The following is a 51953-nucleotide window of genomic DNA, read 5'->3' as shown; positions in this document are numbered from 1 at the left end:
AGGTTGGCAATGACTGTCCTCGCCCCGTGAACTAATAGTGTTCGCAAGTATTTGTCGCCGTGTTTGGTTATCCGACCTAAGCGAGGCTTTCCTCCCGTCGAATATTGCTTTGGTACTAGTCCTAGCCAAGCAGAGAAATCACGGCTTTTATCAAATTGAGAACCATTACCTATCGAAGCAAGTATCGCAGTAGCGGTTTGCGGTCCAATGCCACGAACCTTCATCACTCGTTGAACATTAGCGCTGACCTTAGCAAAAGACTCGAAGACTTGTTCAGTATCGGCGATACGTTGATTCAACTCTCCAAGGTGGTGATAAGCATCGGCAATCACCGTTCTTGCGAGATGTGGCAGTTCATTTTCTGCATCTTCAAGCATTAAGGGAACGTGTTTCATTAATGAAGAGCGGCCAACAGGAATGATTAACCCGAACTCAGAGAGTAGGGCGCGCATGCGATTCATAAGCGCGGTGCGTTCACGAACCCAATGCTCTCTCATTCTATGTACCGATAAGATGGCTTGTTGATCGGGGGATTTTACGGGTACAAAGCGAGTTGATGGACGCTGAACAGCTTCGCATATGGCAACAGCATCATTAAGGTCGTTCTTTCCTTTAGTTCGATAAGGAATTAAGTATTTAACGGCCATAATGCGGGCGTCGTGCCCAAGTTTATTGAGTGTTCTTGCCCAATAATGTGCACCACCACACGCTTCAACGCCTATACGCATGAGTGGCATATTTGCTATTGTAGTCAGTAGTTTAGAGCGAGTTACCGACTTATGAAGTATGACCTTACCATTTTGGTCTACGGCATGAAGACTAAAGTGGTTTTTAGCTAGGTCGATACCGCAGAAATAAGAAAAATCAGACATGGTGCCTCCGGTGCAATTAAGTACCACATAAGTGTGGCAGATCCTCGGTAGGGGGAATCCATGTCATTCGTTATGTTCCAATACAAAAAAAGCCAGTGGGTAAAGTACCTCCACTAGCTTTATTATATGGTGCGGGTTGGGGATTCGAACCCCGGGGACTATCTCGAGAACATCTGTGAATCATATCAAGCAATAACTGAATCTTTGGTTACCCGCAGTACCCCTGATCCGCACCATTCAATCATCGTATTCAAGTCCATAACTGGAACTCCCATAACTGTACATGCTAAACCTAAAACTGCGCCTGCGTATACAACCAGAGACAAGATACCGCTCGTCAAGTCTTCAACGAATGCTGATTCTCTCAATTAGTTTATATTAAGTTCAAAACTCAACATTAAAATTAGTTGCATAACCATAGCATGATTTAGATAATATTCAATGGTTTGTAAGGTATTGTTAGCGCCAGAACATAACAAACTGTTCAAGAAGGGCGTTAGGTTTATCAGGTTAGTTCTTTATGAAGTTGAAATTATGAATATTGAAAATGAAGTAAAAAAATTTAAAACGCATGTATCAACAATGTCTGAAGAAGAGTCCATGAAGCATTTTTCTGAGCAGCAGAAAGCTTATGATATTGAGTATAAATCTTTCAAAAGCGCATATGATGAAGATAAGTGTTATATGTGTGGTAATCCATTTTCTAGTATTAGCACTGAAAAACCATGCTTACATTGGCTGTTAAGGCGTTGCAAATTCAAGAAAAAAGACTTTAAGAAAATAAGTGAAGCATTCGATTTTTATCAGATTTCAGCCTATCTAAGGTGGGTGGCTTTTGCTGAATCTGGCGCAAAAAATATTAATAACCTAAAAGAAGAAAGCTCGGATCGTAAAAAATTTGAAGTAACAATTAAGTGGAAAAATATTGAGTGGACTTTAGATTGTTCTCATAATGATTTCGCAGGTCATGCTGGTAGTAAAACAGACTTCCCTCATTGGCATTTTCAAATGCGTATTGATGGCAGGCAGTTTATTAATTTTAATGATTATCACATACAATTCTCAAATAACGACCAACTTAAATTGACTTTGGAGAATGATCAGGATTCAGGCTTTGAGCATAACTTTGGATATGCTGGGGAAGGTATGCAAGAGGTAATGGATGATATCGCTAAAGACTTTGATGGTCACATGGAGAGTGCAATGTCCGCATCAAATCCTGACGATGGCAGTGTTCATATTCAGTCAATGGTAATGGCTCCTGATGGTGGTATTTCTGGTGAAAAAATAGATGAAGCTTTAGAAATGCACAGAAAAACAGGTAAAACTCTTCAATACTGTTTTTCTAAAGTACTTGAATCAGATGAAAACGTATCTATTAAATCTATAGTCAGCCCTTCGGAAAGTGTTCCTGAGATAGCGAAAAGAACGGAACGCACGCGTAGATAAACCTAACAAAAACATAAAGGTGACGCTCTACACTCGGCGGTTTTGGTTCGGAGTTAAGTGTGCTTTGTAAGTTGGTCGTGGCGCCCCTTGTATTAGGCGTAGTGTGTCAGTGTGGGAATGTAGGTGTTCTTATCTAATATCCAAAGGTGTGTAAATAATGAATAAAGTACATGAACTTCAAAAAATGACTGAAGAAGAACTACTTGAGTATGGTGTGTTGATCGAAACTACAATTAGTTCGCTATTAATCGAATCGAAATCAAGCTCACCAACTAGGTCCAATCAGGCTGGAATGAGACTTGATTCTTGGGATAAGAAACAAAGAGAGTTAAATGACTTCCTATATAAGAAAGGTTAGTTAAAAGTTTGACTTTGAAGAACTAGGTGCGTGTCTTTATCGTGGGCTAATGGATATCGAAGGTGGGCTTTCAATGTGCTAAGTTGAGAGCCCATTTGGAAACTTAATAGGACTACGTGGGAAAAATACATACCAGCATTTAAGGTTTCAAGATACTTTTTCTAATCTTGTATAAACGATTTAGAGCTATAGGTCTAAATTGTTTATGTCCAAAAACGTTTTGAAACTGGTCAATCTTAATGCGAGCACCAAACAATTCTGTCGTCCCTTAGCCTTGGCACTCGTAATACACCTCCTTTGTAACCTGTCACCTTATTCCTGATTTCATTCTACCGAACAAAAGCGCCTCACTCAGTGTGGGCGCTTTTTTGTTTTCCTTCACAAGGAGTTTTTCTATGTCTACGACTCGTGGTGGTCAAATCACTTTCCATAACATTCGAATGTGGTGGCAAGTGAACGTAACCACAATCAAGTACCTCAATATCTTCGCGGCCTTGCTCGGGCTTATCACTACTTACCTCCTCACCTCGGCCAGCACATTAACCGGTGCCTACTACTACAGTCTATTTTGGCTCTTCAACAAATTAGGTTTTAGCCTAAAGCGCAACGTAGTGGTCGAATGGGAAGATCAACGCTACAGCAGCACCCTTGGCCAACAACTGCAAAACCCCATCTTGTCACAGTGCTACCAAGAATTGCTGCAAGCCCTGTTCAGTGGCCTACTGGTCTCTGTGGCCACTTCCACCGTGCTGTTTGTGATTATCAACCACTGGTTTAAGAGAAAAGGGCAAGAGCAAAGCGAAGATAACCACATTCGCGGCTTTCAATTGGCTGAGCCTAAAGCCGTCACCGCAGAGCTGAAAAAGAAGAAAAAACTCTCTCCTTTTGCACTCGATGGTCACAAGCTTTTTGTTGATAGGTTTGAGGTCAAGCACTTAATGATTGACGGCACCACAGGCGCAGGTAAATCCGTTGCGATTCGCAAGTTATTGCGCTGGATACGGGCGCGAGGCGATAAAGCCATCATCTACGATAAAGGCTGCGATTTTGTCAGTAAATTCTATGACCCTCATAAAGACGTGATTTTAAATCCCTTCGATGAGCGTTGCGCTGCATGGGATATTTGGAGTGATGCCAAAGAAGCCCCTGACTTTGAATCGCTCGCGGCCGCGCTTATTCCGCAACACGGCGAAGGCGACCCGTTTTGGGTGGATTCCGCACGAACCATTTTCGCAGCAACCACCTATCAAATGATGATCGATGACAAACACAAATGTACCATTGAAAATTTGCTGCACATTATCTTAACGTCGGAGCTTTCCACGCTAGGTGAACACTTAAAAGACACCGAAGCTAGCTCCCTCGTCTCGAAAAGTATCGAGAAGACAGCTATCTCCATCAAATCGGTACTAGCGACTTACATTAAGTCATTACGTTACTTACATGGTTTGGATGAAAAAGACGCACAAGGCCACCATAAACGGGCGCCATTTTCGATCACAGATTGGGTGCAAGATGAATCCCAGCAAGGATTTTTATTCCTATCGAGTAACGCAAGACAACACACCGCACTCAGACCACTGATCTCGATGTGGCTTGCGATTGCCTCCAACGCCATTCTAGGAATGGAGCCCGATGACGACCGCCGAATTTGGGTGATCATCGATGAAATGCCTACGTTACATAAACTGCCTGAACTCACGCACATTATTTCTGAAGTGCGTAAATTTGGAGGATGTTATTTACTGGGTTTGCAATCTTACGCTCAATTAGAAACCACTTACGGGCGCAACGCGGCGAGAGTCATTTTTGATTTGCTCAACACGCGCTTTTTCTTCCGCGCCCCTTCAAAAGCGATGGCCACCATTTCCTCGGATGATCTTGGTGAGCAAGAAATCGATATCTCACGAGAAAATATTTCTTACGGGGCGAACGCACTGCGTGACGGTGTCTCACTTGGCCACCAAAACAAAACGCGTCCTGTGGTTTCTCCTGCCCAAATCCAAGGTTTGGATGATTTAGAGTGTTACTTACGCACCCCTAACTCCATGCTCATCACTAAGCTGCAACTGAAGTACGACCGCATGAGCAATCTCCAACCCTCCTTCATCAAACGCAACCTACCAGGCGGGAAAGCAATGGAGAGTATCGACCAAGCCTTGATTTTTCATGAGTTAATTGCTTTGCATGAACTCGATGAAACCCAAAGAAACCGATTACTCGCCATTCAGCAAAGTACCTATGAAAACGAAGAAGAGCAGCAGCAAACCAGAACCCATCAAAAACAAACCCTTGCCAAAGCACCGAAAAAGGAAAACCCGACCAATAACGCTGCCCAAAACCAACAGCTCGCTGAAAACACACAAAATGCACTACAGCGAGAAACCGAAGAGGCGTCCATGACACAAGCAGAAACGGGCGAGATGTACGATTAACCACACGAAATGAAACATCAAGGAACATTTAGAGACCGAACACAATCTTACCCTCCCCTGTAAAAACCCTTTACCACCCTTTCATTCACATCAACGCCGTCCGCTAACCCATTCGTACCACACCCAACTCACCGGCATTCCGCTGACGTGGCGGCTTTGCTGCGCCCCAAAAAAAGGAGAACACCTTATGATGTCCATTAGCCCTCTTAAATCCGCCTCTGGCGCCGCCAAGTATTACTTAAACGAAGAAAACACCCAAGAGACCCCTGACATTTCTCTCGAAAAAGACAGCAACGACAACTACTACCTCAAAGAAAACAGTACCAATGAAAACACCTTTTGGCATGGTCAGTTAGCCGAAGAAGCAGGCCTACTCGGTAAACCGGTTGACCAAAAAACGTTAGAGTCCGTTTTATCTGGACACCTAGGCCATGAAACCATCAAAGGCAAACGCGACGATCATAAATCGGGGTTTGACCTAACCTTTTCTGCGCCAAAATCGGTCAGTGTACTTGCTCTCGTCGGGGGTGACACACGTTTAATCGATGCGCATAACACGGCGGTCAAATTCGCGCTCTCGCAATTAGAAAAAGACGTAGCACAAGCCACGCACATCAATGACGAAGGCGCTCGTGAGTTCATCAATACCGAATCCATGGCCTTTGCGGTCGTGCGCCATAAAACCAGTCGTGAAAACGACCCACAACTCCATTCCCACGCTTTGACGGCAAACATGACGCGCGACAAAGAAGGGCAACTGCGTACACTCGCCTCTTCTCTCAAACAAAAAGGCGGCGTCATCAATGGAACAGGCGAGCGCATTTACCACTTCCAAAAGTACTACACCGCTCTTTACCAGAGTCAGCTTGCCAAAGAGAGCGAACAAATGGGTTATCAAATGCAAGGATTGGGTAACGGCCAATTTGAAGCCAAAGGCCTCCCTCAAATCCTCCTTGATACGTTTTCTACTCGCAAACAACAGCTCGACCAACAAGCCTTAGATTTTGGGGGGACGCAAGCGGCAAAAGATGTAGCCGCACTCGATACTCGCAAAGCCAAAACCTACGAAAGTGAGGCCGAGCTCAATACTCGCTGGCAACAAACGGTGTGCAACAAAGGCTATCAGCCCAAAGACTTGGTTAAAAACGCCCTCGGCATCGCTCAACAAGAGCATCACCCTGAACAAATCGCTAAAGACGCGTTTAGTCGCGCCGTTGAACACTTGGGGCAATACAACACGGCACTAAAACTGCAAAAGATCATAGAATTAGCCGCGGCCGAGTTTACCAAGGGCGGCGTACAAGCCAATGCAATCGACCTTAAAGTGGTCGCAGACCAATGGGTGAAAGACGGGGCGCTTCTCCCCCTTTCCATGAAAGGTCAATACACCACTCAAACCATGCTGAAAACCGAACAAGCGTTAATGGCGGCCAGCAAAGGGCGTACGCACCATATGCGTACTCCCGTCAATGACGCTACGTTAGATAAACTGACCCTCACTCAAGGCAACTGCCAAAAGGTGGCGGACATTTACCAGTCCACCAAACAGTTTCATGTGGTCAATGTGTTTGGCAACAGTGAGCAAATCGCGCAAAACCTATTGAACGTCGGCAACCATGTCGGTAAACGTGTCCACTTAGTGTCACAAAACGCCAAAGACAAACACCGTCATAGCCAAACCATCCAACGTGAAAGTCATACGGTCGCAGCCTGGGTAAAACACCGGTTTCAAGAAGAGCATCGTCACTCTGTCCATAGTTTGTTGCACTCCGACCTACCAATGACCAACAAAGATGTCCTTCTCGTCGACAGCGCCCACAAAATGAGCGCGAATGAGTTGATCGCTTTAAACGCAAAAGCTAAGGGATCGGGGAGCAAAGTCATCTTGCTGAACAACACGTCCAGTCGCCAAGGTTTTAAAGCCTATAACGCCATCGAGCTTTACCGCAAAGGCAACGTCGTCTCGCACTCTTGGGTAGACAGCAAACAGATAGACAGTAAGGTTGCCTTGCACGACAGTGATACGCGCACCCTCGCCAGAGCTTATACCTACTTATCAAACAAAGAAGACACACAAGTGCTGGCGACTTCTCACGTTGAACAACGACGATTGACGGACGCGATCCGGACCTCTCTACAGAACCAGGGTCAACTTGCCCGCAGCGGCATCACCTTGTTGACTCAGCAACCTCATTATTTGTCTAAACCCCAACAGGAGTTAGCGCAACACTACAAGCCGGGCATGACCCTTCGCCATTGGGAAGACGGAAAACCTCAAGAGTTAGTGGTTTCCACATCGGATAAGACAAACAATCGAGTCCATGTACTCAGCAAAACCGATGGACAAGAATACACCCTCGATCCCGCTTCCACCGGATTCAAAGCCCTCAACATGCAGGTCTTTAAACCTGAATCGTTGCAAGTTAACCAAGGTGAACGCCTCATAACCACCAGTAAGCACTTTCCATCTGGGTTGAACGCCAATGAACGTTACGTGGTCACAGGGTTATCTAAAGAAACCCTGACGTTAACGGACACGCAAGGCGAATCGAAAACCATCCCCGCTGAAGCCCTGAAAGACGCACCACTAAAATACGACTATGTGCATTCCGCCAGTCATATCGAACCAAGGCCGCACACTCTTATTTCAGGCAAAACCTTTACGCTCTCCAAAGCGCTCTTCCATGATCTGACCGAGAAAAGCGCGCGCATCGATGTGTTTACCGACAACCCCGATAAAGCCCAGGCCGCGCTTGAGAAAAGCGAAGTGAAGCTTTCTGCCATCGAGCGAGTGATGCACACTCAAAGCGTCAACGACCGCTACCTGACTGACACCACCGCCATCACCGTCAAAAGCGACATCCAGCAAGCCCTCACTCTCTTAAACAAAGAGCAAAATTCACCACTGCAAGAGAAAGCGTTGAACTTTGCCCTGAGTCATCTTTCTGAAAAAGAAGCGGCGTTTACACAAAAAGAGTTAGTCGTCGAAGCGATCCGTTACGCTTTTGAAGAGGCCAATCAACCGATAATCAAAGATCAAATTGAAACAGAGCTCGCCAAGCGCAGTGACACCCTCTCTGCCGAATACAGCGACGGCACACGCTGGACCACCCAAGCGGCGCTCGATACCGAAAAGCACATCTTGCGGAACATTGAGCAAGGGAAAAATCAACACAAGCCGTTTGCCACCCACAGACAAGTCAGAGATTATCTCGATGCACAGCCTCGCCTTACCCAAGGGCAAAAGGACGGCATCACCCTTATCTCAACGACCAAAGACAGTTTTGTGGCCGTGCAAGGTTTAGCGGGCACCGGTAAATCCACCCTACTCGAATCCAACATTGAATTGATTCAACACGCTAGCCAAGCCAGTAAACACTCACCTTCACAAATCATAGGTATTGCACCAACGCACGCCGCCGTCAGCGAACTGGAAAGCAAAGGGATACAAGCGCAAACGCTGGAAAGCTTACTGACCGACCTAAGACGTGGCATCACCTTACCAGAGGACTACAAAAACACGCTGTTCTTCCTCGATGAAAGCTCCATGGTCAGCAACCAACAAGCCAAAGAGCTCACCGACCTTGTATTACAAAGCGGCTCCAAAGCCACCTTACTTGGGGATAAAGAGCAGCTGCTTTCTCTTAATGCCGGTAAACCGTTTGAATTGAGCATGAGACAAGGACTCATCGATACGGCTTTTATGACCGACATCATTCGTCAGAAGAATGAAATACTGCTTGGTGCCGTACACAACATTGTGGATAAGCAGCCACACAGCGCCCTCGATAAACTCTCTCAGCAAAGCCCTGATACACTCGGTAGCACGCAACATATTATCTCCACCCTCGATGAGAGTGCGAAAGACCAAAGCAAAGCACAGCTTATTGCCACCGAAAAGCTGCCTTACGCTGTAGCACAGGACTACCTTGCCCGTACGCCCGAAACGCGAGAAAACACGCTTATCATTGCTTACACGAATAATGAGCGTGACCACATCACTGAGCACATTCGTGTCGGACTGATGAAAACACAAGAGATAGGCCAAGAGAACATCATCACCACCCGATTGCGCTCTACAGGTGAGAGCAAAGAAGAGTTAGCCACCATGATGCCTTATCAGAAAGGGCTCATTTTAAGCACCAAGCAAGGAGAGTACGACATCATTACCCACATTGATTCGGAGCACGGAGTGGTGACACTTCAAGACGTGAATACAGGTAAGACAAAACCGTTTTTGCCACGTAACAAAGACCACAAATACACGTCACTCTTCGCTCAATCAGAAAAGCCGCTTTCAACCGGTGATAAAATCATGACCCGCTTTACCGACAAAGCGCGAGGCATTAAAGCCAATGTGGAATACACCATCAGCCGTGCCACCAAGGAAGAAATCACCGCGCTTTCGAAAGAAGGGCAAACGTTAAACCTCAATCCAAACCAACTCAAAGATGGGCATTGGGATTACGCTTACACCAGAACTGCGGACATGGCGCAAGGAGCGACGTATCAGTACGTCATTACCACTCTCAAAGGCAAAGGCGCACTGACGAACTTAAGACGCGCTTACATCGATTTGAGCCGAGCGAGCACTCATGTCAAACTTTTTACCGATAACCCAAAACAGATGATGAAGAGCTGGTTATCAAAAGAGGTCAATAAACACAGTGCCATTGAAACCATCGAAAACATTGCACCACACAGTACCCCTTACTTTAATGACAAAGCTCTGCCTCATGAAGACGTACGTTATCAAAATAGAAACGGAGATTTTGACTACAACCAATTTAAAGAACACATCAACCAAGCGCTCCCTAAATACACCGAAAGCTTAGCCATCAACCTATTGGGACAACCGAACCCATCTAAATCAGACCGTGACTATTTAACCTTTGGTATCGGTAAATCGGCTCTAAAAGTGTCATTAACGGGGGAATATCGAGGGTATTTTAAAGACTATACCACCGGTGAAAAAGGCTCATTAATCAATTTGATGATGAGTCATAAGGAAATAAATTATAAGGAGGCAATGAAAGAAGCCCACAACATCCTTAATGATCCTAATAAATACCAACTCACCGCCAACCCTAAACATGAACAATTACTGACTACTACGCCAAAACACATGGCACAATTTGAAGAGAGAGCGAAAGAATATATACAAACCAGTCAGCCACTCACAGGCACATTAGCCGAAACTTACCTCAATAAATTAGGTATTGAACACCCTAAGAGTGACCATGTTCATTTTCATCAAGCAGTGTACTCCTCGGAGGACCAGACATTTCACTCGGCAATGATAACTAACATTCACGATAAAAAAGGAGAAACAAAAGCGATTGAAGTGACTTATTTAGACGGGCAAGGAAATAAAGATCCGGCACTCGACATCAACCCACGGATATTAGGCACGAAATCCAAACAAATAACGCGATTCCATCAAGGCAGTGATTTGCACACCACCATCATCAGTACCTCAATCGAGAATGCTTTTATTATTAATCAAGCGCATCAAGGCCAATACGACATTATCAATGTCAATCATAAGAATGACATTCAGAATATCTCCACCGATGAAATCAGACAGAACATTGTGATTGTACTGAGTCAAGGAAATACTGATTTAAATCCCAACAACGTTGAAAAAATCATGGCCAACTTTTCAGGGAGAAATATTCAGTTTGTTTCACCTGACGATATGCTTGAGGAAATTAAACAGGGTATTGAACAATACCATCAACAAACGCATCAACAAAAAGAGGAATTCGACACACCCACTCAAGACCATGATTCATTAACCAACGAGCCGGACACTGATATTAATCAACACACAAAAGAAATCAAAGATAAAGAGCTTGAACACTTCGACAGCAAAGAACCCTCCCCTCAAAAAACGTTTGATTTTAATCAGGAGCGTGACAACAACAATGACCAAGATAATAAACTAGATAGAGAGTTAGAGCGGTAGAAAAAGGGGTGTCCAATGGACTACCCTTTTTTTTTGCCTGCCAGAAACTCATCGACTTTATTATCGATATCAGATTTCACCTGTTGCCTAAAGGGTTTGGATTCTTTTTGTTGTCGGAATAATTTTTCACCATCAAAGGTTTGTCCATGAACCACATCAGTGATCGCAGATGAGCCACGAACGACACGATAAATCTCTTCCATCAACGCACGGTTCGATGGACTATCATCCTCACTGTCATTGAGTTTGATGCGCAGTGCCAACATCAAAAGTTGGCGTGTGGCCTCTGCATCACTTAATGCTTCCTTATCCCTAAACGTCTTAAAATCTTGCGCTAACTTTCCACGTAAAGAACTTTGTAGCGGATAAGAACGTGTCATATTGCCCTCCTCAATCCCAATTAAAAGCATTGTTATTCAAATGAAATTTCAATCAATTAATTTTATAAAAGACCCTTCAAGCATTGTCAATAAAGGGCTCAATCAACATTCAATGATTTCCAATTAAAGGACCTTGAAAACGCTCTCATCGCTTTACCTATAAGGGATCAATTAATAATCATTGAAAAAATATATTTATCCATTGAAATTTAATCGGCTAATTAGTGTAATTTCTGAAAATTTTTCCACGTTACTTTAAGCGACTATTATATCTTTAACTTTTTGTTTTTATTATCTTTATGTTTTTCACAGACAACCATTTGCATTGATTTCAATGCGCCGTAGGGTGTGGTCACCAACTCAACTAACCAACAACTCAGAACGAATGATCTGAGTTCCTTAATCAAAGCGACGGGAAAAACTGACAGCGAAAGACAAAAGCCGACCAGGTGGCGAATGAATCTGACGAACGAGGGATGCGGGGGATCTGGAAATTGAAGGAAGAAAGCGAGAGGAAAAGCTAAAGGCATTGCACCATTATGGTGCAAGTCCTTTTATTGAACGTTCATCTTAAAATAAACCGATTGGACTTTTTGGATGTATATTTTTCTGGCGTTCTCGGTACGTTTGGAAAAACCCGCATTATACGCGCCGACACTGTTCCAGTTATAACCATGACTAGAAAAATTAGAACTTAATACCCAAGCGCCAAGATGAACATTAAAGCAAGGATTATAGATGTTTGTTTCATTCACATTAAATTCAGATAGTCGATCAAACCAATGGGAATTGATTTGCATCAATCCAAAGTCACGACTAACCACCTCACCGACTCTATTTTTATTTTCATTGTACGCGTTCGGCTTTAAGCTGCTCTCTACCGTTGCAATGGATTTTAAAAGCTGTGGATCGACATTATAAAATCGCCCTGCCTCATCAAAGCAAAAAGCCCAACTGAAACACGGCGATAACAGCGAAAGATAAAGTAATGGTTTCATCATAAAAAAGAGCCCTAATAATAGGACTCTCATTTTATGCCATCCCATTGAGATATCAATATTCACAAGGTAATAAAATTGTGGTCACACTGCGGTCACGTTTAGTTATTATCCAAACGGACTGTTTACAAATCGTATAATTCGATATCACTCTCTCGCCTGTTTTGGTTGCTTCGTCATTGGTGATTTTATCTTCAATGCAAGTCTCTCCCCAATCTCCACTTTGGTGACGCTGCAAATAAATCGACAAGTTAGCACCGACATTATTATCTAATAACTGCTCAATACCTTGCGTATAGACCACTTTACCCAACGAAAACGGCACAGCCGTACACATATAAAATTTTGCTTTTGTTTCTTCTCTATCTTGTGTAGCATTCAGAATGTTCATTAAATCTAACTCCGATGTAATTGAACATGCCTTGATATTTGAGACAGCAAATATCAAGGCGCTTTATTTTCACGCTTAATAAACGTCTTCCGTTTTACGAATATGATTAAACACTTCATGAATTTCATCGTAAGTGATGCCATACCCTTCGAGCTTTTCCACACAGTCACAAATATCATTGGTGTAGAAACACTCATGATTAAATAACTCACGACGAATGATCGCTTTTTTCCCGTTCTCTTTGATATCTTCGGCGATCCCTTCTTGAGCGATAGAATCTAAACGAGTCATTAATTGCTTGGCATTATCAACTGGGCAAATTAAACCCATACCTATCACCGCATATTTCACGCCCTCTTTTTTTTCATCATCGAACTGTTGATTAGAAAAAGCAAAGAACGCCCCTGCCTCATTAAAAGCCTGAGTTTGTTTGTCTTGAATATAGTGTGAGAGATATTTCATCTTTTAAGTCTCCATTTTATAATTAAGGGGATGATCCACTCTTTTATGTTTCGATGTATTGATGGTTGTTTGTCACCCATCCTATGACTACAGCACGACTATTCAGCCCTACCTTATTTGTTTCAGTAATCACATGACCTCTCGCGATGCCTTGCCCCCAGTACGGCTTATTGAGTTCTGTTTCTGGGAACAAAACCGTCAGTTCTAGCCAAACACTGGAATGCCTGGCTCTTGCTTTTACGTGAGCGGCAATCACGACAATATTTTCCACAGATGTTGATCCTGATAGGGCAACATCACGACTTGGCTCTACTGGTTGCAGACGCTTAGAGATATCATTTTTGGGTGAGCTTTCGTGCTCCAGCGGCGAAACGCTGGTCACTGAATTTGAATTAGAGAGAGTTAGGTTTGAATTTTGTTGCGCCATGAGGATTTTCCTTTTGTTTGAGTATCACTTTTCGGAGCCGCTTGGCTGTCCGCTCTCTCAACATCGTTCTGCTTTGCAAGGGCGCGCAGCGTTCATTTACCCTTGCAAAGCAGGTTGTGGGGAGAGACGGTTAACAGCCTGCGAGCCCGTAAATGATGCGAGTGAAAGGAAATCGGCGCATAAGAAAACAAGCCTTACTCGAACTTATTCAAAGGCAGGGAGAGCAACGAGGAGGCACGACGAGCGGCAACGAGGAGGCACGACGAGCGGCAACGAGGAAGAATGACGAGGCGCAGGCGTTCAGGATTGCAGCGATATCCTTTTAGATAGGGGCTGTAGAGAGGCACATTTTGGGGCGGCACGCAGTGACTCACCAGGGTGATGCCACTCTTAGGCCATAGATGAAAGATACAAGCGAAAAGCCTTGCCCGAAGGGTAACGCCCAACTCAAGCCGTTACCACAACGCAGCACTTAAAATCAGCCTTAAACCGTCATAATAAAAAAGCCGCCTATCAAGCCCTATAAGGAAAGAATCAACAAAACGACACTATGACAAAGCAATATAATTAAACATAGAGCAAATGGGCGTACTGTGGTACTGAGAGCGGTATTGGCGACCGCTTGCGGTCGAGCCTTTGGCTCAACCTCTTTTAGCGCAGAAACCCAAGCGTACACAGCAATCACGAGGTAAAAAAAATGCCTCTAGGATAAGAGGCATTTCAGAAAACATATTTGTACATTAAGCGGTGATATGACTGCCAACCCAAAACGCGGCACCGGCTACCGTCGCAATCATCGCAAAGGCAGTAGCAATAATGAGGTTTTTAAGGGAACTCACTTCATTACGAACCCCCAGGACCTCATTCCGTACCCCTTGAATATCAGATTTCAGCTCATTACGAACCGCTTCGATCTTCTGATCGAGTTCTTTCCGCGTATCATTTAACTGCTCTTGAGTGGCAGCATGAGCGGTTAGGTTGATCAGCTCTTCAACGCTTAATGTAACTTTGCTTGATTCAGACATAATAGAAACCTTATTTAGTTGTCTTTAGTTTACTGCATTACGTTACCGAAGTCATTCACGCCAGAATAGGCGTGAATGAGAGACATTTTCCACTAACTAATGGTTATATCCAACCACGCTCCGCAAATGACACCACATCTTCAAAAGACACCACGAAGTGATCGAGTACTCGAATATCAACCAAGGCTAACGCGTCGGTCAGTCGTCGAGTAATACGTCGATCGGCTTGACTGGGTGTGGCATCACCGCTGGGATGATTATGATAAAAAATGACCGCGCTTGCATTTGTGGCCAGTGACTCTTTGACCACTTCACGCGGGTAAACGGAGGCGGCGTCAATGGTGCCGTTAAACATCTCTTTTGTGCGTAAAACTCGATGCTGACTATTAAGAAATATCACCCCAAACACTTCGCTTTCATTGGAGGCGAGTGAAGTCTGACAAAATGACTTCACCAATTCAGGGGAATTGAGGGGCGTCTGCTCTGACACAAACAACTTAGATTTTAAAATGCTCGCGGCATGGTGCAAGATATCTTTTTCTTCTACAGAGAAAAGGCTGTGATTAGAGTAGTTAGCAAGTACAGACATAATAGATCCCTTTTAATATTTAAAGTCGTGAGGGGCGGCGCTCAGTCCGTGTTATTGGCCATACAAGCTAGTCAGAAGGTCTTTCGCTATTTCTTGATGCTTAGCGGTCGTTTCAACGTTTCTCTCTTCTTTTTTCGCGTAGGCGTAATCTTCTCGCATCTGTTTTACCGTCGTCACTCTGTCACATACGCTAATGCTCACCCCTTTTCCTTTCTGGCTTTCCTCCAAGATCAAAGAGTCGGTATAACCAAACTCCTTAAGTAAAATCTCATGCACTTTGACCGCTCGAACGCTCGAATTAAAGTCCATTGAATTCACCCAGATAAGTCCTTTTGAAACCGTCGCTGAAACAGTCGAACGAACTGCACGTTCAACGACCCGACAGGAGATATCATTTTTTGGTGAGCTTTCGTGCCCAGCGGCGAAACGCTGGTCGCTGAACATCGGTTTAGAGAGAGTTGGGGTTGAGTTTTGTTGTGCCATGAGGAGTTTCCTTTTTGTTTGAGTATCACTTTTATGGAGCCGCTTGGCTGTCCAGACCTCAAACAGGGTTCTTCTCTGCAGGGGCGCGAAGCGTTTATTTACCCTTGCAGAGAAGGTTCTGATTGAGGATGGTGAACAGTCTGCGAGCGCCATCCAGTGATGCGAGTCGAAAGGAAAATCGGCACATAAGAAAACAAGCCCTTACTCGAACTTAATTGAAGCCAGTGAAAGGCAATAAGGAGGCACGACGAAGCGCAGCTACGCAGTAGCGGAGGCGTTGGGTGATTGTTCGCAGTAACTTAATGTCACATCGAGCTTGCTCGATAACAGTGCCATAAGTTATCGCGAGAGGAGTGAAGCGACGGAATGAGCCGACCGAAGGGAGAACGCCCAATATTTAAGTTTAATACGTACTTTATAGATTGATTGGCGTTAGAAAAAGAACCGTCCGTACTCAATCTTCAAGGGTAAGTGTTCGAACGCGGTTCAAGTCAAATATCACAATAAATCTAAAGGGCTATTCGCCGTCTAGCCATTAACTCAATTAGCCTCCATCTTTTTGGTCAGGGAGAGTGGAAAGTGAAAAAGCTTGATGCAAAGAAACGCAGAGCATGGCAAAAGCTGCACTTGGCTGTTCATGTCGATACACCCGAAACCATGAGTGCGGAAGTCAGTTTTGTTGTGCCATGAGCCTCTAAAAAAGAAAGGTTGTCCCTCACTGAAACTCACCTCGAAAGAAGGTAATGCTTTGGGAAGAGAGTGGAGCAATAAATGAAGCGGAAAAGGCGCTAACGAGCGGTAAAACGAGTTTGAAATACTACAACGCTCAGATAGGTGAAATGATAGTAAATGTCAAAACTACAAACAAAAATTATAGCTCTGGCTATGCCAGTTAGAAGCCAACGGTTAGCCATAGACGATGTAGCTTTATCTCCAGGCAGATTTTATCAACACCACCACTTTGCCACACAACCCTTTATGCTTGAGCAGCTAATGAGAAAGTTGTGCGAGTTCGTCTGTATTCAATCCCGTGACATCCATAATGGTTTGTTGATCTAGACCATTAAGCAGCATCTTACGCGCCATATCCTTGAGCGCTTCTTGGCGGCCACGTTGCTCGCCTTGTTGGCGCAATTGTTCTGCAATAGTCATAAGTGTTTCCTCGTGTTTCGGTACTGATGAGACCAGTGACGTAATTAACGCTTCTAGGTTACTTGTTTCACCCACTTGGAGTAGGTAGCTCATCAATGACTGTACTTGCTTATCTGTAGTGTAATCGGTGAAGAGCAATGTGACCAGAGGCTCAAGGAAATCCATGATATCGCGATGCCTAGCGTGCTTTTGTACAAGTTCAAGTAACGCGATACGGCGATGTTGCATTATCTCATCATCGGAGATAACAGTGACATCGACCAATGGAAAATCTTGAGTATAGAGAGCCTTAGCCATCTTAGGGTTAGCAAAACCTTTTAACCAATTCATCTCATATGGGTAGGGCGAGACTTGGCCATGGTAAAACTGCAAAGGGATCACCAAGGGTAAATGCTCATGACCCGCTTCAATATGTTGTTGCATGGCAGCGATAGCGTAACGCATCAGTCTGAACGCCATGTGTTTATCTGGCCGACTCTGGTGCTCGATTAACGCATAGACGTACCCTTCCCCCTGAGACGTTTTAAGAGAATAAAGGACATCCGAATAGTAAGGCCGTAAGTTTTCTTCTATAAAGCTGCCTGATTCGAGCTTTAGGGTAGTCAAAACAGTACCATGATAAAAATTCTGCACCATGTTGGTTTCTTTCTACACATCAATTTAGTTCATTTACTCTAAGTAATCTTTGCCCCCTTTCCTTCTTAGAGTAAATAATCATTCATACACTGTTAATGTTAGTTTGCCATACCATAACTAATAACACGGTGCAGGGATAAGAGACTGACTATTTCCGTGATTCTTCCTTGGTACATGTACAAAAGTCACATTGCTTACATATATGATTTGAGTTGCTTATTTAGAGCGAGCAAGATAGACGGAATGTAGAAGCGGAAGTATTCCGTCTAGAAAGCGTTATGTGCTTAGAGGAATAAATATGCATCGATATTACTTGGATGAAAGTGGTAATACTGGCGATTTGATTAAGCCAGAGTTCTCATTGCAGTTTGGTGGTCAACCTTTGTTCGCATTATCGTGTGTTGGAGTTGATGATGAAAAGGCCGTTGCAGATAAATTGTCTGATCTCAAACTGAAATATGGAGTTGAGAATGAACTGAAATCAACCGAAATTTATGCTTATAAGCCTGAGTTTTTCCTTGAACTTGCAAAATATCTTGTTGGAAACAGAGTTCCTATATTTGTAGAGTTAGTTGATAAGAAGTTTTGCATAATTACTAATTTAATCAGCAGCCTGATTATACCTTTCTATGGTGAAATAGATGAAACGAATGGACACAACCAATATGCCCGAAATCATTTAGCAGACTACATGTGGCATGAGCTTCCACTAAAATACTTAGAACTATTTAATAAAGTTTGTCTTCAAAGACAAAGCGTTAAGGTCATTGACTTCCTGAGTGAGTTAAAAGCTTACTTTGACAGCACGAGTTGTAGCATGCTTGAAAAACGAGATGTCAGTCGGTTATTGGCTGCTTCAATAGACGAGTTTCAGTCTTTTTGTCTTGAGTATGGTGATGAAAAGGCTGTTGAAAGTTATCTACCAATCCCTGATATATTAAACAAAAGTAAAAGAAAATCGAAAGCTAAAAAAATAAATATACTGCCGCATGTGCATTCATTTTTTAACATTATTGGTCGCTTGAACAAGTATCATTTGGGAAATGTTGAGAACATAGTTTTGATGCACGATGAACAGCGGGACTTCGATGTTATTTTAGAAAAATCGAAAGAATATATAGTTCAGAATAGTATCTCAAAGAACTCTCCACCGATTCCTAATTCTGATCTAGATGTTCATAGTGACTTTAGGCTTGAATTTGTTAACTCAAACTTGAGTTCAGGAGTTCAAGTGGCAGACTTGATCGCGGGCTTCTATGCGCGATTTATCAATGATACTTTCTATGAAAGAAAGCGAATTGGCAGTGTTTACGTTAATACCTTCAACATACTTGTCGAATATCAAAAACCACTATCACCGTTGGGCGTCAACTTTGTTTTACCGCATCATAAGCAGCAAAGTGTATTTACAGCATTTGGCTTGTAAAGCATATACATATAACAAGACATTAGGGCTATGAGGTATGAGAAAGATGACAACACTTTATATAATTGGTAATGGATTTGATCTTTGGCACGATTTGCCAACAAGTTACAGTCAGTTTTATGAGTTCGCACAAAGTACTCTAGATGAGCTAGAAAATTATTACTCTTTCGACTTACATGATCATGAACCTTGGCATGACTTTGAGAACGCGCTGGGTGCTTTCTGTTGGGAAGACTTCTTTGATTTTCATAATGAAGTCGATATTCAAGCAGAAGACTTTAGGCCTAGTTTTGTTTATGGGTTAGAAGATGAACTTACTGAGCAAACCGATATACATGTTTCTACGGTGAAAGAAACTTTCATTGGGTGGGTTAACCAAATAGATGTAACTCGGGCGAGCGAGAAAATCACGTTTCCTGAAAATGCACATTTTATCACTTTTAACTACACATCAACCCTTCAACTCATCTATGGCATTGAAGATGAAAGCGTGTTCCATATTCATGGGCGTGCTGAGACCAACGATGATTTAATTTTTGGTCATGGAGAAAATATTGTAGAGATACCAGAAGTTGATGAAGACGGAGAGAGCACTCGTTCGATGTTTTCGGATGCTGAAAGTGCTGCTAGGTATCCCCTTCATGCACTTAAAAAGCCAGTTGATGACGTTTTAGAACAGAATAGCAGTTATTTTGAAGAGCTTGGGGACGTTACAGAGGTTGTGATTATTGGCCATTCATTGAACGCAATCGACTTGCCATACTTCCGCCGCATTGCTAATGGTACTGAAGGTGCGCGATGGAAAGTTTGCTGTTATACCGATGAAGAGAGAACAGAGCATGCTCAAGCCCTTATTGGTTGCGGTATTAGCCAAGATCAAATTGAAATCTGTAAGTACGATGAGCTATAGCATTGTTTGAGAACGCACCTAACAAATAAGCTCTGACGAAATTCAATTATATTGGGGGGAGTTTATGTTTCTACTGGACAATGGTTCTCAAGGCTTTTTTCCATACCTCAATTAATCCGTTTATCGCTAATTTAGCGAGTGATATAACACGTTTATGTCCAAAAATGTGTTAAAGGGTAGTCTCCTACCCTGTTTCAATCAGCGGCCATAAGCCGCTTTTTTAAATCCAGCCTCGCTCAGAAAAAGACACCACACACTCAAATGAAACCACAAAGTGGTCCAGTACTCGGATATCAACCAATGCCAACGCATCCGTCAGTTGACGGGTAATGCGTCGGTCAGCTTGACTTGGGGTGGCGTCGCCACTTGGGTGGTTATGATAGAGAATAACCGCACTCGCGTTCGCGGCCAGCGACGCTTTCACGACTTCACGCGGATAGACCGAAGCGGCATTAACGGTACCGTAGAACATCTCTTTGGTGCGCAACACTCGATGTTGATTATCGAGGAAGATAATCCCAAACACTTCAGACTCACAAGCGGCCAAGGACGTTTGACAGAACGATTTCACCAATTCAGGCGAGGTTAATGGCGTTTGTTCTGAGATAAACAGTTTGGATTTGAGAATGCTTGCGGCCTGGTCAAGGATGCCCTTTTCTTCTGATGTGAATAACGAAACATTTGAGTATTGAACAAGTGCTGACATGGTATTTCCTTTCGGTCTTGGTGAGCGTCTGACTGTCCGTACCCAGTTGCAGGTTCTGCAGCGCAAGGGCGCGCAGCGGCGAAGCCTCCCTTGCGTGAGGGTTCTCAAATGGGACGGTTTAAAGGAAGTCGCGACAACAAGCCAAAAGGACAGCCTAAGCCAATATCTCAACCCAAAGTACGTCGCCCAGGTAGAAATGTCCCTTCCCCACCAAGAGAGCGCCCTGCTGGTTAGTCGACTTGCGCCACTCGATAACCTTGGCTACTTAGGACAAGAGCGAACAGGGCGTTGCTCGTCTAAAAACACGAACCGCTTGAATACCGCAAACTGTTGGAATATCGAAACAAAATTCAGACAGATTGATGATCTGATGAGTATTTGAGCCGTCACGCATCTGCCGACTTTAGTCGTCATACAGACAAGAGAGTAAAGCCTTAGCCGACGTGCGATGCTCAGAGGTTGTTCCTATCGTCCTTTCTGCTTTCTTTGCGTAGCCGTAGTCTTCTCGCATCTGTTTAATGGTGGTAGTCAGGTCACACACTGATACTCACCCCCTTGCCTCGGTTGCCTTGCTCTAGTATTAAGGCGTTGGTATACCCAAACTCATTCACCAAAATTTCATGAACCTTGACGGCCTTACGGTGGAATCAAAGTCGGTCGAATTCACCCAAATCACGTGCATGGATATGTCAGCGGATACTGTAGAACGCACTTTCATGTGACCCCCTAAGCGCCAAAACGCACATCAAAACAAAACCCTGAGCACTTAAACGTCCCCTCTCCCGTTGTCACAAATCGCAACGCGGGAAACACAGAACCGTAAGTGGTGTAAAGAATGATGTGATCCACTCGCTCGTGAAGAAACCATTCACCAAAGCCAGCACCATTTAATTCGATGAAAAAGTCACGGATTTCATGGAAAGCAAAACGACGCGATCCCAATAGCGGAAACTGCTGCTTGATAGCTTCAACGAACCCTTGGTCTTTTAACGCTGCGATATCAGCCTGCTGCTCTGGCGACTGGCGACGACTGAACATTTTCAAACGCTGGATTTTGGAAACCCAATCAGACTTTCTTTTCGCCTCATCACGACACTTTTTGACTTGAGAGCGCAACTTCAATACCGCCAAAGGACTAGAGACATCATTTTTTGGTGAGCTTTCGTGCCCCAGCGGCGAAACGCTGGTCGATGAATTTGAATTAGAGAGAGTTGGGGTTGAGTTTTGTTGCACCATGAGAGTTTCCTTTCTGTTTGAGTATCACTTTTCGGAGCCGCTTGGCTGTCCGCTCTCTCAACATCGTTCTGCTTTGCAAGGGCGCGCAGCGGCGAAGCCTCCCTTGTAAAGCAGGTTGTGGGGAGAAACGGTTAACAGCCTGCATGCTCGAAAATGATGCGAGTGAAAGAAAATCGGCGCATAAGAAAACAAGCCCTTACACGAACTTATTCGAAGACAGAGAGAACAACGAGGAGGAAACGACAAGGCGCTATGACTCTTAGGACAATAACGGGGTTCAAACAAGGCCTAGCTGCAGGGGAACCAAGGCAACGATAAGAGTCATGATTAAAGACACGTTTAAAGTGTTAGTCTTTACAAGGAGAGAAGGCCCAGAACAGGTAATAAGACGCTTCAAGTGTCATGTTCATCCGTGCTAGAAGTTAAGTCCAAACTAAGGCTCTATGAAATGTCTTAAAATAGATACAGAGCCTTAAAAGCAAATATGTATTACATAGGTAATACATATTCAATTCATTTTATTAATCAACTCAACGAGCTCTTCATCATCTATCTTGTCTCGATATAAAGCCAAAGCTCGGTACAGTTTCGCTGCAGACACATTTCTCTCTGTCTGCTCTTGCAGATTTGCTACCCAATCGGTTATCCGTTCTTTATCAGTAAGTGACATTCTAAGAGTCAGAGGAGGCACCATATAAGATGTCGTCACTTTCTTTTTGACAGTCGTAATTCCAGTCGACTTACTTGAACCTTCGTTCTTGTCAGTAGAGATAGCTGTTATAGCTCCTCGTTTTTTCAACTTGCTCATATGTATTACCTATGTATTACATCAAATTCAAAAGAAACGCAGCCAGTTTTCGGTAATCGTTATTAACAAGAGAGCCCGATTTATAAAAGCGCACAGGAGAGGAAACGGCATTAGCTTGTCCAACATGCTCAGAACGACGGACAGATACTGGTAGCAATTTATCTTGTACTACCTCCAATTCCTCATCAATGAACTCATTAATAATAGTGTTTCTTGAGTCGACCTCGTTCCTCAAGATCAGATAATTGCCTTCATCCTCCTTAATTTCATAGACAGCTTCGAGTAAAGAGCTAATGCCGTCTAATGAAAATGCACCTGAATCTACAGGGATCAAGATAAGGTCTGAAGCCTGGATTGCGTTAAGAGTCGTTAGGGATAAGTTTGGTGGAGTATCAAGAAGAATGAAATCATAGGTGTCACCTAACTTCGCTAATTGCTTTTCTAAAATTCGTTCACGATTAATCTTTGTCAGTGATGTTTCGATGACACGTGACAACTGAACATCAGCGGGAACGACATAGAGGTTTTCAATAGAGTTCCCATTAATCTGTGCAGGTTGAATTAAATCGACAATGGACACAACTTTAGGCTTATCAAACAAAGCAGCCACCGTCTCTTCAAACTTAAAATCACGTTGTCCGGTTAACGTTTTAGAGCAGTTCCCTTGAGGATCGAGGTCAATAACTAACACTTTTCGTTTTCGTGCAAGCTCAGCCCCTAAATTGACAAGAGTCGTGGTTTTTCCAACGCCACCTTTTTGGTTCGCCGCGCTGATGATCTTAGTTTTCATAATAAACACCTCATGTATTACATGTGTAATACACAATAAAAAACAAAAAGCACACTGTCAATGTATTACATATGTAATACACTTTTTCTATCAACACTTAAAGTTATTCCCCCGTTACCAGTCGATGATGTCAAGACACTAAAAATCCTAAAGAAAGTGACACCAGCCGCGAGATCACTATCCGTATGAATCAAGTTATTAGGCTCCTCACCAACCAAAACTTCTTGGTTAAGTTAATCCCAACACTAGAATCAAAGTCAGTTCTGAAATTGAAAATATTGTGACTACGACGGGGGACACTGTTTAAGCATGAATCGGATTCATCAAGTCCCGACGCGCCATCGATATTTGGAGCTATCTGACTCACACCAGAAAGACGCGAATTTAAACCCAAAGAATGGCTAAGTTTTACCTACTGGCGTGATGAGCAGCGCCAACTGGTTGAACGCCACGACAAGATTGAGTCACCCACTGGGCAGAGTCATGGAAGTGAAATCCCACTGTTCATTGCGGCTGTTTGTAGAAAGGTGTTCCCAAAAGAAAATACCCATAATGAATGAGAAGCCCATTGAGTCTTCTACTCTTAACACGACATCGCCCTGATCTAATAACTCGCCCATCGCTTGTTGGTAAGCTTCTTCGACGATGGTTTGTTCCCAAATACGCTCGTATTCGGGTAAGACTTGTTGTCTAGAGATGGTCGACACCCTGAAGCTTAATGCGCCCTCGATACGATGTCGTCGGCTGGTGATCAGTTTAACCTCCGTCCATGAAAGTACTGGTTTGGCGAGGCGCCTAGATTGGCGTTCCTTTTTTTTTTCGCCATACTCGAGTCTTAACGGATGTAGACCATCAGCTTATCAGAGGTGGCACAGACGCTTGACTGTTTGCTCATACAAAAATCAACATAAACCTTGCTCCGCGCGCATCACAAACAAGATGTACACCTTGTCCCCGTCTTGCTTGCAAAAAACACGACAAGGGTTGACCACAACTTCTCGGTAATTGAGGTGTTCAACTTTGTCAAAAATATTTTGAATCATCTGCTTGGCCGCAACCAGATATTCAAGGGCAATGTATTTCGCGATATCCTTGAGGTCCGATCACGCGGCTCACTCCAAATCACTTCAGCCATTTTGACATATTGTCCTTAGCTTCATCCTGACTCAAGGACTTGCCTTGTGAAATGGCGCGCTCACCACATGCGATCCCTTCAAGGATAACCAAACGGTTTTGCATAAAATGATAGTCGTCCACATCAACCAAATACGCAGAAGGTTTACCGTGTTCGGTGATTAGCACAGGTTCTTTGGTGTCATGTAAGTCCGCTAGGATTTGGGACGCTTGACGCTTGAGGGAAGTAACGAGCTCGACTTTCATAAGAGTAACTCCAAAATAAGAGTAATAAAGTGATACTGTCGTATCACTTTCAAGGTGCCAGGTTTAGCGCAGAGATATTGAGCGTTAAGAATCACTCTTAAGTCATGCTTCTTATGAGTAGGAAACTCACTCAACAACACACAAACAGCAAATGGCGTCACTTTGGTTTCGGCCTTAGAGCCTTGCTATTCTTGTGATAAGATACCCTCACCAGAAAATAATCGATGTGAACAATGTCAGAACATTCATACCACCAACTTCTTAAGTCGACCTTCGAAAACACTCTTCTTCACCTTTACTTCAAAGTAAAAATTTCCAGTCACTTTGTTAAAGAAGAGCAACGAAACAAGATCATCATTGACTTCTTAAAGCCAAAAATCAAACAAGCTCGATATAGCCTTATCAAGAAAAAGCTTAAAACTGTTTGTTTGATGAAGAGTAAGTTTGGCTCAATTGAAAAACACTTAGAAAGCGTTTTATCTCAATATTCAGCGATAGAGAGCAAAAACGACGTTGATAAGCTTTATGCCTTGCTAGAACGCTTTGAGAAGAGCGGATTAGAAACAAAACTTATTGAAGAGACCCCTAAGCAGGAAATGGACGTTGTTTATATCGACAGAGCACATATTGATCATTGCTTCGATAATGAAAACCGTCAGATTGCACCCATTTCGCTGTTTATACATACGAATGAATTAGACAGATTCACTAAGAGCTTAGCAACCCAACCTTATTTCACATATGAGTTGTGCCAAGCAAGTGAAGAGTTGAATAACTATCATTACAAAGTCCACCCAATTAGCTAACCATACTGCTTATCACACACTGTTTAGCCTTAACTGGTCCAAGACCCTTGTGAGTGCTTACCTGTACTTTTCCATCAATTGTCTATCCTGTACCTTAGTAATTGTCCCACAGCTATATGAAGCGCCAACTAACACAACCAAATCTAAAACGTTGGGCACTTCCAGCCCAAATCAAGATGTGTTGTACGCGATTTACCAAGCGGTACTACCGTCCTTTTTTCATCACAATCAAGGCCAATCTTTTGATCTTCTAGCAGTAAGCTGATCAGATATAAGCCTAACGCTGAATGATCTTGGCCATTCGTCTTCACCGCTACGGCTTCAACAATGAATTCAATTCCTGTTGACAGTGTCTCTTTATCTTTAAAAGACATAACTCCTCCCTTAAGTTACTGTGTAAATATACAGCAATATGGAGCGAGTGAATCCATATTTAAACAAATTGAGACATCAATCACATTGAACAGGGTCATGTCGACTCACCCTTAGAACACATTTCATGTCTTTAAAAAGGAGCTCGCGGACAAAAAGTCAGAGAGGAGATGATCGGGTGTCCAATAAATGCAACCTAGTCTTTACTCCAGAATTGAATTTACTAAGAGACCTCGTTTTGACTCGATAGTTACTTGTTATTATTCAACTCAAGGAAAAGCCGACTCAAGCACCGCCTTCTTTATCCCTACTTCATACTCAGCCCTCTCTAACGTTATAGGGGCAGATATCTGATGAACAGCATAATTACCACGAGGCTCTGGCCCATTTCGCCTACTTTCGGATAAAGCAGACTTGACCCATTCAAACAGATAGACGTAACGACTGACGGTCTGGCGACACAAGTTCGCCTTACGCGCCACCAAACCAATCGTGAGCTCCTGATTTTTGCGTAACAGAAACAGACAGGCGCGGATAATTCGGCGAGTGGTCTTCGTCCGGCGAAGGTTATGAGTTCTTCTGGCCGCTCTACGCTGCCTTTCCTGTAAACTTAATCCACTATCCAACCTCATCACACCTCGCTGGCAATCTGACCGAGCACAATATTTATCCCAGGTCCAACGAGAGACGCTTTTTACCACCGCTAATACCTCACTGCATGGCAAAGACGGCTTACCCACCAAATTGGCATTATTGACATGTGCAAAGCTCTCTACACGGCATTTAAAATTCGTATAGCTGCCCTTTTCCCTTTCTTCGTCGACGATGTCATAAGCGAACCGGCGGGTACGTTCAAACAAAGTACAATTCCGGGAATAAGAAACGTCACGCTCTTGACGAAGCCACGGCCGCGTACTCTCCAGTTCCAGCGAATCCGCTAACTCGTTAAGTTCATAGACACTGCGGTGAAGTTCGGTTGTTTGCCACCAAGGATGAAAGGGCGTTTTGGCAACAGGCCCTGAATAACTCAAGTCCGCCTCCAGTCGCAAGGCTAACGCGCGATAAATGGCTTTGAGGTACTGAATGGGTTTGGAGCGAGCCTGATCGCTGGTACAGACAGGTACAATGGCATAAAAAAGGTGGGCTTTATTACTGGTACGGTTTCGGACAATCATATTGGGGGGCGGCAACCCTTCATCTTGCCAAATGTAGGGATTGGGGAAAGCTCGGTGTTCATGATCAATATCGAAAACCATCCACGCCTGCATCTCTTTTCGATTGACCTGCATATACGGCCATCTGACGGCGTAGTTTCGAGGTCGAATTAGCATCGCGGTTTTGTTGTCACTGCACCTCGACAAATAAGGCGCTTCCTCAAGCAGCCGGCTCAAACACGACATAGACGAAGACGCAGCGTATTCAGAATGAGCCGTCATCGGCTCGCCCTCACCGTCCCTAGTCCACGTTGACTTCCAGACTCGCTCTGGATAAACACCCTTTCCAAGGCCTCGTACGTTACGACCGAGTTGACGCTCTTAGTGGCGCCCAATAAGCCTGTCGAACCTGATGAATCCTTTCCATTCAGGCGTTCAATTGCTAAGTGTTCGTCATTTCCCCTCACCCCACTTTTCACATGACAGCGGAATGCATCACGCCATTGGTCTTCGCTCACTACCGCTAGATAGAAGACCGCTTCTTGGCTTGTTTGAAGCACCTTACCGCCTATGACCGCCCACTCATGATTATTCATCACGTTTTCCTTGGCTAACAGGCTCTCCTTTGGGAGCAGCCAATGACGTTACTCAGGCTAAGGACAACGCGTTAAAGCCAACGCTGTCTGATTCTTTGCATTCGCTTTTCAAGACCGAATAAACGAATTCGCAGCCGTACTTGTTCAAACACCCGATTCGAATGCCTTAATTGATACGTTAACCTCATCCACTCAACCAATAATGGCGAAAGTTGACGGTCACATAACTCGCGTCGGATGCGCCTGATATAGCGAAGGCCTCTTCGCTTATCTTCCTCTGTTAATCCATGACCAGACCTTTCAGAAGATGGCTTATGATCCGGAGCAATGAGCATCACCCCTCCGAATGAATACTTGAAACTGATATACCACTAGCGCCCACCTTTCCGCCCTATCGCTTTGAGCAGACCAACACCTTGATTCAGTTTTTCCAAACTATTGAGGAGCAAAACCTGACCGCTGATATTCGCGTGTACGGTCTGAACAATCTCATATTTCTGTGCCCGAGTAAGCCTAGGCTTTCCTGCATACTCCAAAGCCATTCGAGACAACTCCCCCGAATGGGTCGAGCTCTCTAGTGCGCACAAAACAAAGGCATCATCGGTAGTGTTGGGCGGTATATAAGCGGTGACCACCCCAAGTCCAAGAAGTAAGCTGTTTACAATAATGTGATTACCGCTCACTTTGGCGAGAGTGATGGCTTCAACACAACTCAGGACATGAGGCTGATCAGGATTAAGTTTATTCCGCAGCATGGTCGGACTCATCCCTATGACCTCTGCCAGCCTAGCCATATTCTCTGACCTAGCGAACACGCAACACGCCTCATTAAAGGCCCCTTGTTTTGTGCGAGAAAATTCGCCTATTGAGTCAATTCCGTTCATAACCAATACTCAATTGAAGAAAGACGAGATGACAACGAAACTCCAACCAAGAATGTTAGCCCCAACGGACAAAGCTCTTTGGTCGAAGTTATGAAAGATAAACGCATGGCTATTTACCCCATTCTCTCCAACGTTTCACGCGTTGCCATTTCTAGCAACATGACCATATTGATGAGAGGGGTTTCTTTACCTTTTGCTTTAGTTTTAATAGGTAAGCGACCATCAGCTACCCAATCCATGATGGTGCGTTTCGGCATTCCGGAGAACTGAGAGTATTGGTCGTACGTCATGAAAGGCGTATTTAGGACTACTTGATATGAGAGCATAGTGATATCCTATTCTGTTATTGAATGTTTAATTTCGGAATGACGAGTTGCACCCCACCATTTCGGACTCAATTGCGATTATTGATCACATATGAATAACAAGCAACTTAAAATAGACCAAATATCGTATTTGGGAGGTAGAGATATTATCAAGAAGTTGATAGATATCACGAATTCAGACCGCCAACAGGACGTAGCAGACGTATTTGGCATCCCAAAATCAACAATCGCGACTTGGCGACAGAGAAACCTTACTCCCTTTGAAATTGCAGTAAGGACTCATTTGAGCACTGGAGTCTCACTTGAATGGTTACTTCTAGATAAAGGCGAACCGTACCCTAAAACACCAACCCAAAAGCATATTAATAAGAAGAACGAATCGAAAACTCTTTTCGATATCGACTGTTTCTCTATTGACGACGGTAAATTGGTTGGGAAAGGGATACTTGCATTCGATAAAGCTCTTCTAGACGAGTTAGGTGTAAGTAATGTAATAGCAATCAAAGATGGAACTACTACGTTCCTTATAAATAAAGAATCTCACCATGCAGTAAGCGGTACATACCTAGTTGATATGGACGGCCTACTCTCGCTAAACGACATCCAGCGCTTACCAGGCAAAAAACTAGCAATCAGCTTTAACGGTTCGACTCTAACCGTCGAAGAAGATGAAGTAAGGGTTGTAGGTAGAGTTGCGTTAGTGATGGAAAAGCGTTAACTGTTGCACTCATCTGTTTGAGAGCACTGCAGTTAATTTGATTAATAGCGTCACCGATACTTAACGAGCCTATTATCACCCTACCCTCGTGAGAAGTTGCACTTGCAAACTAAAAAAGGCTGCCTTATGGCAGCCTTCTTCTTTGGCTCAATGTTGATCGTTGTGCAATCTCTAAGTAGTCCTGAAACATTTTTAGACAAAAACGATTTAGACCTATAGCCCTAAATCGTTTATACAAGATTAGAAAAAGTATCTTGAAACCTTAAATGCTTGTTATGTTTCTTTTAGCTCAGGAGCTACCACATTTAGTAGTTTACTGGTGTAATCAATTGCTTCACGAGCTATTTGTTGAGGAATGAATTCAGCCTTATGCACAGCGTCATTCCTTGGATTGACGAGTAAATCTCGGTAACTATAATTTTGTTGCATTAAGTCTAAGTGCAACTGAGAATCAGCTAAATTAAAGCGCCCACCTAGAGTTCTATTGCTTCTATTACTCAGGCGTGCGCCAATCTCTTCATCTGATAAACCACAATTAGAGAGTTCTAATGAGATCAATTCAGTTAGTGCGTTTTCAATAGATGCACCGCACTCTATTACAGTTTTCCGATAGTCTTTCTGCAAAAATGCGCGATTAGCCTCTAGGTAAAGTTTATAAGTCAAATTTAACGGAGCTCCAGATGATGCCAAAGTGCAAGCTTCAAGGAACTGTTCATGTTTAATATTTTTCTGCCAGTTATCCAGACAGACAGTAATTACTTTATTTTCAGTAATACCCTGATTTTTCCCATTTTCATCCCAATGAAAAAGGTGAAAATTATCACCATAAGAATTCAACGTCTGCTCAATACGAACATTTTGGTTAGACATCACTTCTAAGTAGTCAAGTAATAAGTTTATCCATGACACAAATGATTCATAAAGTAATTGACCGTTTACTTCAGCATCGTGTACTTCAAACTGAAATACCACTCTGTGCAAACTAGAATGACCACTAGGATATTGATTGGGCTTCCCCCAAAATATCGGCTCAGAGCCTTGCTTCCAGCCCTTAGCGACCTCTGGCGGGGTTAGTAGCTTCCATAAAGGATCTGGTTCATGTTCAGTCCAAATAGGAAGGAACGGAATATGGATGACACCACTGATGCCACTGACCATGATCGGGTACGAATTTCCAAGAACAGATTTATCTACACTAATCGGATACTTGAACTCAAAAATACTATATAAGTTACTCATAATTATCCCTAGAAACATAACGTCAAATTAAGGTGTGAACAACTCCACCACCTTACTTAAACCATTGCTCTATATACACTAAATTCACTTGAAGTGAGAGCGCCAAGCGTTGTGAATCACTCTTAAATTTCTTATTAGGTTACGAAGTCAAAGTTTTATGCTTACTATCAACAGCTTTTAATAACTCTTCTCTTGATTGCTCAAGGAGATTGTGGAGCTCTTCCATATTTTGGTTAACTGTTGCTAGAACTGTTTCTTCAACTTTAGGGTTACTCCAATATAACGATGTACTACCAATTATTGATGCAAAGGCTACCAATTTCCTATGCAGAACCTGCATACTCCTGAACGGAATAACCATAGATTTCAGCTGCTTATCATCTAACCGTTGAAAAAGAACGAGCTGTAATTCAAGTTTATTTAACAGCGTTTCATTTTTTGTCAGCATATCTTTCAATGGAGCAGAATCATCTTTGCCATTTTGTGTGATGTACTTTACTACCCCAGACTTAGCAAATTCTTTTACTTCCTTTGAGTCCTGTCGGTAAGCATCGATACTTAACTGTAGAAGCCCTATATAGTTCAGAGCCTGAGAAAAGCTCCTTGACGTTGAAATTGTGGCTTCAACAACTCGATCCAAGTTATCTAAACTCTTTTGTAGAACAATACCTCTTTTCCACGCATTCAGTGCTCGATAAGCAATAATGGCAGCAAATACAGTAGCTAACGAAGAAACTCCAAACAAGAACTCCGTCAGTTCAATATCAACTATAAAGTCATGAATATTCACACTAACACCCCGATACTACCAACGATGGAATGAAAAATGCCAAACGTTGGGAATCACTTTTAAATGCTTGTTAACTGGCTGCTTCCGCGACCCTTGGATTTGCTTTTGCTTTCGCTAAGAATGAAGGGATATTATTAGCTGCATTTAAACCACCATCATGTACTGTCCCAAGATCTTTAGGGTCAACATCATGTGTTGGCCAAATCTTATTGTGTCCAATAAAACGATCCAAATCTAACTTGTTTAGTTCTAGGAAGAAGTAATCTTCTGATTCTCCAACCGCAACACCTGCAGCCCAATAAGCAAAAGAACTTGCTACAATATCAGCAACTTGTATCTGCTTATGTTTCTGTGAATCAGCAAACCTCATTGATTTACCTTTTAGAGGTAGTCCAAATTTGCGACGATCATACCCTAGCTCAACTTCATCTTGAGTCCAATCCATGAATTGAGCAAACATCTCACGTTGTTTTTCAATGCTATGAGAGTCATCGTGAATTAGGTGGAAGCCTTTAGGATATTGATTCCCCCATTGGATACATTGTGCAAACAAAGCTGGGATTGATGGATCTAAGGCTGTTTTATCAATATCGTCTAGTGCGCTATCAATGTATGCTTTAGTGTCAAGGATTTGATCTATATCGGACTTAAAGCCATCACTTGACGATGATTCTTGCACGGCTTCAACGCAGGAATAGAAAGCTTCAATAGACTCTTCAGTTTGCTCTTTCACCATAGCTACAAACAGCTTATACATATTGTCCACTAACTCTTCATTGCAGAAAGCTTCGAAGCAATAGAACAACATATTTGATAGTGCAATATTTTGCCCATTAACATAAAGATCGACACCTTTCAGGTGGAGCATATGCTCAATAAGTAAATCTACAATTTTAGATGTAACCATAAAACGTTTTGAGAACACGTTCATTTTAATACTTTCAGTATTAACTGCTGGGTCACTTAATAAACGTATAATTCCATCTTGCCCTGCTTTATTTCGTTTTAGTCTCTTAAAATGAAGTTCGTTTTCTGCGCGAGAACCAACTAAACTTAAAAGACGTTCCGCCTCTTTAATAGAAAGATCGCAGCTAGCTAAAGTGAAGACTGGTTGATTTTTGTCTAATAAGTTTGAGCCCGTATTTCCTGATTCATCTAAGAAAATAGAAGGAATCACACTCTGTTTTTTACGTATAGCCTCGGCTTTGTGATTCGCTATTTTTTGAACTTTAGCTTTCTTTTGCGTTCTTTTTTGTTTGCTATTTTTGCTCATATATACTCCTGCCAGTTAACGCTTTATAAACGGGATCCCCCCGTATCCGCACTCTCTCTATACTGCGCTCAACCTCCATAAAACTCAATGAAAATCAGGGTGTTGTGCAATTCTTGCATCTCAATCGAGAATCGATTACGAAATAATCCGCATAGAACACCAAGCTCATCAGGATTAGCTCTACTAGGATAAAAAATATGAGGTACACTCACTCTAAGAAGCTTATTGGGGCAGAAGTGTTTTAGAGTAGTCGCCCTAAGGCGCTCTTGTCCCAAAGCATGGCGGCATAACACGCCTCTGGACAAAGACGTGTCAATGACTCTCCCAATTTAGCCGCGCCTGAATAACTTTTAGTATCTCAAAATGCGGAAAGGCACTGTTGCTACAGGTGGCGATTTTGATAAGAACTAGGCAGTTTCTTCTATCTTCAGTTCATTGTGTCGGGTTCACTTGATGCAATTTTATTTGCCGAACATTCAACTCCCCCTGAATCGCTTATGCCCCTTAGTCTCTGATGTGAATACTTAACAGCAAGTTCAAGTATTAGTTTTAAAATACTTCCAGTTATTGCTCAAGGTAGATAAATACTGTACTAAATCTTTCTGGCTCTATGTCGGCATAGCCTACCAATCATATGCAATTGACATATATATCAATATCTTACATTTAGATCTTTATCAACATAACTAAAGTATTTAGCTGGTAAATTGCACAAAAATAATATGCATTTAAGTGAAAAAAAATGAAATACATGGCCATTGGATTAGTGCTAATCGCAAGCTCGGTATTTGCCAATCCACTCGATAACCTTAACTGGGAATATGAAGGTATATATGACGTACCAAATCAAGACGCAACGATCCTAGTTATGACTGAGCAGTCTTTGGTTAGAGGTGATGACGCAGCAATTTTAGAAGAAGAAATTAATGGAGTTCCTAGCTCTCCAAATGCAGTTCTTTTAAACCAAGATTTAAGCAGGTTTATTATAACAGAAAGCAGACCTGGCTTTATAAAAATGGATGATTGGGAAGAAAGTATTGATAGCAATGATTTACTTCAAGAGCTTATCGATAGTACAGAGGATGATAATAAGCATAGGAAAGGCGCGCTTCTCTTTATTGATGGATGGGCAGAGAAACCAACATTAAACAAGAAAGAAGCAACGATGTATTATGCTATAAGGGCGCACAGTAGTGAGAATGAGAAAATAGTTAATGCAAGAGCATTGAAATTATCTAGAGAAGGTTATAGTCAAATCACTTGGGTAGGATCTCAAGAGCAATTTATATCAGCGGAAGATAACTTAGCGCCGACTCTAGAACAGCTAAAGTATGAAAAAGGCCATACCTATAAAGACTTTGTTCCAGAGACTGATACGGTTGCAGCTTTTGGAGCTGGTGCTTTGATGTACAAATTGATCACAGGAAAGGTTGCAGGTAAAGGTGGATTAGCTATTGGAGCTCTCTTACTCGCCTTCGGGAAAAAGCTATGGTTTCTTATATTCTTGCCTGTGGTTTGGTTAAAAAACAAACTATTCAAAAAAGACAAATAGCAGTGAGGTTAATTACTGGGGCTACTGTACTATTTAGTCCAGATATCCTCGCAGTCATCAATAAGTGCACGCAATTTGGCCAGTTGCGAGATATTACTGCCAACGAGAAACACAATGATGCATACGAAAATTACAAGCTGAGAACATCGTCTGCGCACACTTTTGGGAGATTCCTTTCACTACGCTGTTAGTCGCAACCATGAGAAAAAGTACTGTAATTTCAGTGTCACGATTTGTCACTGAGTCATTACGTTAGTATTTAAAGGGGCACTTTCGTGCTAGAAAGTGCCACAGGTAAAAATTAAGCCTATGAAGCTTCTGGACATAAACGATTTAGATCTATACCTCTAAATTGTTTATACAAGATCAGACAAAGTATCTCGAAACCTTAAATGCTTGTTAGCTTAAAAACACCACTGCATTATTTAAGGCATGAATGCCAAATGTAACCCCAAATGCCGATTTAAATGATTTTTGACGCCAAATTAAATAGGATATTGAAAGAATAAAAAACAAGAAAAGTACGCCAAATCCGTTTAGCACGCTGTTAAAAGTATGTGCTGCGGCCCATGTCAGCGCGCTAATTACTGAAGTCATCACTACTTCAAAATTAAACATTTGTATAAGCTTTAATATTGGAACCATTAGAAGCGTTTCGACAGCCGGAGCTAGAATAATCAAAAACAATAATGACGATTCCTGTCTATCATCCGGAGCAACAAGTTCAGAACCCCAAACGTATGACGCAGCGAATACTAAAGGAAAAGTCACACAAGCATGCAATAGATATGATTTCACTACATATCCGATTTCACTTTGGTTTGTATTAAATAAAAAACTAAATATTTTCATGCTCACTTCCATGTTTAAGCTAACGCAGAGCTAAGTAGCGCAAACGCCGCACCTACAAAGCCCACAAAACTTCAAACCAAAAATGCCATAGGTTACAGCGTCTGCTTGAATGACTTGTTAGTAACGGAGGCTCCGTTGCACGCTGATCTCTCAGCAATCACCAATCTCAACTAAACATGACACCCTATCCACACCCGGCCTGCTGCACACAGAAGTCACCAAAACAGGTGTCTCCTCAAAATCGAAACTAATGTGTGGCACTGACCGCCGAACAAATAAACTCGTTAAAATTCGTGAACTATTGGCGGCGTTGCACCAAAGAAACCTACAGATTTTCAGCGAATGTATCCGCTTTGAAACCCTCGGAATAGCGGCACAAAATGAATTACCACTCATAAAATTTGAGGACTTAAACAGCTGGCTTACTAACGCCGCAATAACACGTTTACTACGACACAGACTTAGTTGAATTTTACTGCCTTAATCACTGAAACTAAAGACAAACCTACAACGCCGAATGTAGTAAATCGTGTTGATTGCTTTGTTATATGATTTTTCTAACCACTACGTGACAAGCTTTACTATTATGCCCTGTCATCGTTTGATTATTAACAACGATAGACTTTTCTAATACAGACCCATCAACTATATTTTCAATTTCAGCTTGAGAACCGTGCCACATTGGAACCCCAACACCAGAAGTAAAAAAAACACTTTCATCAGAGCAAAATTCAGCTAAATAAATGACTCCATTTGGTTTTAAAATTCTTAGTAGCTCAGAAACAACATTTACCCTAGCTTGCTCTTCTGGAATGCACGTAAAAACGGCACATGTAACAATAGCATCAAAGGAAGAATCAGAAAAAGGAAGCGGTGAACCTTTTGAGTAGTTCAGCTCTAGATGCGGGAATTCATTGTTCCCACGATTAATCATTTCCAATGAAGAATCAACACCACAAATACTTTTATAACCTAAGTCATAAAGCTCATTAGTTACTCTTCCATACCCGCAACCAAAATCGAGAACTTGGCTAGAATATGGAACTGTATTAATAAGTAACTCGCTGATTAATTGAAGATTAAACTCAACTTTATCAGCAACATCATCCCAATTACTCAAAGATTTCTCCTTAAATCATATAACGCCGCAATAACACGTTTACTACGACATAGACTTAGCTGAATTTTACCGCCTTAATCACTGAAACTAAAGACAAACCTACAACGCCGAATGTAGTAAATCGTGTTGATTGCTTTGTTATATCGAGAATGCTAACTTACTATTTTCTTTGACATATTGTAGCCAGAAATAGAAAAACCAACCTCTTGATACAGCTTTAACGCTCTTTGATTTTGATATGCAACTCGTAATTTTATTTGCTCAATACCAATCGATTTTAATTGTAACTCAAGAGCAGTAATTGCCAATTTTCCATAACCATTATTGCGGCAGTTTGGAAAAATAAAGAAGTCATAAATAAACGTCGACTTATCATTTGCGTTAATCGAATGCCACAAATAACCAACCAATTCTGAACCTAATTCAATGCACAATAATTCATGCTCATTAGTTTCCAAACCATTAGGAAAACTACGAAGAAGATCCTGATTAGCCAATTCGAGCGCCCTATCCATTGAGTGACCATAGTTTTCAGCTATTTCACGGCTATAATCATCAATGAAATATTCACAATACGCAGGATATTCATTTGTGGTCATTGATCTAAGCTGAATCATATTTAATCCTTTAAAACGATGTACTTAAAAAAACGATATAACATTTTAATATCGTGCCAGCACGAATTGATGTATTCAGCATATCGCAAGCACTCTCTCTAACCAACTGAAAAGTATGCATATAATTCAGTTTAGATCTAATTTTAAATTAAAAAGCGTGCGAGCACATATTGCTTCCGATTCAAGGCACTTTATCAATCAAAAACTTCCCTTTGTTTTCTACTATTCAACAGCCTAGAAATAGTGAGCAACATATTCGTACGTAACTGTGATTGAAGGTCAGTCTGTTATGGATTAGAAAATTTAACTACGTTGTTGGATCTCTAGGTATGAGGAAAAGTAAGGCAAGTTGCAGGGTTTGAAACTGAGTTCAATCCCTCTCTGGCTCACTTTGGGGCAGAACTTTGTTAACCGTACTTCTCACACAACTGTGATCACCAAGCGATTCTGGACAGAAATAGCTTAGAGTTGATCTTCGAGCTGATTTGATCAACAACGCCACTCCTGATTAAAAAAATCTAAGGCGTAGTGCACCTTTCTATAGCTTGAATGCTCCCATCCTCGATTGGAGATTATGAGCTAGACTACTGATTTCCTGACACGCTATAGCGGTTTGTGAAGTGCCTTCTGCCATTTCTGAGGATGCTGAATTAATATGCTCCACACTTCGATTTAACTCTTCTGACACTGAGTTTTGCTCACTACATGCTGTTGCAATATGAGTACTCATCTGAGCAATATTCTCGACAGAGTGTTCAATCATATCAATTTGTTCTCCAGCCTCATTGACTTGGTCAACACATGTAGCGATACCACTCTGACACTCCCTGCTTGCCTCCCCCATTTTGATGGTTTTTTCTTGTAAGTCTTCAACAATATCGACAATCTGCGTTGTAGATTCTTGCGTTCGTTGAGCCAGAGAACGAACTTCATCAGCTACTACAGCAAAGCCTCTCCCTTGCTCTCCTGCTCTAGCAGCTTCTATTGCAGCATTCAAGGCTAATAGGTTCGTTTGTTCCGCAATCCCTCTAATAACATCAACAACAACATTAATGCTACTTGAACTATTTTCTAGATCACTTGCCAATTCATCTGTGTTTTGTATTGTTTTAGTGACCTTATCAATTTCTTGGATTGTTTTATTTAAAATCTCGGTTCCGTGCTTTGCAACTTCAGTTGCTGAGTTTGCTGAGGTAGCTCCACTTTCTGTATTCTGCGCTACCTCGTTAACTGCGGCCTGCATTTCTGTCATGGCCGATGCAACAGAACTCAACTCTAATTGTTGATTTTGCATTCCTGAAGCCGTTTGAGCTGATATTGCACTCACCTCTTCCACCGCTGCTGTTAATTGAATTGTAGAATCACTCACCTCTGAGACTAAAGAATGCAAATTATTTTGCATTGATACTAACTCTTTCAGCAAAGTACCAAGTTCATCTTCAGTTAACTCTCTTTCGTCAATTGTATTATTCAACTGACCTTTAGCTATCTGAGAAGCAAACCATAAAGCTCGATTAACCGGTTTACAAACTACTCGAGATAACAGAACTGACGAAAGAATTATCATACCGATAATGACTAAGGAACCAGCGGCGGCAGTAAGTTGAGTCGATTGAGATTCACTTTGTACTTCTACTTTTAGCTGATTTATAAGCTCATCATTTAAGCTAAGCGTATTGTCCAAGCTAGTAAGAGCTTTTGTATATGTAGTGAAACTAGATAAAACAACTTCATTTGCTTTTTTTGCCTTACCTTGTGCAAGTAAATAATTATATTGCTGCGTTTCAGAAATATAACTATTCCATGTATCTTTAAATACTTTAAAAGAACGCTTTTCTTGCTCACTCAGCGCTAGAGCTTCATACGACAAAATACCTTGTTGAACATTTTCCCTCCATTGTTCAAGCCCCTCTATCCATTCCGCGATTTTGGGATGCTTTGCATTTGACAGAAGCGAAAATTCATCTTTACGAACTTTTGTAATATCAACTTGAATACCTTTAAGCAAGGCAACCGATGGCAGGCTTTTATCAGTTAATATCGCTGTGTTTTTATTCAGTGATAATAAACTCGACATCATCACTACAGAAACAACTGCAAAAACCAGAAATACGGCTAAGTAACTCAACCCAATTTTCTTTACTACACTTAAATCTTTAATACTCATCAATGAACCCACATTTATTCTAAAAATAACGCCATGACTAATGGCACATTACCTACCTTAACAACCGAGGAGTGAGAATAAAAATCGTTACGCCCTTATTCATCGAGTGTAATATAGCCGAATATTGGCTGAATTAACATCAACTTAGCGTGAATTCGATACAGCAGTTCACTTTTAACTAGAATATGGTGGTATTTTCGTTAAAAAATAGAGTAAATACCTCAGTTGAATGAGGTTGTATAAAAAAACCATAATTTAGTGTCAATTGAGCAGCAGGGCGACCGCATGAGTGCCTAGTTTTTCACCGCCTGAGTAAAACCAGCACTTAATACTGCCTCTAGAATGGTTGTATTCATCATGCATCGCTTTTGCTTCCCAACAATGCTTAGCTTAGTTGGCTCTTCTCTGAGCATATTTAAGCTCATATGACGCAAGCAAGATAGATTCTCCGCTCCATGGTCTTTGTATATCTGGCACGCATCCTCATTCATACTGACATCAAGTACCCAATGCATTGACTCTATATCCCAAAGCTCTCTAACTGCCATCGCAGCTTGCTCTGCGCTTAGCACTTTGGAGCTGATATAGTAACGATACTCTAGGTCGATTACTTTTCATTTCTCAATACGGAAGTTTTCAACCATTATAATGCTCTTCAAGTCTTTCCAACGAGAGAAGTTACCTTCCAGTTTTGTACTGTCAAAAACTGCTGTTGCGGATCACAATAACCTATTAGCTTTCTTAGCACTTTGAGATAGGAGCCTAACCTGTGCTTTTTGTCCGATATAAAACATTGTTCTACGTTTCAGCCCCAATTAAACTGTTTTTATATACAGTAATTTTAGGCTTTATTATGTCTATCCGCAATTTAAAAGATGGTTCTACCAAACCTTGGCTCTGCGAATGTTACCCGAATGGGCGAATGGGGAAACGTGTTCGTAAAAAGTTTACGACTAAGGGAGAAGCAAAGGCTTTTGAGCTTCACACGATGAAGGAGATTGACGATAAGCCATGGATGGGAAGTAAACCCGATCACCGTAGAATGAGCGAACTGTTAGACGCTTGGTGGACCATACACGGTCATACGTTGAAATCGGGTAAACAAGCTCGGGGGCTAATAGCCAAGACAATTGAAGAATTAGGGAATCCAATTGCCTCCCACTTTAAAGAACGAGACTATTTAGACTATCGTGCAGCGCGAATACCCTACCGTGGCAAAAATAAATCTATTAAGATTTCACCAACAACACATAACACGGAATTGATTTATCTAAAGGGAATGTTCAAGAAACTGATTAAATACAATCAATGGAAATACCCCAATCCACTTGAAGCTATCGAAACAATCAAAACAAGTGAGAAGAACCTAGCATATCTAACCAAGCCACAAATTGAAGAGTTCTTAGTTAACCTGAAAAATTTCAACCGAGTCATTACAGTCTCGATTCCACAGCTCATTGTAATTTCTAAGATTTGCTTAGCCACCGGTGCCCGTATAAGTGAAGCTCTAACTCTTACCCGTTCACAGGCAGCTGAATTTAAACTGACTTACACCGAGACAAAAGGTAAGAGGAATCGAAGTGTGCCCATCTCCCCAGCTTTATATCAAGAGATCTTAGATATCGCCGTGAGCGACCATGAAATTTTTAACACGAGTTACAAGGACGCCTGGCGCTACATTAAAAGAGCTTTACCAGAGCACGTACCGAGTGGGCAAGCAACGCATGTTCTACGGCATACCTTTGCTTCGCATTTTATGATGAACAAAGGGGATATCTTGGTGTTACAGCGTATTCTTGGCCATACTAAGATCGAGCAGACAATGGCGTATTCTCATTTTGCTCCAGAACATTTGATACAAGCTGTCCACCTCAATCCATTAGAGAATTAATGGCGACAAAGTGGCGGCAGACACTGTAATCTACCGTTATTTAGCGGTTTTATTCGTAAAAAAGGCGACAGTTTTCACTGTCGCCTTTTGCTATTTAGAGCCTAATTTTTCTATTCCCAATCAAGAATAACCTTGCCAGAAAGCCCACTACGCATAGCATCGAAGCCAGCTTGGAAATCATCAATTTTAAAGTGATGAGTAATGATTGGTGATAGGTCTAAACCTGACTGAATCAAAGAAGCCATCTTGTACCAAGTTTCGAACATCTCACGGCCGTAGATACCTTTGATAACCAAGCCTTTGAAGATTACTTGGTTCCAGTCTACCGCCATGTCTGATGGTGGAATACCTAGTAGAGAGATCTTACCGCCGTGGTTCATGTTAGTCAGCATGCTGTTGAACGCAGATGGGTTACCAGACATTTCTAGACCTACATCGAAGCCCTCAGTCATGCCAAGATCCGACATTACGTCTTCAAGCTTCTCTTCCATCACGTTTACTGCGCGAGTCACACCCATTTGACGAGCAAGGTCTAGACGGTATTCATTTACGTCAGTAATTACAACGTGACGAGCACCAACGTGCTTAGCAACAGCAGCAGCCATGATACCGATTGGACCAGCACCAGTAATTAGCACGTCTTCGCCTACTAGGTCGAAAGAAAGCGCTGTGTGTACTGCGTTACCAAACGGGTCAAAGATTGATGCTAGATCGTCAGAGATTTCTGCAGGGATCTTAAATGCGTTGAACGCAGGGATCACAAGGAACTCAGAGAACGCACCAGTGCGGTTTACACCTACACCTGTTGTGTTACGACAAAGGTGAGTACGGCCGCCACGGCAGTTACGACAGTGACCACATGTGATGTGACCTTCGCCAGATACACGGTCGCCGATTTCAAAACCACGAACTTCTTGGCCGATGCCAACAACTTCACCCACGTATTCGTGACCTACCACCATAGGTACTGGAATTGTGTTTTGTGACCACTCATCCCAGTTGTAGATATGTACGTCTGTACCACAAATTGCAGTTTTCTTAATACGAATAAGAAGATCATTATGACCCATTTCAGGTTTTTCAACCTCGGTCATCCAGATGCCTTCTTCAGGCTTAAGCTTAGAAAGTGCTTTAATTTTCATAATGTTATCCAGTTCATCTCGCCTAACAGTAAGGCGAGAATCAAAAATCTATATGTTCTATTGGGTGTTGTTCTATCTAATCAAAGGATGCAAAGGCACCCCTTTAAAATTAGATGATAGCCATGTCTTTACCAACTTGGATGAACGCATCAATTGCGCGATCCAGTTGCTCACGAGAGTGCGCAGCAGACATTTGCGTACGGATACGAGCTGCGCCTTTTGGTACTACTGGGAAAGAGAAACCTACCACGTAGATGCCTTTCTCTAGTGCGCGCTCTGCGAATTCAGCCGCAACTTTTGCATCACCCAGCATGATTGGGATGATTGCGTGGTCAGCACCGCCCATAGTGAAACCAGCTGCTTCCATGCGAGTACGGAAGTGAGCAGAGTTTTCCCATAGTTGAATGCGTAGGTCGCCAGATTCCGCTAGAAGATCTAGAACGCGGATAGACGCCGATACGATTGCAGGTGCAACAGAGTTAGAGAATAGGTATGGACGAGAACGCTGACGTAACCAGTCGATTACTTCTTTCTTACCAGAAGTGTAACCGCCTGAAGCGCCACCCATTGCTTTACCAAGCGTACCTGTGATGATGTCGATACGGTCAACAACGTTATGGAACTCGTGAGTACCCGCGCCGTTTTCACCCATGAAGCCAACTGCGTGAGAGTCATCAACCATCACTAGTGCGCCGTACTTGTCAGCAAGATCACAGATAGCAGGAAGGTTAGCGACTACGCCGTCCATTGAGAACACACCGTCAGTTACGATAAGCGTGTGACGAGCGTCTGCTTCTTTAGCTGCGATAAGTTGTTGCTCTAGCTCTTCCATGTTGTTGTTCGAGTAACGGAAGCGCATTGCTTTACATAGACGAACACCATCAATAATAGATGCGTGGTTTAGAGCATCAGAAATGATTGCGTCTTCTTTGCCTAGAATCGTTTCGAATAGGCCAGCGTTTGCATCAAAGCAAGATGTGTAAAGGATAGTGTCTTCTTTACCAAGGAACGTAGATAGCTTTTGCTCTAGTTCTTTGTGAGAGTCTTGAGTACCACAGATGAAACGTACTGAAGCCATACCAAAGCCGTGCTGATCCATACCATCTTTAGCTGCTTCGATAAGAGCTGGGTGATTAGCAAGACCTAAGTAGTTGTTTGCACAGAAGTTTAGTACTTCTTCACCAGTCGAGATAGAAACCGCTGCTTTTTGTGCAGAAGTGATAATGCGCTCAGACTTGTAAAGACCTTCTTCTTTAACTTCTTCGATTTGAGTTTGAATCTGTTGGTAAAATGCAGAAGACATTGTCTATTCCTTCCTAATTATTATTCAGCAGCATCGCGCGCCGCATTATGTAGGGGATGTAAACGATTTCAATTCGATCATTTACACTGTAAAACTTATACCCCTATTCTAGTTGAACATCCCCTTCTCGATTATCCCTTTAGTTGGAAAAACATTAATGAATCGCAGGCACGAATAATGGTTCATCCCAGTGACACAGGGCACATAAACGCGTCTTACCTGCTCTTTTTAACGTCAAATCCCCTTCCGTTTGTGTCTAATTTCACTTTCATATCAGATCTCTATTTTTCATCTCAGAACGATATGGTGATGATTATCCGCTTCTCTTAGAATGTGCATCAGCAACTCCGCTATACAGATGAAAACCGATGAGATGAAAAGCAAAACACGCCAAGCAATCAGAGCAATCACGCCAAGTGATTAATGAAATTGATTCACAAATCAGAAGAGATCACTCACAATTGTCAATAAGCTCACCGTTGCAACTAGCCCTACTGGACACTTATGATTAACCCAAAACTCATCGCCCTACTTCCCGATCTCGCCTCGTTTATCTTAGTTGTGAACGAAGGTAGCTTTACCGCTGCAGCAAAGCAGTTAGGGGTGACACCCTCAGCGTTGAGTAAATTGATCACACGTCTAGAAAAAGCACTCTCAGTAAAGCTGTTTGAACGTACCACTCGTACATTGATCATCACGCAAGCAGGCCAGTTGGTATACGACCAAAGCGTGGTCATGATTAATGCGGCGCAACAAGCGGTTGAGCTGTCTACCTCCGACCATACTGAACCTGCAGGCTCTATAACGGTAGCGGCGCCTGAGGCGTTCTTGAACTCAGTGCTACAGCCTTTTGTTGTTCCATTTTTAAATCAGTATCCAGAGATTCAACTCAAGCTAAGGGCAGCTGATGGCGACATCGACATATTGCGCCAAGGCATCGACATTGCCTTTCGCCTTACCGACAAACCTGACGAGAGTTTGGTATTGAAAGAACTCGGAAAAACAAACCTCGTGTTATGTGCGAGCCCGGACTATTTAGATGCCAAAGGAATCCCTCACCACCCTACCGAGCTTTCTGAGCACGACTGCTTATACCTTGCAGAAACAGATAAAGACCACATTTGGGACTTTCTTAAAGATGATGAATTTCACACGGTACCCGTCACTGGGCGTTACGCAGTTAACCACTCGCAGATGCGACTGAAAGGTGTAAAAGAAGGTCTAGGCGTCGGTATTTTCCATGACTTCGTGATTCAAGATGCGTTGGCTGAAGGCTCCGTGGTACAAGTGTTGGAAGATTGGACCATCAAGAGTAATTACCATGGCGCTATCGCGATGCAGTTTGCTCAAACCAAGTACATGCCCGCTCGACTGCGTGTATTCATTGATTACGCGATGGAGCACTTGGGTGACAAGCTGGCAGGAGAAATAAACTGATGCTGAAAGGAATACACCACGCCGCCATTATTTGCTCAGACTACGAAGTCTCTAAGCGTTTTTATACGGAAGTTTTAAAGCTTGAAGTGATTGCGGAGAATTATCGTGAAGCACGTCAGTCGTATAAGCTCGACTTGGCACTGCCTAATGGCGCTCAAATAGAATTATTCAGCTTCCCTGACGCACCTGAAAGACCAAGCTTTCCGGAAGCTCAAGGGCTGAGACATTTGGCCTTTTGTGTTGATGACATTCAACATGTCAAAAGCTACTTGGAAGAACAAGGCATTGAAGTCGAACCGATTCGAGTGGATGAATTTACGGGGAAATCATTTACGTTTTTCGCAGACCCAGACGGCCTGCCGCTTGAGCTTTATCAGATCTAAAGCTGTATCAGATCTAAAGCTTTATCAGATCTAGAGCAGTATCTAGTCTAAAGTCTTCCTCACAGAAGAAGAGCTCATCTGATTAATAAAACGGACCTTCTCAAGTCGAGAAAGTCCGTTTGCATGTCAATTAACTCAACGCGGTCTTGAATCTCTCAACGCGTGAAAACAGTAACCAATCCAATAGCATTGCAGTCACAATCGTTGCACCCGCGAGTGGAAACAGTACCGAAATAACAACCACAGTCACTAAACCCGCTTTCCATAAGCCTGCATCACCAAATTTCGGTGGAGTTCCCAACTTTCTTTGGCCTGAAGGTCTGCGCATCCACCACATTACTCCACCAGTCACTGACACCAAAATGAATGCCAAACAGAACAACGCATTTAGAAGCTTATTAATGATGCTGATGTCACCTTGGTGCAGAGAAATACCGACGGCTAAGGTTTTGGCGAATAAATTGTAATCTTGCCACGTCACCTCTCCTAGAATGCGCCCTGAGTATTGGTCGAGGTGAGTCGTGCGATCTTGGGTTGGGTCGATAATGTCACCGCCCATGGTATTGGCAGCCACGGTGTAAACGCCCGTTTCTGATCGCGGGAAATTGACTTTATATTGCGTAAAACCAAGAGATTGAGCTTTTGCTATCACATCATCAATCGAGAAATTACTCGCAGATAATACATGCTGAGAATGATCCTCACCCATCTTAGAATGATCATGAGCTTCAGACGCTTCTTCTACTTGATGGACGTGTTCTTCTGGCTTATCTTGAGACAAAGGCAGTGGAGTTTGCTCTAGGTTCCAAGGCATTTCCTCTTCAGACCCGTGATTTAAAGAAGCATGCGTTTCGTTAGACAGAGGAATATCGTCCCACATTTGAGCAGGAAAAGTACTCCATGCTTGCACTAGCTTACCGCCCCAAAAACCTGTCCATGATAATCCCGATAGAATAAATAACAGAAGAATGAATGACAGTGTTCCACCGATGTTCGCATGCAGATCACGCATTAAAATACGCGTTCCTGAACCAAATCGAAGCTTAAGAAAACCAGCGCGGCTCGCGTTATCTCTCGGTAACCATAAGTAAATACCACTGATGAGCAACAGAATAGACAAGCTTATTGCGACTTCAATTAGATAATCACCCCAATCACCAATCAACAAAGTGCCGTGAATGTCATTCGCTAGCTGATACAGGCTATCGCTGCGGGGGATTTCTCCTACCACTTCGCCAGTGTATTGATTCACCGTGGCGAAAACGGAAGTGCCATCTTCAAGTGATACAGAAAATCGGTTCGCAAGATCAGGGACTTTGCTCGGTACAAACTGTGTCACCGTACCTTGTGGGTAGTGATTTTGTACGGCAGCTAATTGTTGTGACACCTTGATCGGTTCGCCCGATGCAACAATTTCAATCGCGTCTTGATGGAAAGCAAGTTCGATTTCATCGTCAAACAGCATCACCAAACCAGTAATACTCAACATCAACATAAATGGGATAACGAATAGCCCAGCATAGAAGTGCCAGCGCCAAGTGAGGAAGTAGAGAGTTTTATTGCGGTCTTTGCTTTTTATATTGGTTTTCGAACCAGTTGTTGCACTGCTTTTAGACTGCGAAGTTGCTTGTGCTTTCGCAGGGGTTTGAGATTCATTTCTCAACATTATTATTTCCTTTGACACACGCAAACATACCTTCTGAAAGATCAGAAAGTAATTTGAGCATGTTTAACTTTACTTAATACTTTATTTTTTAATTATTTTAGTGGGTTAGGTTTAAGCAGTAACAAAGGGAGGGCCGCGCGGGGCTTGCCTCATATAGCGTTCGCTTAGAGCCAAAAAAGCGTAGCTGTCTGAGACAATAGAACTCAGTCGAGTTGTCAGTAGTGTAGTTGGAAGTTCATCTTGGTGAAACGTGGAAAAATGGCTAAAGGGACACGGCTTTCCTTTATGAGTATTAGGTTCACCTTCTTCAATTTGAACCAGTTCAAAGCCATTGACCGTACATAACGACGCCCATACTCCCGCACTATTACCATGAGCATTGATAACAGGCATTAATGTCACCAGCACCCAGCTTAATGCTGTAGCAAGTAACATGGAGAAGTTGAACGAGGTTCGGCGCATTATTCCAAATCTTTATAAATTTCCCTTATTATGAGGGACTTGGAATATAGGTAAACGTAAAGATTAACAGCAAGTTAAAAAATTGAAGCTAACGCACACTCTTTTTAGTTAAAAACTGGTTACAACCAAAGAGCCAAAAGAATGTTACGCGTCTATTAGCAGTAAAATGTCTAGAAAAATAGCAGTAAACTGTTTAGAGAAACGACAATAAAAAACGCCGCCTTACACCTTCCCCTAAAGAGGGTAATGTAAGACAGCGTTTTAGAAATCGAATCTTGAGGTTTTGCTCTTTGTTACGTATCTAGCAAACTCAATTGATTAGAAAATTAACCGAAGATCTTGCTCCAAATGCTTGGATTACGCTTCTCATGGTACTCTTCACGAAGGCCGTCAATAGTACGAAGTTCCTGCTGTGCCGACTCTAAGTCACCTTGGTCTAGCTTCTGCTCAATGCTATCCAATGATGCACTGATCTTTTTGAAACCTTCCATGAAGTTATCTTCTTTCTCTATTGGGTAAACACCCGTTTTGAGCTCTGCCACTAGCGTATCTAAACGAACGATAGGCTTTTGCATCTCTTCAATGCTTTGAGCTTCTGCCGCTTGTTTGAACGCAAGCTTCATTTCTTGCATGTTTTTCTTAAGGTCAACATTAGCAAATGCGTTGCCAGACAATACTGAAGCAGCGATTAAGCCAGATAAAAGGATTGAGCGAGTTTTCATTATTTCTCCAAGTGAAGCGGTGTCTTTGAAGTTAGAGCCATCATTATTGTACTGTGGCACTTCGACTTTATTATTTTCGGTTAGTGTATACAAAAATCCGTCGGGCACAAAAATTGATTGTGTCGAAATGCAAACTAGCTAGCTAACCAATGACTAAAAAGTATAAAGTACCGGACAAACCATCACTCAAATACCGAAAACTCGGCAATCGATTGACGACCACGTAATACCAAAAAGGCTAGGAATTGCTGTGGTGAATGGGTAATCACTTTACTCGAATCCACGCCCACCTCACCAAGTAGTGAAGACACGAGATCCAATCCACCCACATCTATGCAGAAATGCGCATCGCTACCTGTCGTAATAAACGCACCTTTCGCTTTAGCAATTCTTGCGATCTCGTAACAACGATCAACACTGCCAACGCGGCTATTGCCTTTAAGCGTGGTGTTATTAATTTCGATTGCTACGTTATGTTCCGCCGCACATTGAATCACAACTTCAAAATCGAAATCAAAATTTGGGTTGCCTAAATGACCAAGTGCATCAACACGACCGCCTTTAATCACATTCAACAATGCTTCTGTATGAGTAGCAACATCCGACGGGCGAAAAACGGGCTCGTGGAAGCTGGCAATCACCCAATCTAGATTCTTATCCACACTCGGATGAATGTCGATTTCACCCTGTGTGTTCATGATGTTTGACTCGACACCTCGAATAATAGCGACATCTTCAATAAAACGAGGGAGCACACGTTGGTTACTGAAGAACCAATAGTGTGGCGCGCCCGGCATAGACTCGGAATGGTCGGTCGTACAAAACATAGCTAAACCGTTTTGTTTTGCCGATTTTGCATTCTCGATCAACGTGCTGTAAGCATGACCACTTGCGTATGTGTGGGTGTGGGTGTCTACTTTTAGTTCCATGAATCAATGCCCTCTTCGCTCGGTCAAAAAACGTGCTTAAGAAATGAGTGCTTAATAGCAACAATTCGACCAGTTTATCAGTTGAAAGTGACAATTAGCACCCAAACATAAAGGTTTATTAGGTGTTCATTTACACGACACGGGAATACGTGGCTACCAGAAGACGCTAACGCTTTTCTTATCTAAGTAAAATCGATCATACTCGGTAATTACGCCAATTTTTTGCAACCTACCCAAGTTCGTCAATACTTAAACCAGTCTACAAACTGGAGTGTTAGATGAGAAGAAGACGATATCCGCTGAGTATCCACATCACTAGCCTTTTCCTAATTTTGACAACACTTGTCGGTGCGGTATTGATTTCGATAAGTTATCGGCACTCCCAAGAGCTGCTGTTAGGCACAGTGCGCGAGATCAGTAATGAGCATCGCGACAAGCTGGAATCAGTATTTAAACAAGCCATTGCCCCTGTCATCACAACCTTAAATGTGATGGCGGTGAGCCCGTTTGTTGCTCATCAAACTTCCGCTGTCGAAAAAGACTCTTGGCTTGCTTCGGTCGATATCATCTTCAAACAAAACACCAATTTGGTCGCTCTATTTTATGGTTCTGAAGATGGTGACTTTAGAATCTTTCGTCCACTAAGCACCAATAAACAGAGAGCCGACAACAACGCTCCCGCCAAAGCTACCATGATGGTCAGCAGCACCAATCTAGATGGTGAAAACTTTATTACCTTTCTCGATGGCGCACACCAAGTGATCAGTACCCGACAAGCCGAGAGTAAGTTCAACCCCACGACTCGACCTTGGTTTCGTAACGCAAAGCCTGACGGCTCAATACAACTCTCTGAGCCCTACCTGTTCTATTTCCTGCAAACCAATGGCATCACGCTTTCTAGACGTTCTTTGGATGGCAAGCATGTCGTTGGTGCCGACTTCACGTTGAAATCTCTCTCTTCCCAGATCAGTGAATTGGCCTACTCTCCACAAACCCGACTCGCTCTGTTCGATCAACATTTCAATCTTCTCGGCCAACATCAACTTGATCTATCGATTCCCAAGCTTACCTCCCAGCCTAACGACACAAGTAAAACTGAGAAAACGAATAACCAAACGACAGGGAAACTCTCTGGTAGTGAGCAAGACCAAAGCTTCTTTAATGTGCCTAAGCGTGAACAGATGGAAGCATTGAAAGCATCCGTCATAGCACCACTTATCTCCGACGAGGAGAAATTAAGCCTCAACCTAAAAAACGTTGAGTACAACTTAAACACTTGGGCATTAACGCTAACTCCTGTTGAGCTCACTCAGGATGTCACTTTATATTTGGCAGAGGCTACGCCACACAATGAGTTGCTCTCTGATCTTATCTCGATGCGTGACAAGCAAGTCGCCGTCGCGATTGGGATGTTGTTCATCTGCTTCGCTATCGTATGGTTTGTCGCCAATCGTTTGTCTCAGCCGCTTAATACGCTGATGCAACTCACCGACAACATCGCACGATTTGACTTCAGGCGAACTCATTATCCCAAAAGCATGATTCAAGAAGTGGCTAACCTCGCCCACTCAATTGAGCTGATGGAACACACACTTCATGATCTTATTACGCTACTTCGAGACACGGCAGGTAATCAGGAGTTTTCGATATTAGCCAAAAATATTGCTCATCAAAGCTATTTAATTACCAAAGCAGAAACCATCGTCCTCTTCACTCAATCAAAAGAGAAAGATGTGTTTGATACGGCCGCGAACCTCGCCATTCTTCCCTTTAAGGCCGACATTAATGACTTCATCAAGCACACCCCTTGGTTGCTGTGCCAGCTTAAATCCGGAGAAACCATCCACTTAAACCGAGAAGACAATGTTCTCAACTATTACCAAGATTCGATCTTCAATTCAGATCTGTACCTGTTCCCACTATTAAACCGTGAGAAGTTGTTGGTGGGTATCGTCGCAATTGGCTATGAAAGACCGATTACCAAGATGCAGGCAGACAAGCACGCCTTCTTACGAGAACTGCTCAGCTTTGCGGAAATAGCCAAAGATAACATTGACCAAATGCAGCAACAGAAAGACATGCTGAATGCCTTTATCGAGTTGATTGCATCAGCGATTGATACCAAATCACCTTACACGGGCGGGCACTGCCAACGCGTGCCTGAACTGACCAAATGGCTGACTCAAGCAACCATTGATGATGACCGTTATTACCCGCAATTCTCATTGGATAGTAAACAGTGGGAAGAGTTAATGCTCGCCGCTTGGCTTCATGACTGCGGCAAGGTAACCACACCTGAGTATGTCGTAGACAAAGCGACAAAACTTGAAACCATTTACGACCGAATCCACGAAGTGCGGATGCGTTTTGAGCTGTTGAAACAGCAAGCGGAAACCGATTACTGGAAAGCTATAGCGAACGGAGCGCTTCAAGAGGAGCAGCTTAAGATCCTCGAACAAAGCTTGTCAGAATTGGATGAAGAATTTGCCTTCGTTGCTGAGTGCAACCTTGGCGGCGAATCTATGACGGAAGAGCAGCTAGAACGCTTAGATCAAATAGCCAAACGCCAATGGAAACGTACACTGGATGATCAATTGGGTTTGTCTTGGTCTGAAAAAGAGAGATTTAACACCCAAAAAGAGTCGGTTGAGAAAGACAGAACTGAGCCAAC

The 51953-nt window shown here is 42.7% G+C and carries 48 protein-coding genes and 5 pseudogenes (1 of these 53 only partly in view); 16 read left to right on the top strand and 37 right to left on the bottom strand.

The annotated features are described in order from the left end of the window. Window positions 1-872 (bottom strand): IS110 family transposase (locus tag AB4513_RS17070; protein ID WP_102258636.1); only part of this gene is annotated, 872 nt, incomplete at its 3' end. 534 nt (window positions 873-1406) lie between these two features. On the opposite strand from AB4513_RS17070, the gene AB4513_RS17065 reads away from it, so the two are divergent. From AB4513_RS17065 to traI, 5 genes and pseudogenes are all read left to right on the top strand, one after another. After that, window positions 1407-2321 (top strand): hypothetical protein, encoded by a 915-nt coding sequence (locus AB4513_RS17065; protein ID WP_133148842.1) that lies wholly within the window; start codon window positions 1407-1409, stop codon window positions 2319-2321. A gap of 157 nt (window positions 2322-2478) precedes the next feature. Continuing rightward, complete coding sequence (locus AB4513_RS17060; protein ID WP_102258634.1) at window positions 2479-2679, top strand: hypothetical protein; 201 nt, start codon at window positions 2479-2481, stop codon at window positions 2677-2679. Window positions 2680-2692: 13 nt separating this feature from the next. After that, window positions 2693-2761: pseudogene (locus tag AB4513_RS17055) on the top strand (glyoxalase/bleomycin resistance/dioxygenase family protein); the annotation flags it as partial. Between the two features lie 313 nt (window positions 2762-3074). Further along, window positions 3075-5114, top strand: a complete 2040-nt coding sequence (gene traD / locus AB4513_RS17050; RefSeq protein ID WP_102258633.1) for a type IV conjugative transfer system coupling protein TraD — start codon at window positions 3075-3077, stop codon at window positions 5112-5114. Window positions 5115-5301: 187 nt separating this feature from the next. Continuing rightward, a complete protein-coding gene (traI, locus tag AB4513_RS17045; protein ID WP_102258632.1) occupies window positions 5302-11082 on the top strand; it encodes a conjugative transfer relaxase/helicase TraI in 5781 nt (1926 codons plus the stop codon). Between the two features lie 20 nt (window positions 11083-11102). Here traI and AB4513_RS17040 read toward each other — a convergent pair whose 3' ends face one another. The 8 genes from AB4513_RS17040 to AB4513_RS17005 all read right to left on the bottom strand — a co-directional run bounded on the left by AB4513_RS17040 (window position 11103) and on the right by AB4513_RS17005 (window position 15837). Further along, entirely contained in the window at window positions 11103-11462 is a 360-nt protein-coding gene (locus tag AB4513_RS17040) for a hypothetical protein (protein WP_016800258.1), read from the bottom strand. A 554-nt stretch (window positions 11463-12016) separates the two neighbouring features. After that, the gene (locus AB4513_RS17035) at window positions 12017-12460 is read right to left on the bottom strand and encodes a lytic transglycosylase domain-containing protein (protein ID WP_029189388.1); all 444 of its coding nucleotides are present in this window, start codon (window positions 12458-12460) and stop codon (window positions 12017-12019) included. A gap of 55 nt (window positions 12461-12515) precedes the next feature. After that, window positions 12516-12851 (bottom strand): type I restriction endonuclease subunit M, encoded by a 336-nt coding sequence (locus AB4513_RS17030; RefSeq protein ID WP_102535541.1) that lies wholly within the window; start codon window positions 12849-12851, stop codon window positions 12516-12518. A 75-nt stretch (window positions 12852-12926) separates the two neighbouring features. Then, complete coding sequence (locus AB4513_RS17025; RefSeq protein ID WP_102535540.1) at window positions 12927-13313, bottom strand: hypothetical protein; 387 nt, start codon at window positions 13311-13313, stop codon at window positions 12927-12929. Window positions 13314-13356: 43 nt separating this feature from the next. Next, complete coding sequence (locus AB4513_RS17020; RefSeq protein ID WP_102535539.1) at window positions 13357-13740, bottom strand: hypothetical protein; 384 nt, start codon at window positions 13738-13740, stop codon at window positions 13357-13359. Window positions 13741-14480: 740 nt separating this feature from the next. Beyond that, a complete protein-coding gene (locus tag AB4513_RS17015) occupies window positions 14481-14765 on the bottom strand; it encodes a DUF1640 domain-containing protein (RefSeq protein WP_102257729.1) in 285 nt (94 codons plus the stop codon). A 103-nt stretch (window positions 14766-14868) separates the two neighbouring features. Beyond that, a complete protein-coding gene (gene radC / locus AB4513_RS17010; protein ID WP_102504146.1) occupies window positions 14869-15354 on the bottom strand; it encodes a DNA repair protein RadC in 486 nt (161 codons plus the stop codon). 51 nt (window positions 15355-15405) lie between these two features. After that, window positions 15406-15837, bottom strand: coding sequence for a hypothetical protein (locus AB4513_RS17005; protein WP_136975317.1), 432 nt, complete (start codon window positions 15835-15837; stop codon window positions 15406-15408). 469 nt (window positions 15838-16306) lie between these two features. Here AB4513_RS17005 and AB4513_RS17000 point away from each other — a divergent pair. Beyond that, a pseudogene (locus AB4513_RS17000) lies at window positions 16307-16737 on the top strand (IS5/IS1182 family transposase); the annotation flags it as partial. A 90-nt stretch (window positions 16738-16827) separates the two neighbouring features. Here AB4513_RS17000 and AB4513_RS16995 read toward each other — a convergent pair. Then, window positions 16828-17595 (bottom strand): annotated as a pseudogene (locus tag AB4513_RS16995) (Rpn family recombination-promoting nuclease/putative transposase); the annotation flags it as partial. A 328-nt stretch (window positions 17596-17923) separates the two neighbouring features. On the opposite strand from AB4513_RS16995, the gene AB4513_RS16990 reads away from it, so the two are divergent. Together AB4513_RS16990 and AB4513_RS16985 are read left to right on the top strand one after the other, a co-directional pair. Next, complete coding sequence (locus AB4513_RS16990) at window positions 17924-19051, top strand: DUF3800 domain-containing protein (RefSeq protein WP_102257498.1); 1128 nt, start codon at window positions 17924-17926, stop codon at window positions 19049-19051. Window positions 19052-19088: 37 nt separating this feature from the next. Next, the gene (locus tag AB4513_RS16985) at window positions 19089-19961 is read left to right on the top strand and encodes a bacteriophage abortive infection AbiH family protein (protein WP_240798320.1); all 873 of its coding nucleotides are present in this window, start codon (window positions 19089-19091) and stop codon (window positions 19959-19961) included. Window positions 19962-20181: 220 nt separating this feature from the next. Here AB4513_RS16985 and radC (AB4513_RS16980) read toward each other — a convergent pair whose 3' ends face one another. After that, window positions 20182-20667, bottom strand: a complete 486-nt coding sequence (gene radC / locus AB4513_RS16980) for a DNA repair protein RadC (RefSeq protein ID WP_102257500.1) — start codon at window positions 20665-20667, stop codon at window positions 20182-20184. A gap of 108 nt (window positions 20668-20775) precedes the next feature. On the opposite strand from radC (AB4513_RS16980), the gene AB4513_RS16975 reads away from it, so the two are divergent. Beyond that, the gene (locus tag AB4513_RS16975) at window positions 20776-20901 is read left to right on the top strand and encodes a hypothetical protein (protein ID WP_269461136.1); all 126 of its coding nucleotides are present in this window, start codon (window positions 20776-20778) and stop codon (window positions 20899-20901) included. Window positions 20902-21070: 169 nt separating this feature from the next. Here the strand turns inward: AB4513_RS16975 and AB4513_RS16970 are convergent, their stop codons facing one another. The 7 genes and pseudogenes from AB4513_RS16970 to AB4513_RS16940 form a co-directional block, all read right to left on the bottom strand. After that, window positions 21071-21208, bottom strand: a complete 138-nt coding sequence (locus AB4513_RS16970) for a hypothetical protein (RefSeq protein WP_230851898.1) — start codon at window positions 21206-21208, stop codon at window positions 21071-21073. A 185-nt stretch (window positions 21209-21393) separates the two neighbouring features. Further along, window positions 21394-21903 carry a hypothetical protein gene (locus tag AB4513_RS16965; RefSeq protein WP_102257502.1) on the bottom strand — a complete coding sequence of 170 codons (510 nt, stop codon included), beginning with the start codon at window positions 21901-21903 and terminating at the stop codon, window positions 21394-21396. Window positions 21904-22411: 508 nt separating this feature from the next. Then, on the bottom strand, window positions 22412-22711 hold the full coding sequence (locus tag AB4513_RS16960) for a hypothetical protein (protein WP_016799982.1): 300 nt from the start codon (window positions 22709-22711) through the stop codon (window positions 22412-22414). Window positions 22712-22727: 16 nt separating this feature from the next. Then, a complete protein-coding gene (locus tag AB4513_RS16955) occupies window positions 22728-23501 on the bottom strand; it encodes a ParA family protein (RefSeq protein WP_016799981.1) in 774 nt (257 codons plus the stop codon). A gap of 464 nt (window positions 23502-23965) precedes the next feature. Further along, complete coding sequence (locus tag AB4513_RS16950) at window positions 23966-24208, bottom strand: hypothetical protein (RefSeq protein WP_240700347.1); 243 nt, start codon at window positions 24206-24208, stop codon at window positions 23966-23968. Between the two features lie 195 nt (window positions 24209-24403). After that, window positions 24404-24636, bottom strand: a pseudogene (locus AB4513_RS16945) (type II toxin-antitoxin system RelE/ParE family toxin). Next, window positions 24624-24881, bottom strand: coding sequence for a type II toxin-antitoxin system Phd/YefM family antitoxin (locus tag AB4513_RS16940; RefSeq protein WP_102257503.1), 258 nt, complete (start codon window positions 24879-24881; stop codon window positions 24624-24626). Before AB4513_RS16940 ends, AB4513_RS16945 begins: the two are co-directional and overlap by 13 nt. 233 nt (window positions 24882-25114) lie before the next feature. Between AB4513_RS16940 and AB4513_RS16935 the strand changes: the two genes are divergently transcribed. Then, window positions 25115-25687 carry a DUF2913 family protein gene (locus tag AB4513_RS16935; RefSeq protein ID WP_017091827.1) on the top strand — a complete coding sequence of 191 codons (573 nt, stop codon included), beginning with the start codon at window positions 25115-25117 and terminating at the stop codon, window positions 25685-25687. Between the two features lie 143 nt (window positions 25688-25830). On the opposite strand, the gene AB4513_RS16930 is transcribed toward AB4513_RS16935, so the two are convergent. The 5 genes from AB4513_RS16930 to AB4513_RS16910 all read right to left on the bottom strand — a co-directional run bounded on the left by AB4513_RS16930 (window position 25831) and on the right by AB4513_RS16910 (window position 29019). Next, window positions 25831-26061: a hypothetical protein gene (locus AB4513_RS16930; protein WP_016799977.1), complete on the bottom strand. Its 231-nt coding sequence runs from the start codon at window positions 26059-26061 to the stop codon at window positions 25831-25833. 267 nt (window positions 26062-26328) lie between these two features. Further along, the gene (locus tag AB4513_RS16925) at window positions 26329-27495 is read right to left on the bottom strand and encodes a replication initiation protein (RefSeq protein WP_017091826.1); all 1167 of its coding nucleotides are present in this window, start codon (window positions 27493-27495) and stop codon (window positions 26329-26331) included. Next, a complete protein-coding gene (locus AB4513_RS16920) occupies window positions 27492-27809 on the bottom strand; it encodes a hypothetical protein (protein WP_057622102.1) in 318 nt (105 codons plus the stop codon). Before AB4513_RS16920 ends, AB4513_RS16925 begins: the two co-directional genes overlap by 4 nt. Before the next feature lie 371 nt (window positions 27810-28180). Then, on the bottom strand, window positions 28181-28603 hold the full coding sequence (locus AB4513_RS16915) for a phage regulatory CII family protein (protein ID WP_318276423.1): 423 nt from the start codon (window positions 28601-28603) through the stop codon (window positions 28181-28183). 203 nt (window positions 28604-28806) lie between these two features. Then, complete coding sequence (locus tag AB4513_RS16910) at window positions 28807-29019, bottom strand: hypothetical protein (protein ID WP_029203682.1); 213 nt, start codon at window positions 29017-29019, stop codon at window positions 28807-28809. A 91-nt stretch (window positions 29020-29110) separates the two neighbouring features. Here AB4513_RS16910 and AB4513_RS16905 point away from each other — a divergent pair, with 91 nt between their 5' ends. Continuing rightward, window positions 29111-29737, top strand: coding sequence for a phage repressor protein CI (locus tag AB4513_RS16905; protein ID WP_102257504.1), 627 nt, complete (start codon window positions 29111-29113; stop codon window positions 29735-29737). 273 nt (window positions 29738-30010) lie between these two features. Here AB4513_RS16905 and AB4513_RS16900 read toward each other — a convergent pair whose 3' ends face one another. The 3 genes from AB4513_RS16900 to AB4513_RS16890 form a co-directional block, all read right to left on the bottom strand. After that, window positions 30011-30976 carry a hypothetical protein gene (locus tag AB4513_RS16900; RefSeq protein WP_102257505.1) on the bottom strand — a complete coding sequence of 322 codons (966 nt, stop codon included), beginning with the start codon at window positions 30974-30976 and terminating at the stop codon, window positions 30011-30013. Window positions 30977-31115: 139 nt separating this feature from the next. Beyond that, on the bottom strand, window positions 31116-31766 hold the full coding sequence (locus AB4513_RS16895) for a hypothetical protein (RefSeq protein ID WP_102257506.1): 651 nt from the start codon (window positions 31764-31766) through the stop codon (window positions 31116-31118). A gap of 70 nt (window positions 31767-31836) precedes the next feature. After that, window positions 31837-33039, bottom strand: coding sequence for a DUF3800 domain-containing protein (locus AB4513_RS16890; RefSeq protein WP_102257507.1), 1203 nt, complete (start codon window positions 33037-33039; stop codon window positions 31837-31839). 742 nt (window positions 33040-33781) lie between these two features. On the opposite strand from AB4513_RS16890, the gene AB4513_RS16885 reads away from it, so the two are divergent. After that, window positions 33782-34591 (top strand): DUF2167 domain-containing protein, encoded by an 810-nt coding sequence (locus tag AB4513_RS16885; protein ID WP_102257508.1) that lies wholly within the window; start codon window positions 33782-33784, stop codon window positions 34589-34591. 399 nt (window positions 34592-34990) lie between these two features. Here the strand turns inward: AB4513_RS16885 and AB4513_RS16880 are convergent, their stop codons facing one another. From AB4513_RS16880 to AB4513_RS16860, 5 genes and pseudogenes are all read right to left on the bottom strand, one after another. After that, a complete protein-coding gene (locus AB4513_RS16880) occupies window positions 34991-35443 on the bottom strand; it encodes a hypothetical protein (protein WP_076675364.1) in 453 nt (150 codons plus the stop codon). Window positions 35444-35987: 544 nt separating this feature from the next. After that, window positions 35988-36563, bottom strand: coding sequence for a class I SAM-dependent methyltransferase (locus tag AB4513_RS16875; RefSeq protein ID WP_102257509.1), 576 nt, complete (start codon window positions 36561-36563; stop codon window positions 35988-35990). Window positions 36564-36715: 152 nt separating this feature from the next. Then, window positions 36716-37180: a GNAT family N-acetyltransferase gene (locus AB4513_RS16870; protein ID WP_102257510.1), complete on the bottom strand. Its 465-nt coding sequence runs from the start codon at window positions 37178-37180 to the stop codon at window positions 36716-36718. Between the two features lie 538 nt (window positions 37181-37718). Continuing rightward, window positions 37719-39347, bottom strand: a complete 1629-nt coding sequence (locus AB4513_RS16865) for a methyl-accepting chemotaxis protein (RefSeq protein ID WP_017082422.1) — start codon at window positions 39345-39347, stop codon at window positions 37719-37721. A 293-nt stretch (window positions 39348-39640) separates the two neighbouring features. Further along, window positions 39641-40054, bottom strand: a pseudogene (locus AB4513_RS16860) (ISAs1 family transposase); the annotation flags it as partial. A gap of 146 nt (window positions 40055-40200) precedes the next feature. Between AB4513_RS16860 and AB4513_RS16855 the strand changes: the two are divergent. Next, window positions 40201-41238, top strand: a complete 1038-nt coding sequence (locus tag AB4513_RS16855; RefSeq protein WP_102257532.1) for a tyrosine-type recombinase/integrase — start codon at window positions 40201-40203, stop codon at window positions 41236-41238. A 110-nt stretch (window positions 41239-41348) separates the two neighbouring features. Here AB4513_RS16855 and tdh read toward each other — a convergent pair whose 3' ends face one another. Both tdh and AB4513_RS16845 read right to left on the bottom strand, forming a co-directional pair. Then, entirely contained in the window at window positions 41349-42380 is a 1032-nt protein-coding gene (gene tdh / locus AB4513_RS16850) for an L-threonine 3-dehydrogenase (RefSeq protein WP_102257511.1), read from the bottom strand. Between the two features lie 109 nt (window positions 42381-42489). Beyond that, window positions 42490-43683 (bottom strand): glycine C-acetyltransferase, encoded by a 1194-nt coding sequence (locus AB4513_RS16845; protein WP_009845597.1) that lies wholly within the window; start codon window positions 43681-43683, stop codon window positions 42490-42492. A 504-nt stretch (window positions 43684-44187) separates the two neighbouring features. On the opposite strand from AB4513_RS16845, the gene AB4513_RS16840 reads away from it, so the two are divergent. Further along, window positions 44188-45120 (top strand): LysR family transcriptional regulator, encoded by a 933-nt coding sequence (locus AB4513_RS16840; RefSeq protein WP_009845598.1) that lies wholly within the window; start codon window positions 44188-44190, stop codon window positions 45118-45120. Beyond that, window positions 45120-45503: a VOC family protein gene (locus tag AB4513_RS16835; RefSeq protein WP_009845599.1), complete on the top strand. Its 384-nt coding sequence runs from the start codon at window positions 45120-45122 to the stop codon at window positions 45501-45503. Before AB4513_RS16840 ends, AB4513_RS16835 begins: the two co-directional genes overlap by 1 nt. Window positions 45504-45633: 130 nt before the next feature. Here the strand turns inward: AB4513_RS16835 and AB4513_RS16830 are convergent, their stop codons facing one another. The 4 genes from AB4513_RS16830 to AB4513_RS16815 all read right to left on the bottom strand — a co-directional run bounded on the left by AB4513_RS16830 (window position 45634) and on the right by AB4513_RS16815 (window position 49282). Beyond that, a complete protein-coding gene (locus AB4513_RS16830; protein ID WP_009845600.1) occupies window positions 45634-47169 on the bottom strand; it encodes a PepSY domain-containing protein in 1536 nt (511 codons plus the stop codon). A gap of 111 nt (window positions 47170-47280) precedes the next feature. Next, window positions 47281-47631 (bottom strand): hypothetical protein, encoded by a 351-nt coding sequence (locus tag AB4513_RS16825; RefSeq protein WP_009845601.1) that lies wholly within the window; start codon window positions 47629-47631, stop codon window positions 47281-47283. 326 nt (window positions 47632-47957) lie between these two features. Further along, window positions 47958-48353: a cytochrome b562 gene (locus AB4513_RS16820; protein WP_012600383.1), complete on the bottom strand. Its 396-nt coding sequence runs from the start codon at window positions 48351-48353 to the stop codon at window positions 47958-47960. Window positions 48354-48535: 182 nt separating this feature from the next. Further along, window positions 48536-49282, bottom strand: coding sequence for a phosphatase (locus tag AB4513_RS16815; RefSeq protein WP_009845603.1), 747 nt, complete (start codon window positions 49280-49282; stop codon window positions 48536-48538). A gap of 278 nt (window positions 49283-49560) precedes the next feature. On the opposite strand from AB4513_RS16815, the gene AB4513_RS16810 reads away from it, so the two are divergent. Continuing rightward, window positions 49561-51953 carry the 5' portion of an HD domain-containing phosphohydrolase gene (locus tag AB4513_RS16810; RefSeq protein WP_102257512.1) on the top strand. Its footprint extends 631 nt past the window's final position, so 2393 of the gene's 3024 nt are visible here — the first part of the coding sequence; it begins with the start codon at window positions 49561-49563; its stop codon lies beyond the right edge, outside the window.

It is taken from the genome of Vibrio sp. 10N.222.54.E6, assembly GCF_041473955.1.
Classification (GTDB): Bacteria; Pseudomonadota; Gammaproteobacteria; order Enterobacterales; family Vibrionaceae; genus Vibrio; species Vibrio tasmaniensis_A.
Note: the sequence above shows the minus strand (reverse complement) of the source record. Positions and strands in the feature narration are given on the sequence as shown.

What these genes read in the sequence shown, in the direction of transcription:
- AB4513_RS17065 (WP_133148842.1), top strand. Translation starts at nt 1,407, where the DNA reads ATGAATATTGAAAATGAAGTAAAAAAATTTAAAACGCATGTATCAACA.
- AB4513_RS17060 (WP_102258634.1), top strand. Translation starts at nt 2,479, where the DNA reads ATGAATAAAGTACATGAACTTCAAAAAATGACTGAAGAAGAACTACTT.
- traD (WP_102258633.1), top strand. Translation starts at nt 3,075, where the DNA reads ATGTCTACGACTCGTGGTGGTCAAATCACTTTCCATAACATTCGAATG.
- traI (WP_102258632.1), top strand. Translation starts at nt 5,302, where the DNA reads ATGATGTCCATTAGCCCTCTTAAATCCGCCTCTGGCGCCGCCAAGTAT.
- AB4513_RS17040 (WP_016800258.1), bottom strand. Translation starts at nt 11,462, where the DNA reads ATGACACGTTCTTATCCGCTACAAAGTTCTTTACGTGGAAAGTTAGCG.
- AB4513_RS17035 (WP_029189388.1), bottom strand. Translation starts at nt 12,460, where the DNA reads ATGAAACCATTACTTTATCTTTCGCTGTTATCGCCGTGTTTCAGTTGG.
- AB4513_RS17030 (WP_102535541.1), bottom strand. Translation starts at nt 12,851, where the DNA reads ATGAACATTCTGAATGCTACACAAGATAGAGAAGAAACAAAAGCAAAA.
- AB4513_RS17025 (WP_102535540.1), bottom strand. Translation starts at nt 13,313, where the DNA reads ATGAAATATCTCTCACACTATATTCAAGACAAACAAACTCAGGCTTTT.
- AB4513_RS17020 (WP_102535539.1), bottom strand. Translation starts at nt 13,740, where the DNA reads ATGGCGCAACAAAATTCAAACCTAACTCTCTCTAATTCAAATTCAGTG.
- AB4513_RS17015 (WP_102257729.1), bottom strand. Translation starts at nt 14,765, where the DNA reads ATGTCTGAATCAAGCAAAGTTACATTAAGCGTTGAAGAGCTGATCAAC.
- radC (WP_102504146.1), bottom strand. Translation starts at nt 15,354, where the DNA reads ATGTCTGTACTTGCTAACTACTCTAATCACAGCCTTTTCTCTGTAGAA.
- AB4513_RS17005 (WP_136975317.1), bottom strand. Translation starts at nt 15,837, where the DNA reads ATGGCACAACAAAACTCAACCCCAACTCTCTCTAAACCGATGTTCAGC.
- AB4513_RS16990 (WP_102257498.1), top strand. Translation starts at nt 17,924, where the DNA reads ATGCATCGATATTACTTGGATGAAAGTGGTAATACTGGCGATTTGATT.
- AB4513_RS16985 (WP_240798320.1), top strand. Translation starts at nt 19,089, where the DNA reads ATGAGAAAGATGACAACACTTTATATAATTGGTAATGGATTTGATCTT.
- radC (WP_102257500.1), bottom strand. Translation starts at nt 20,667, where the DNA reads ATGTCAGCACTTGTTCAATACTCAAATGTTTCGTTATTCACATCAGAA.
- AB4513_RS16975 (WP_269461136.1), top strand. Translation starts at nt 20,776, where the DNA reads ATGGGACGGTTTAAAGGAAGTCGCGACAACAAGCCAAAAGGACAGCCT.
- AB4513_RS16965 (WP_102257502.1), bottom strand. Translation starts at nt 21,903, where the DNA reads ATGGTGCAACAAAACTCAACCCCAACTCTCTCTAATTCAAATTCATCG.
- AB4513_RS16960 (WP_016799982.1), bottom strand. Translation starts at nt 22,711, where the DNA reads ATGAGCAAGTTGAAAAAACGAGGAGCTATAACAGCTATCTCTACTGAC.
- AB4513_RS16955 (WP_016799981.1), bottom strand. Translation starts at nt 23,501, where the DNA reads ATGAAAACTAAGATCATCAGCGCGGCGAACCAAAAAGGTGGCGTTGGA.
- AB4513_RS16940 (WP_102257503.1), bottom strand. Translation starts at nt 24,881, where the DNA reads ATGAAAGTCGAGCTCGTTACTTCCCTCAAGCGTCAAGCGTCCCAAATC.
- AB4513_RS16935 (WP_017091827.1), top strand. Translation starts at nt 25,115, where the DNA reads ATGTCAGAACATTCATACCACCAACTTCTTAAGTCGACCTTCGAAAAC.
- AB4513_RS16930 (WP_016799977.1), bottom strand. Translation starts at nt 26,061, where the DNA reads ATGTCTTTTAAAGATAAAGAGACACTGTCAACAGGAATTGAATTCATT.
- AB4513_RS16925 (WP_017091826.1), bottom strand. Translation starts at nt 27,495, where the DNA reads ATGACGGCTCATTCTGAATACGCTGCGTCTTCGTCTATGTCGTGTTTG.
- AB4513_RS16920 (WP_057622102.1), bottom strand. Translation starts at nt 27,809, where the DNA reads ATGAATAATCATGAGTGGGCGGTCATAGGCGGTAAGGTGCTTCAAACA.
- AB4513_RS16915 (WP_318276423.1), bottom strand. Translation starts at nt 28,603, where the DNA reads ATGGCTAGGCTGGCAGAGGTCATAGGGATGAGTCCGACCATGCTGCGG.
- AB4513_RS16910 (WP_029203682.1), bottom strand. Translation starts at nt 29,019, where the DNA reads ATGCTCTCATATCAAGTAGTCCTAAATACGCCTTTCATGACGTACGAC.
- AB4513_RS16905 (WP_102257504.1), top strand. Translation starts at nt 29,111, where the DNA reads ATGAATAACAAGCAACTTAAAATAGACCAAATATCGTATTTGGGAGGT.
- AB4513_RS16900 (WP_102257505.1), bottom strand. Translation starts at nt 30,976, where the DNA reads ATGAGTAACTTATATAGTATTTTTGAGTTCAAGTATCCGATTAGTGTA.
- AB4513_RS16890 (WP_102257507.1), bottom strand. Translation starts at nt 33,039, where the DNA reads ATGAGCAAAAATAGCAAACAAAAAAGAACGCAAAAGAAAGCTAAAGTT.
- AB4513_RS16885 (WP_102257508.1), top strand. Translation starts at nt 33,782, where the DNA reads ATGAAATACATGGCCATTGGATTAGTGCTAATCGCAAGCTCGGTATTT.
- AB4513_RS16880 (WP_076675364.1), bottom strand. Translation starts at nt 35,443, where the DNA reads ATGAAAATATTTAGTTTTTTATTTAATACAAACCAAAGTGAAATCGGA.
- AB4513_RS16870 (WP_102257510.1), bottom strand. Translation starts at nt 37,180, where the DNA reads ATGATTCAGCTTAGATCAATGACCACAAATGAATATCCTGCGTATTGT.
- AB4513_RS16865 (WP_017082422.1), bottom strand. Translation starts at nt 39,347, where the DNA reads ATGAGTATTAAAGATTTAAGTGTAGTAAAGAAAATTGGGTTGAGTTAC.
- AB4513_RS16855 (WP_102257532.1), top strand. Translation starts at nt 40,201, where the DNA reads ATGTCTATCCGCAATTTAAAAGATGGTTCTACCAAACCTTGGCTCTGC.
- tdh (WP_102257511.1), bottom strand. Translation starts at nt 42,380, where the DNA reads ATGAAAATTAAAGCACTTTCTAAGCTTAAGCCTGAAGAAGGCATCTGG.
- AB4513_RS16845 (WP_009845597.1), bottom strand. Translation starts at nt 43,683, where the DNA reads ATGTCTTCTGCATTTTACCAACAGATTCAAACTCAAATCGAAGAAGTT.
- AB4513_RS16840 (WP_009845598.1), top strand. Translation starts at nt 44,188, where the DNA reads ATGATTAACCCAAAACTCATCGCCCTACTTCCCGATCTCGCCTCGTTT.
- AB4513_RS16835 (WP_009845599.1), top strand. Translation starts at nt 45,120, where the DNA reads ATGCTGAAAGGAATACACCACGCCGCCATTATTTGCTCAGACTACGAA.
- AB4513_RS16830 (WP_009845600.1), bottom strand. Translation starts at nt 47,169, where the DNA reads ATGTTGAGAAATGAATCTCAAACCCCTGCGAAAGCACAAGCAACTTCG.
- AB4513_RS16825 (WP_009845601.1), bottom strand. Translation starts at nt 47,631, where the DNA reads ATGCGCCGAACCTCGTTCAACTTCTCCATGTTACTTGCTACAGCATTA.
- AB4513_RS16820 (WP_012600383.1), bottom strand. Translation starts at nt 48,353, where the DNA reads ATGAAAACTCGCTCAATCCTTTTATCTGGCTTAATCGCTGCTTCAGTA.
- AB4513_RS16815 (WP_009845603.1), bottom strand. Translation starts at nt 49,282, where the DNA reads ATGGAACTAAAAGTAGACACCCACACCCACACATACGCAAGTGGTCAT.